Below are 42,972 nucleotides of genomic sequence, written 5' to 3' on the forward strand. Positions count from 1 at the left end.
ATGGTGCAGCTGTATCAGAATGGGAAGCCAAGAAAGGATATTATTCGTGAGTACGATCTTACACCCTCCTCTCTGGATAAGTGGATCTCTCAACATAAGGCCTCCGGTTCAGTCAAAGTAACCATAACCGAACACCGGAAGAAACAGAATTGGTAAAGCTCCGTAAGGAACTCAAACAACAGTTAGAGAATGATATTTTAAAGCAAGCTGCGCTGATACTAGGACGAAAATAAATGTGATTCGGAACAACCAGCACAAATACTCGATATCAGCTATGTGCGACGGCCTTCAATTGCCTAGAAGCACTTATTATTATGAAGCGAAAGAAAGAAAATCCGAAGATAACATCACTTCCCACATCATCGAAATATTTCATGAGAGCCGCCAAAACTATGGAACTCGTAAAATTAAAGTGGAATTAAAGAAACGTGGACTAGTTGTTTCCAGAAGACGAATTGGTCGGATATGCAAGAACAAGGACTCGTGTCCACCTACACTGTGGCTCAATTTAAACCCCATTCGAAGAAGGTTAGCAATACATATGTGTGTTTGTTGATTTCCTTAACAGGGAGATCATTGGTTACTGCGCTGGCCCGAATAAAGACGCTTCACTGGTTTGCCGTGCATTTTCATCTATTAAGGTGGATTTACGCAAAATTCAGTTCTTCCATACGGATCGAGGGGGAGAGTTTAAAAATAAGCTGATTGACGATGCACTAGAGACGTTTACTATCCAACGTTCTCCTAGCATGAAGGGTTGTCCCTATGACAATGCCGTAGCTGAAGCAACATTCAAAATCCTCAAAACAGAGTTTGTGAAGGGCCGGGATTTCGATACATTGGAAGATCTAACAAGAGAATTGCACTACTATGTTCATTGGTTTAATCACATTCGTATTCTGGGACACTGGGATATTTAAGCCCGATTGAGTATAAACTTGAACACCTTAAAAAAGTTGTCTAGTTTAGTGTTGACAATCCAGTAATCTTAAGCGATACGGGGGTAAATAAAATCTAAAGATGTTATTAAAAATGGAGTGATATTTATGAAAATCTTATTAGTACACATAGGTCCCATTTTCAAATATCCACCGGCATTAACAGTATTGCAATATCTAAATGATTTAGGTATTGAAACAATCCTATGTACTACAGACATTGATAGTCAGACTGCAGAGTTATGTGCAAAGCGTGGGGTAAAAGTCAAAAATATAGTGGCTAATTATGAAAGGACTATTTCCCCCTTTTTAAAACTTTTTCGACTAATAAAAATTAAAAAAGCACTTTGGAAGGAAATAGATAATATTTATGATTCAGAAACATCAATATGGGTATTCTCAGACTTGGCATTAAAACACCTCGGGAAAAGGCTATTAAAAAAAAGGTTTATCTTGCATATGTTTGAGTTAAATGAAAAAACTTTATATTACCGTAAGTTACCATTACTAGCTTTAAATACAGCTTTATATGCAAAGAAAGCTGTCTGTGTAATACAAGCTGAATATAACCGTGCACACATTTCAAAAGCTTGGTGGGATTTAGAAAAACTCCCATATATATTACCGAATAAGCCCTATTCTAACAATGAAATTAAAAAGTATTCACATATATCAAATCAAAAAGCATCTATTATAATAAATAAGCTTAAAGGTAAGAAGATAATATTGTATCAAGGAATATTAAGTCCAGAGCGCCCGTTAGATGTTTTTATAAAAGCAGTTAACAAGCTTGGAGAAGACTATGCTTTTGTAGTTATGTCAGGAGGGGAAAATATTTACAAAGACATAGGTAGTGAAAATTTTTACTTTATACCTTATATAGCGAATCCATACCATCTGGAGGTAACAAGTCACGCATATATTGGAGTTTTAACTTATGTACCCACTAACAATGAATTTTCTATGTTAAATGCGTTATATTGTGCGCCAAATAAGCTGTATGAATATTCCAAGTTCGGTATTCCCATGATAGGAAATGATGTTCCTGGATTATCATATGCCTTCAATACATCAGGTTGTGGAGTATGCTTTGAAACATTTGAAGAATCTAATGTAATAAGTGCTATTAAAGCTGTAGAAAAAAATTATGATTTTATGGCAGCAAAATCAAAGGAATTTTATAATAAGGTTGATATTAAAGGAACAATAAAAGAAATTGTTGACTCAATTGATTGTTGATAAGAGTGCTGAGTTTGTGTGGAGGATGAAAATCATTGAGTGTATCTAAGATTAAAATTTTGTTTTCCTCAAAAGTGATGAAAAATGGTTCTTGGCTGTATATTCTTCAAATATTTAATACTTTAGCTCCATTACTAACTTTACCGTATATCACCCGAGTTCTTGGTGCATCACAGTTTGGAGTGTTTTCATTCTCATTAAATTTGATTGGATATTTTCAGGTTATTGTTGAATATGGGTTTAATCTTTCTGGATCTCGAAAAGTAGCAGTTGCTAGGGATAAAGAAGAAGTGGAAAGAATTTATAGTGCGATTATGACTAGTAAAGTTATTCTTTGTGTTGCAACATTTTTTTTAATGCTGTTAATTTGCCAAATTTTAAGTGTAAATGAAATGCAATTTATTAGTATGATAGTCCTTTATTCTATGGTTATAGGGTTGTCATTACAGCAAACATGGTTATTTCAAGGAATGCAGGATATGAAATATATAACGATTATTAATGTATTTGCACGTACATTATCTGTTATATTAATTTTTTTATTCGTAAAGGAACCAAGTGATATATATATATATTGTCTACTATACGCAATTACTTTTTTATTAGGCGGTATTATTAGCGTTATAATCATTAAAAACAAGTTGGGAATAGCTTTCCATATTCCATCAATTAAAGATGTAAAAACGGAGCTTCAAGATGGATGGTATATTTTTACAACTTCAGCAATGACCAAGGTTTTTAGCGGCTTTGGTATTACTATTTTAGGATTCACTAGTACGGAAAGTAGCGTTGGTATCTTTTCTGCTATACAGAAAATTCCGATAATAATATCGATGATGTTTGCACCTATTGGACAAGTAATTTATCCTTACATTAGTAAATATTATATTGAATCATTCGAAAAAGGAATACAAAAGGTAAAGAAAATAAGTATGGTAATTATGCCAATAGTCGTTATTATTTGTATTATACTAATCTTAAATTCAAAATATGTGGTTAATTTGCTTTTTGGTGATAGTTATGTGGCATATTATGTATTATTAATTCCTTTGACACTTTGGATGTTACTAGGTATTTTAAATAATTTTCTAGGAGTACAAATAGTGGTAGCAAGTGGGCATGAAAAAGAGTATAGTATTGCTTTTAATTGGGGATTTATTTCATTAATATTATTTAATGTAGCTTTAGGCTTTATTTGGGGACTTTACGGTATTGCAGTTGCTGCATTAGTTGCTGAGCTTGTTTTAACGTTGGCTTTAATATATCAAATAAAAAAGATATCAAAAAAGTTTAGAGAAGAAAATAAGTTAAAGTTGATAGATATGAAATGAAGAAAAAAGTAATGATAGTATTCGGAACACGGCCAGAGGCTATTAAGATGTGTCCTTTAGTTAAAGAATTAAAATCACGGGATAAATTGGATACGGTTGTTTGTGTTACAGGTCAGCATAGAGAAATGTTAGATCAGGTCTTGGATGCATTTAATGTGGTTCCTGATTATGATCTATCCATTATGAAAGCAAAACAGACGCTATTCGATCTAACTATAAATATTCTATAACAAATAAAAGTTGTATTGGAAGAAGCGAAGCCAGATGTAGTTTTAGTTCATGGTGATACTTCTACAACGTTTGTAACGTCCTTAGCATGTTTTTATTTACAAATTCCAGTTGGTCACGTAGAGGCTGGACTCAGAACATATAATATTTATTCTCCATATCCAGAAGAGTTTAATCGCCAAGCTGTAGGAATTGTAGCGAAATTTAATTTTGCCCCAACGGAGATGTCTAAAGAGAATCTTTTAAAAGAGGGGAAAGATCCTTCCACTATACATGTTACTGGTAATACAGCTATTGATGCACTTAAGACAACGGTTAGAAATGATTACTATCATAAGCACCTCGATTGGGTAGCAGATAGCAGACTTATTATGATAACGGCTCATCGCAGGGAAAATCAAGGTGAACCAATGAGAAATATGTTTAAAGCTATTAAAAGGATTGTTGATGAACATTCGGATATTAAGGCAATATATCCAATTCATATGAACCCAGTAGTAAGAGAAACTGCCAATGAAATACTAGGAAATAACGATAGGGTAAGAATCATTGAACCATTAGAAGTCTTGGATTTTCATAATTTTCTTTCAAGATCTTTTTATCATATATGATTACGGCCATAGGAATTTACCAGCTATGCCATCTTTTGTACCACTCTTCGTCAAAGAATTTACCAGTCATTGCCTAATCTCTTTTACCAATAAAAACTCCTCTCATTACTAATTTATAATGGAGGAGTTTTTTTGATTTAAAACTTTTGGTTAACCCTTAAAGAACTCTATTATGATTTTCCTTAATCCTTCATAAATGTTCTGTTCAGTCCATGTATATGGAAAAGGTTCTTTCCCATAAACTTTAAGAAGCTTTTTCTTTAATTTCTTAGGGAAAGGACTCCACTCTTTTTAACCGGTCCAATAATAGTTTTCTTCCATCTTGCATAAATCTTTCAGGGTCAATATTTCCATATTTTAGGCCTCACTGCCTAATCCATGCCGCTCCCGCATGGAGGTTTCACCGTCCAATAAGAATTGATAAGAATTATGGACAATGCGGTCTAAATGGATTCCGCAATGGTACCGTTTCCCAACTTCGTATGCCATCCGCCGGGATCGATTTGAGAACAGTAAATGGTGGAAGCTGTTTTTTGCCGAACATCAGTAATCTCCAACACGATATTGGCTTCGTCAATAGAGTCAATTAATAAAAGTTGATTGCGAGTGGTTTTTTAAAGTTCTCAACTTGTTTGAGTGTTGCATTATCAAAAGATTGATTTTTTTTCAATTATTATTCCTGTGAAAGAGCCTTAATTAACGAGTTGTCCTGTTAGAATTTTTTTAATGGATATAACAAAAGAGAGCTCTTGAAATGGTGAGACCCAAGGATGTACCCTTTGGTCACTGCATCACAAGTTGGTGTATTTAAATTCTAGTACTCACTTTTAAGGGCTTACCCTCTTTGGTCTTCTTAAAATCAAAATTTTCTCCCCGTAAGCGTAAAATATTATCTTCTTATTTATAGTCCCCAAAAGTTATTGTCCCATATAATTTTATTAAATTTTTCTGGATATCCCCATGCGTAATTCGACAGCAATATCAATGATAAATCTTAGTATTGAATTTTCCTTCTTACCTAAATATATAAGTCATAAAACCGATATAAAATTAAGAATCGAGTTTATTTTGGTTTAGATTAATAATTAAAAGGTTATAAAGAATAATATTCATTGTTTACACCTTTTTCGACAAATGGTAACATTTTTATACATGGGTTTTCATACCCTTGTTTCCAAATTTATTCTGGTATACTTCAAAAATATTATATGCACATAAATCGTACGAAATGGCAAAGTTATCGAAAGATAATGACGCAAAGCTAAAGGGGCTAAAGTAATCTTGCGAAGCCAGCCAGCTGCCGAATACGATTTCTCCTACGATTTATGTGAGTCTCAAGGGAGGACATGCTTTGAAGAAGATCTACTATAAATTGAGATTTGTATGGCATTATGCAAAGCAGAGACATAATGAAGTTCTGATTGAGGATTGTTTATCTGAACCTTTAATTGCCAAGCTGCGATTAAAAGCTTCCTATCATAAAAGTCAGGCTACGAAATACAACACAAAACTGGTTTTCTAAAAAGCGGCAAAGTGTCTTAGACAAGACATTTTGCCGCTTTTTTTCTTATTTTTATTTAGCATGATTGGATACGAGGGGAGAAATAAACCGGTGTTGACACTCTTTCTGATTAATTCCATTTAAGCTGCGGGTTATCAACTCTAAATTGATGAAGCTCTTCTAATTTTTCAACTAAGTAATCTTGAATACTATCTGTATATCCCCAAATATAATCATTATTATCGGAAGGTGGCTGGTAAGTCCAATCTTCCTTACTTTCACAAAAGGTTTCTAAAGCTTTTGTTATTTCATCTTTTTGCCCACATTTATGTTGTACCTCTAAAAAAGTAGTCAATTTCGGGTATTCATCCTCTGTTAATTCAAATCCGCAACCAATAAACTTCCAATCTGATTGATCATTAATAAGTATATATAAATTATTATCACGCAATTGTGTAGTTCGATGTGACCATTGTCTAGGACTGCCAATTAGCTCAGTGAATTTCCCGGTCACTTTTCCTTCCAATGTTTCATCCAGCATAGACTGAAGTCTTTGAGCATTTTGGATCGCATAAATGTCAAGCGGTGTAAACTTTCTGCATTTTTTCTACACTATTCCATTGATTTTTAAAATGAAAAAGTCTAAATCCATAAAACTTGAGTATTATCATATTAAGATAAGGAGGCGATCTGGTGAAATCAATAGGAATCTTGGGTGTAGGGCAGGCAGGTGGGAATATAGCTGAAATAGCATCCGCCTTAGGCTTTCAAACGGCCCTTATCAACACGAACCAACATGATGGCTTAGTGAACACAAGGGTGGAAAAGAAGTATTTTGTCCCAGGATTTAAGGGAGCAGGACAAGATAGATCTATAGGATTAAGAGCTATTCAAGATAACTATCGGGAGATCATTGACTTTGTAAAGCAGTCCTTTAAGGACATAAGGCTTTTATTGGTGGCCTTTTCTACAGATGGTGGTACTGGTTCTGGTATGAGTCCGTTATTAATTGATCTGTTAGTAGACCAGCTGCCTGACATCAACATAGGTGCTATCGCTGTTGTACCCGAACGAAACGTGTTAGCGGGCAACCGAATCAATACTGCTGAATGTATCCAAGAGATTTCAAAAATTGAGGGGATCTCTTCTGTATTCCTGGTAGACAACGATCAAATGCGCAGGAGTAACCCGCAATCCAGCAAACAGAAGATCTATCTTGCTTCAAATCATCAAGTCATGGAGGCAATTAACAGAGTACTGCAAGTTACGCAAAAGAGTTCTTTTTACGGGAACTTCGATGAAACGGATCTGATGAATATTCTGGGCACACGAGGGGTAACAATCATATCTTCAGCTACAATTACAGACGCAAAGTCTACGGCAGACGTGTCCAGTAAAATTCAGCGTTCCTGGGCCAATTCTGTATTTTGTCCAGTTGAAACAACAGGCGTAATTCGAGCTGGACTTATCTTTGAAGGACCGGAGAATATGACTAGGCTCATTAATATGCCATTAATCTTCGAAAGAATCGGGGAACCTCTGCAGTTATTCGAAGGAACCTATATCTTAGAATCTGACCCTACTATAACCACCATTTTAGCGGGTCTGCCATTCCCAACCCGCAGACTGTCGGCTGTTGAGGAATCCATTGAGAAGAACAAAGATCGTTTAGAGAACCTGGTCAACACGGAACATACCCAGAAATATGAGTCGCGAATATCCTGGGCATCAAACCTGAGAACTAAAAAACCTGAGAAACAGGCAGCCTCCATATCATCCAAGTTAGCAAAGTACCAAAGATGAAGGGATTCATTCACAACGTAAATATAGCAAAAGTGAACACACTGGATGTTACGGTTCCAGTGTGTTTTCATTTATGGAAAATATCTTATTCAACCTAGTACAAAAGAGCGTTAAAAGGGACAAATAAGCCTATGCAAAGAAACTGTTTATGAATTTAAAGAATGAGTGAAATTTCATTTGCCGGCATCAGAGGAGTTTTCATGTCAAAAAGAAACCCATAGTTTAGGACACTCTGTAAAAAATGTAGTATCACAACCTGATGTGCGTCATTATAGGAAAATGGAAGTGTTTTATCCACTTAAAAAAGAAAGCGTTTACATATTGTGATGCACTACTTATACTGGATTTGTACCAACAAATTAAGTTGTGTTTGCCTTTGTTACAAACCAACTCAGCTCCCCACGTTAAATATCCTTATGGTCAGCAGTATATTTCAATTTTTCTTGCAGTCATTTTTTCTTCTGGATTGAAGCCATTCTTTGTGATTAATAGACCTCTATTACAAATGACGATAATCTTACTCCATCTATTAAATATCATTGTATTTTTCTTTGCTTAACTACTGAATTTTCTTTTTTAAAGGAGGTGAACCATTCCGTTTTCGTTCTCTGTAAAGTGCAGGCCAACTATATCAGATGATGGAGGAATACGATGAAAAAAATACTTTCTATCGCAACAGCAGTTGTTTGTTTGCTTTCATTGTTTGCAGGTAATATCGCAATTACAGCAACAGCTAAGGAATCGGACAAACCATTTTATTTATATGAGAAAGCGCCTGTAGAAAAAAGGGTGAAAGATCTGTTGGGACGAATGACGCTCGACGAAAAAGTCGGGCAGATAATCCAGGCAGAGCGGGCTTCTGTAACTCCTGATGATGTGAAGGAGTACAACTTAGAATCCGTTTTAAGCGGAGGTGGCTCGTTTCCGGATGGAAAGGAGGAAAACAGTACACGTGAAAAGTGGTCGCAATTGGTAGATTCCTATCAAACTGGTGCGCTATCCACGCGATTAGGCATTCCGCTTTTATATGGGGCAGATGCTGTCCATGGACACAATAATTTAAAAGGTGCGACTATTTTCCCGCATAATATCGGCTTGGGGGCTACCAGGAATCCTAGGTTAGTAGAGAAGATCGGAAGCGCCGCAGCGACAGAGATTAAATCCTCAGGAGTAAACTGGACATTCGCCCCGACCGTCGCCAGTGTCCAGAATATTCAATGGGGCAGGACTTACGAAGGGTTTGGGGAGAATTCCAAGCTCGTTGCAGACATGGGCGCAGCCTATATTAAAGGGTTCCAGGGCAAAGACCTGGCGAAAACTTCGAATGTTGTCGCTACCGCTAAGCACTTTATCGGCGAGGGCTACACGAAAGACGGAATCAATCAAGGGGACGTGACGGAGTATACGGAAGAAGAAATCCTTAAGATGGACAGGCAAATCTATCAGAAAGCAGTGGATGCAGGGGCCAGGACGGTGATGGCTTCTTTCCATAGCATCCATGGTTTGAAAATGCATGCGAATAAACGGCTGCTTACGGATGTTTTGAAGGGAGAGATGGGCTTTACCGGTTTTGTGATTTCTGATTGGTACGGGATTCAGCAAATCACGAAGGACCAGGATGGCAATCCGGTTTCCGGCTTAAAGCAGCAAATTGAAGTATCGGTTAATGCCGGAGTAGATATGCTGATGCAGCCTGAGAATTGGAAGGAAACATTAAAGCTGACAAAAGAATTAGTGAATGAAGGGAAAATTTCTGAAAAACGTTTGGATGATGCCGTTTCAAGAATCGTCCGGGTGAAGTTTGAATCCGGTGCTTTTGAACATCCATTAACGGATCAAAAGCTGGCTAAAACTTTTGGTTCCAAAAAGAATCGGGAAATTGGACGGCAGGCTGTCAGCGAATCACTCGTCCTATTAAAGAACGATAATGTAAAGGGGAAACCGATTCTTTCCCAGCTGAACAAGATGGATGAAATCTTTGTAGCGGGCAGAAGCGCCGACGATATCGGCAAGCAGTCAGGTGGATGGACGATTACCTGGCAGGGCAAGTCCGGCAATATAACAGACGGTACCACGATTGTCGAGGGAATCAGGGAAGTGGCCGGAAAAGGAAAGAAAATCACGTATAACAAGCATGGCAGGGGCGCAAAAGGTCATGATGCAGCGGTTGTAGTTGTAGGGGAAGAACCATATGCAGAAGGCAACGGGGACACAAGAAAGTTGAATCTTAATCGTCTGGACCTGCTTACACTTGAAAATGTCCGCAAGGCTGATCCTGATATTCCGATCGTCGTTGTCCTTGTATCCGGCCGCCCGATGATCGTGACCGAAGAAATGGATGATTGGGCCGGACTGGTCGCAGCCTGGCTTCCGGGTACAGAAGGCGCCGGTGTCGCAGATGTCCTGTTTGGAGGCGAAGACTTTAAAGGGAAGCTGCCGGTCAAATGGCCTTTCTATCTGGAAGCTTATAAAAATAAAGACAAAAAGTATTTCTTATTTGATTATGGATATGGCTTAACGAAAAAGCAGGCAACCCCTAAATTGCCGGAGAAACCAGTGCTTCCCGAAAAACCCGGCTTGAAGGTGCCAGGGAAAATTGAAGCCGAGGATTTTTCCGATCAATACGGACTACAGACGGAAAATGCATCTGAAGGCACGCTTGATGTCGGTTGGGCTGATGCAAGGGATTGGCTCGAGTACGATATTAATGTCGCAGAGGACGGAGTCTATAACATAGATTTCCGCTATGCTGCGAATCTGAGCGGCCAGACGGGAGTCAACATCATCAGTGAAGACAAGAAGCTTTTAGGGAAGCTGCGGGTGGCGTCGACAGGCTGGTGGCAGAATTGGCAGACAGCTACCGTCGAAAATGTCGTCCTGAAAAAGGGAAAGCAAAAGATTAGGCTCGAATATATTGAGGGCTCGCTGAATTTAAACTGGTTTGATTTTAAACGGGTTGGCAGCATTCCGGATACACCGCCGCCCGTGGGTGATGTAAAACCGGAAATCATCCAGGAGAATGCAGTTGAATCCTGGATTACCAATGAACGTGACCCTAGTGATGTTGCCTGGTATTTTGGACCAAGATATCAATCAGGAGATAAAAAGCTGGAGGAACAGGATAAACTGGATCTTACCAAGCCGGATGCATCCAAGTTTACTACCATAAATATTAATCCAGCGAAAAAATACCAGAGCATGTATGGAATCGGTTCTTCAATGGATGAATCCACCATTCATAATCTGATCAAAATGTCTCCTTCTAAAAGACAGGAAGTTTTAAAGAAATTGCTTGACCCGAAAGACGGGATCGGCATGAGCCTGATGCGGACAACAATCGGCACGTCAGATTTTACGGCTAGAAAGTTTTACAGCTATGACGATATGCCTCCGGGCCAGACAGATGTGGATCTCAAACATTTTTCGATTCAAAAGGATATCGATTACAAGATTATCGAAACACTTCAGCAAGCCAAAAAAATCAATCCGGACATTCAGTTTTTTTCTTCACCATGGAGCCCGCCAGGCTGGATGAAGACGACAGACAGCATGGTCAGGGGACGCGTAAAAGATGAATACTTGCCTGTTCTCGCCAAATATTATTTGAAGTATTTCCAGGCTTATAAAGAGCAGGGAATCGATATCAGTGCGATGACTTTGCAGAATGAACCGATGCTGGAGATCGATTATCCGAGTACGAACATGCCGTACAGCCAGGCTGCAGAATTGGCCCAGCTATTGAGAAAAGAACTGGATACGAATGGGTTCGAGCATGTCAAGCTTTGGGGCTTTGACCATAACCCAAGCGATACGGGTGCTTACGCAGAACAATTGTTAAAGGATAAGCGGGCATATGATGCATTGGATGGCACGGCTTTCCACGATTATGGCGGTTCCTTGTCTGAAATGACCAGATTGCACAACCTGTTCCCGGAGAAAAACGTCTACCTGACAGAACGTGCCGTGTGGGGAACTTATGGCGCCGATCGGATTGCCCAATACTTCCGAAATTGGGCGAGAAGCTATAATTCCTGGGTCGTCATGCTGGATAGCGACATCCAGTCGCACCAATGGGTAGGGCAGCCGGATCCGACATTGCTGATCCAGGACTCAGCAGACAGAAATAACTACTGGCTGACTCCGGAATACTATTTAACCGGACATTTTACGAAGTTTGTGAAGCCAGGTTCGATTCGCATTGACAGCGATTACGGCTCAGCAGATACCGTTACCAACGTGACATTCTTAAGTCCGGATGAAAAGAAAGTCGTGTCCGTGGTCATCAATCAATCGTACGAACCGCAGAAGTTCAAGCTGATCAGTGATGGCAAACAGATCAAAGGCGAGCTGCCGGCTAAATCAGTGGGTACTTACCGATGGGATAAATAAAAAATAGGATCAGAGGTTTCTTTACAATCGGTGTTTTGTAAAGAAACCTCTCTTATCATTTATAAATAAGAGGGGGAATCACAAGATGGATGTAAAGTATAAAATCGTTGCAGAGCAAATGGAGAAAGAAATTTTGGAAGGGACATATGCCTTCAATACGAAGCTGCCAACGGAAGAAGCGTTGATGAAAAAGTTTGATGTCAGCCGAAATACGATCAGGAAAGCGATTGATAGCTTGGTGGAGCATGGCTATATCTATCAAGTTCAAGGCAGTGGAGTATTCTTAAGAGAATTTTCGCGGCCCGGCTGCATATCGATTAAGAATATGGTCGGCTTAACGAAAGAGTTTGAAAAGGACGAGATGTCCAGTAAATTGCTGGCGCTGGAATTAATGGTGGCCGACGAAGAATTGGCAGGGCAAATGAAATGTAAAGTGAATACCAACATCTATTTTCTCAAACGAGTGAGATACCGAAATGGTGTACCTTTTGTGATCGAAGAGTCCTTTTATAATAAGGACCTCATTCCTCTGCTGGATAAAGAGATCGCAGGTGGTTCGATCTATCGATACATAACAGACGATTTAAAATTGAAAGTTGGGTTTGCCGATAAAATCATTTCCTGTGAAAAGCTGAATGACGAGGATGCGGAGCTGTTAGGACTTGAGTCTGGAGATCCTGCTTTAATTGTGGAAAATACGGTCTTTTTAAACACAGGCGTGGTTTTCGATATTTCTCGGGAGAAGTATAATTACACGACTGCAAAATTATTGATGTTGACGACGAGTTAATAATACTAGACGCGGTAAAGTGCCGTGAAAGGACATTTTACCGTTTCCATAATAATTTGTCGGGCTGGTAAAACGTAGTCAGATTTTAAGCTCAAAAATAGTTAATCCAGTATTGCTTCTTTATCAGGTTCATTCAGAAACTATTGCTGCAATCTTAACCAAAAACTCATTGCTGCTGGAGGTAAATAACTAATTAATACTACAACCTTTTTTTTGGAACCAAACCGGAGTTGACATCGTCTATTTATAAAACGGGAGGTGCAGGGAATGAAAACAAGGTTGGTTGGGGTTTTAGTTTTTGTGTTTTTTCTTCTAATGGGCTGTTCGGATGATGCGATGACTGGCGAAAAACCACCTAAAGGCATGATTGTCATTGGAGATGAATCATATCAGACCGAACCGGGATCTTATTGCTGGAAGGGGACGTGTGCTGACACTGCCGGTTCGGTTGAGTTGTTAAAAGGCAAAGTCCCTATAGAAGTGAAACCGAATGAGGAAGTGCGATTCGTCATCGATTACGAACCAAAACCAAATAAATTTCATCTGATACAGACAAGTGGGGGTAAGCAAACGGAGATTGCGGTGACAGAAAATCGTTTCGTTGTTCCAAAAGAGAAAGGCATCTATTACTATGACTATGGTGTATGGTGGATGGATGATGAGGAAGAACATCTGTCGCATGGCGATGCTTTTTATGCTTTTGTTTTGGAGGTGGAATAACTACAAGGGCCTCTTGGTTTAATGCAAAAAGCTTTTAAATACAGAACAAAATATTTTACAATCTCGAGCTTAAAAAACTGTCATTTATTGTTTGAATCTATTGAATCCAATATAATATAAACAAAAGAGGAGGTGAAAAGGAATGGAGAATTCAATCTTACAGGAACTAAAAGAAATGGAAGAACGACTTAACGGCCGTTTCGATAAAATTGATGAAAGACTGGAAGACTCTCAAAAATCTGAAGTTATGAAACTGCAAAAAAACATACTGAAAAAGCAGGAAGAAATGGAAATTGACACAGGGTATCTTGCACAAAGAGTAGAGGAACTTGCCAGGAAGGTATATAAAATCGAGAGGAAGTTAAAAGATCAGGTGTAAACGCGCACATAAATATTACTTGCTAACTAAGAATTCCACTAAATTTCTTCTAAGAAACTACTTCATTATTATCCTCATGAAATCCATAGTATATTAAAATTATATGAATGATTTTAACCAAAAAACATTCGCAGGTGTGCCTGATATCAAGGTTGCCTAGGATTGCTATTAAGCTTCTTAATTGAATTGTTCTCTTAAATATAAAGGCTGTATCAAAGGAGAGTGTTCTCCTTGATACAGCCTTTTATTTCATTATTTTGTGCTATTGTTATGAGCGTCCAAAGTCAAGCAACTTATTTTCTCATAGAGGGTTTAATGGACAGCTTTACATCACAAAGTATAGAACTATTTGGGAATTTGTTAATGTGTGTTACCCGCGTATCTAAATTCAAAATGTCTTCTGTAACATTTATAAATGATATCTTTCTTAGCTTTTTACTGACATCTCCAGCATCCTCCTCATAAGTACTATCTGTTCCATTCTATTTAAATAAAAACACTTTCTGTCTTATAAAGCATAAATTTCATCCATTTTATCAATTTTTTCATCCTAAATATCGTAGTGTATGATTGTATAATTTACTTGTAGCAACACACATACAACAAAAGGAGGGATTCAAAAAGTATTTTTGAAAGCGGATACAATTAGTCTTGGAATTTATCGAAAGTGTCAGTCAATTAGTAATTAAGGGGGGAGCCAATTGAAAAAGCATGTGGCACTCATAATTACAATCATTTTATCTGTCATGGTTGTATTAGCGGGTTGCAGTACCGAACCGAATTTGAAGTCAGGCAGTACATCTAAAAAAAGCGGAGATGAATCTTCCTATAGCTACAAAACAAAGGAAGAGGGCGATATTGTTATCGGATTTTCACAATCCGTCATGGACCATCCGTTCAGGATTGCAAATGTGGAGAGTGCCAAAAAGGCAGCTAAGAAGCTGGGTGTCGAGCTTATTGTTACGGATGGGCAAGGCGATGTGAATAAAGAAATCTCAAATATAGAAAGCTTAATTGCTAGAAATGTGGATGCGATTATTGTGAGCAGCCTGTCTGGAAAGGCGATCTACCCGGCTTATAAACAGGTTGCACAGGCACAAATTCCTCTAATCATTGGGGCATCGGGTGTTCCAGATGATCCGAAAATTCCATATATAAGCTATGTCGCTACTGATGAGGTTTCAATGGGACAAAGAGCGGCCCAGTATATTGCAGAACTTATGGGTGATAAAGGAAATCTGGTAATTCTAGACGGGGTTACTGAATCTACCAATTCGATACTTCGGAGTGAAGGATTCATGCCTGAGATTGAAAAGCATAAGGATATCAAAGTGGTAGCCCAACAATCAGGAGAATGGCTGCGTCTTCCAGCTATGGAAGTCATGAGTAATATTCTTCAGGCTAACAACAAGATTGATGTAGTTTTTGCCCAAAATGATGAAATGGCATTTGGCGCAATCGAAGCCATCAAAAAAGCTGGCCGCATGGATGAGATAAAAGTGGTTGGCATGGATGCCCAGAAAGAGGCATTGCAAATGATTAAGGAAACTGATGAATATGTCATGACAGTAAAAAATGAATGGGATTTAGAAACAGCTGTGAAACTAGCGATTGATGCGGTTCGCGGACAAGAAGTACCAAAAAGAAAAGAACTGGACGCACCGGTTATCGATGATAAAAATGTTGATGGATTTTATGATCCAAAATCAGTTTTTTGAAAATTAGTCTATACAAAATAATCTATTTGGAGGTTTTAACATGAAAATCGCTTACGAAGATGTTTTGCAGGATATTCCGGTTATAGAGTATCAAGAACGTGTCAAGAAAGCTAGAGAGATGATGGAAAGACAAGGCTATGAAGGGCTGCTTGTGTGGTCGGATGCCGCAAGAATGAGTAATGTTCGTTGGCTGGCTAATTATCGTGCCTTTGATGGGGTGTTTCCTTACCCGGCGATGGTGTTCTTACCGCTAGAAGGAGATCCCATACTAATGGCAGAAGGAAGTCTTGTATCTTATGCGAAAGATGAAACTTGGTTCTCTGATGTCAGGGGAATCCGCCAGGAGCTACCAAACGTTTTAAAAGATTTTCAGAAAAAGCATCCTAATAGCAAAATTGGTCTAAGTGGCTCTAAATATCTAGCCCTGGAGTTTTATGAGCAAATCCAAGACAGCCTTAATTCCTCAGTACACTTAGAGAAATCAAATATTATTGAGTATCTAAAGTCGATTAAAAGTGAAAATGAAATTAGAAACATGAAAGCCGCTGGTAGACTTGCTGATATAGGCATTGAAACCATTCATGATCTGCTCAAAACGGAAAACTTGACGGAAAGGGAAGTTGCACGGCAGGCTTATGCTTCCATGTTTGCTCATGGAGCTGACACAGTATCCTTTGACATCATGGTTCAGTCAGGACCGAACTCTTCGGACTACTTCTTAGCCCGCCCGCGGGATCGCCGAATCCAAAAAGGTGACACCGTATTGATTGATATTGGCTGCAGATATAATGGCTATTCCTCCGATATGGCGAGGGGTGTTGCCTACGGGAATGTATCCAAAGAAAAAGAGCGGCTTCTTGAGGTTTGCCTGGAGGCATGGAGAGAAGGGATGTCACGTTTACGGCCTGGAATGACAGGCGCTGAAGCTGATATAGCTGCCAATGAAGTGCTGAAAAGTGAAGGATATGACCATGCATCTGGAGAGGGTAGAGGCTGCGCCCATTCAACCGGAATGGATCCGGAGGAAGAAATTCCAGTCATCGGACCTGATAGCGAGGATGTTCTTGTTGAGAATCAAACCATTGCCTTTGAAATTACCCTTTTACAACCAGGAGTTGGCGGTACCAGAGTAGAAGATACAGTTGTTATTCGCAAGGATGGTGCAGAATCTCTTACTAATTTCCCGCATCGTTGTTTCTGGTACCAAGATTAATATATTAATATATTTCACTAGCTTTTCTGGGAAGATCAGCATGTAGCAAACGCTTCTTACTTGGCTTTGCATCTTTTGTTGCAAGAACTGGGAAGTTTAATCCACTAAGTTCTTAAAAGGGATGCAAAGCTTTTTGATTATATGATGAAGCTGAATTCAAGAAATATGAAAGGGAACGACTGCGATGGAATTAAAAACGAATCTGAACGGTAAATCGGTAAGAAAAGGTAAGCTGCAGCCAATGTTTAAGGAGTACCAGGAAGAGACATTTCTGTTTCTTGTTATCCTTATCATTCTTGCGATATCCCCCATTTTTTCACCGGAATTCTTTTCTACCTATAATTTATTTAATTTGCTCAGGCAGATATCTTATACGGCCATCATATCGGTTGGGATGCTGCTAGTCATCTTGATTGGAGGAATTGATTTATCTGTGGGTTCGATGATGCAAGCAGTTGGCCTGTCATCTATTTTACTCCTGCAAAATCAAGTTCCAGTATGGCTGGTTGTATTAATAGGGTTGCTGTTTGGCTTATTCTTAGGCTTAATCAACGGAGTATTGATTACATTCGGCCGCTTGCAACCGTTTATCGTAACGCTGGGCACGATGGTAATCATTGAAGGTGTTACTCTAGTAATTACAAAAGGAAAAGGTGTCAGTGGGGATGTAAGTGATTCATTTTTAATGATAGGCGCTGGTTACTTGGGGCCGATTCCGGTTCCGGTGATCATAATGGTTTTAATATATTTGGCGGGTTACTTTGCCTTAACTAAAACGGTATTCGGCCGCCATATCTATGCACTGGGGTCTAATCGGGTGTCGGCATTCAATTCGGGCATCAATGTAAGTAAAATTCAAATCTTAATTTATTCTTTTTCTGGTTTATTTGCAGCGGTTGCAGGCTTACTTGTTGCTTCAAGAACAGGAGCGTTTCAACCTGGCGGAGCGACAGGAATGGAGTTGAACGCGATTGCCGCGGTCGTTGTAGGCGGTGCCAGCTTGGCTGGTGGAAAAGGCACAATTGGCGGTACATTTCTAGGAGCCCTGTTAGCAGGCCTGCTATTTAACCTGTTGGTTTTTCTTAATATGAATACCTATATTCAACAATTCATATTAGGCATCATCATCCTGGCAGCCGTTATTATTTCCGCATTTAGACGGTAAGGTTAGTTGAAAAATCAATTAATGATGAAGAGGTAATGAAATGGAGAAACCTATCCTTGAGCTAAAAAGCATATCAAAAAAATTTGGTCCTGCTTATGCACTTAAAGATATTAATCTGACGATAAATAAAGGAGAGTTCCATGCACTTGTTGGTGAAAATGGTGCCGGTAAATCAACGTTAATCAAGATGTTATCAGGTGTGCATCTACCGGATGAAGGAGACATTTACTTTAAAGGTAAGCCGGTAAAGTTTTCATCACCTTATATGGCGCAGAATCAGGGTGTCAGCACTTTGTTCCAAGAGATTCAAGAAATACCTGCCTTAACGGTTGCTGAGAATATTTTTTTAGGGAGGGAACATCAAAAGCTTTCTTTTATAGAATGGAGAAAACTCTATCGTGAAGCAGCAGAACTTTTAACAAGCTTGAGTATCCCTATAGATCCTCGAAAAAACATGGAGGAACTAACAATTTCTCAACGAAAAATGGTTGAGATCGCCAGATCTGTATCAATCAACGCCGAATTGTTAATCATGGATGAACCTTCAGCAAATTTGAATGAAGATGAATTAAATGTACTATTTAATATGATAGAGCAATTGAGAAGCAGAAACGTGACAATAATATATATTTCCCATCGGTTGAGAGAAATCTTCAATTTAGCTGATCGTGTTACCGTTCTAAGGGATGGACAGCTTGTGCAAACAATGTCCATTGAAGAAACGGATGAAACCAAATTGGTCCAGCTAATGATAGGAAGACAATTAAAAGAGTATTATCCGGTAAATACCGAAACAATTGGGGAAACCGTTTTAGATGTAAAGAATCTGAGTGTTCCAGAGACATTAGACAATGTGAGTTTTAATCTTAAAAAACGGGAGATTCTGGGTTTTGCCGGACTTGCAGGTTCGGGAGGAGATGTATTAACAAAAGTACTATTTGGTCTTGTTAAGGATTTCTCAGGGGACATAAAACTTGATGGTGAACCCTTTTTTCCTAAGAATCCACGCCAGTGCATTCGGAAAGGGATTTCCTATGTACCTGAGGACAGGAAAACTCAAGGATTATTCCTTAATCTAAGTGTTAAAACAAATATGTCAATTATCTCACTTGCTAAATATAAAAAGTTCGGGTTTATTAATGGTCAAAAAGAAACCACTGACGCGAATGATTTAGTTGGTCACTTATCAGTTCGACCCAACGATTCAACAAAGCAAGTTAGGAATTTAAGCGGTGGTAATCAACAAAAAGCGCTAATCGGGCGTTGGCTGCTGGATAAATATAAGATATTAATTCTTGAAGAACCTACCCGTGGAGTCGATGTAGGCGCAAAAATGGAAATTTACCAAGAGATTAATAAATTATTGAAAACAGACCTTTCGATTATAATGGTATCCTCTGAGATGCCTGAGCTTCTTGGGATGTGTGATCGAATACTCGTGTTTTCGGATGGAAGAATAACCGCTGAACTAGATAGGGAAGAAGCGACAGAAGAAAAAATTATGGAACACGCATTTCCGAGGTGAGAATATGAAAATTATTAATAACCAAGTACCGATCATCACGCTTATCGTGTTGATCGTCTTAGGCTCCTTATTGTCCGATCATTTTTTTACATTTAAAAATGCGAGCAATATGATCCAATTTAGTGCAGAAATAGCTTTAATCTCCATTGGCATGGCTTTTGTCATTTTTACAGGTGGTATCGATTTATCTGTCGGTTCCACTGTGGCTTTTGCGGCGGTTATAAGCGCAAATATGCAACATTTAGGTGTGGGCTTAGTCCTGTTTCTTATCATTATAATAGGGGGTCTGATAGGTTTCATTAACGGACTCGTGATCACAAAAGCTAAGGTCGAGCCTTTTATGGCGACACTTGCCATGATGGCTATTGTCAGGGCCTTGACGCTTTGGTATACCAATGGTGGTCCGATTCTGAAAAGTATTCCAGCAAGCTTTAAACAATTGGCAAATGATTTCTTAGGAATCCCGCTTCCGGTTGTATATGTAATCGTAGCCTTTATCCTCGGCTATATTGTTCTAAACCATACACCATTTGGGAGACATGTATTAGCAGTGGGCGGAGGAGAAGAGACCTCCAGGCTTTTTGGAATTAAAGTGGAGAAAGTGAAAATCTCCGTCTATATTATTAGCGGTACTCTGGCAGCTCTGGCAGGAGCTTTAATTACCGCTAGAATAGGAATGGGTGAGCCGAGATCAGGTTACGGTTTCGAATTGATGGCTATAGCAGTAGTTATTGTCGGCGGAACAAATCTGATGGGCGGAAGGGGAACAATCGGAGGCACATTTATTGGATTAATGATCATTACTGTCGTTATGAATATCATGAGTCTTTTAGATATATCGTCTTTTATCCAGCCAATCGTACGCGGCTTGATTATCATTTTGGCTGCTCTGGCCATTTCACGGATGGGCAAAACTAAAAATGTTCCCGAAACTTCTTAGGAGCCGTTATACCAATTTATGTTGGTAAGTGTACTCGGTCACTTTTCGCTATGCCTTTGAGAGAGTGCACTTGCCTGCATATTTTGTAACGATGAATCTTATAGGATCCTAATTGTGAAATACATCAATTATAGATCTTTTCCGAAAAGAAGGATTTTATTGTGTTATCTTGAAATAGAATAAAATATAGGATAAATCATCCGTATATGCGCTATCATCATGTGGAAATTTCGATATAAGGGGTTGCAAGCAATGAAAGATGTGCTGCGTACAATGATTAAATTTCTTGACTCTAGCATAAAGCGAAAGATGATTGTTATGGTGGTAGTCACTTTAATCTTTGTCGTTGGCATGATAGATATCGTAACCTATGGTGTTTCTATTAATCTGCAAATGAATGATGCAAAAGCAAATGATGCTCGCAAAGTCCAATTTGTTATTGAAAATATCGATGAAACAATCTCCAACATGAGCAGTTTAATGGATAGTATATCACAGGACGCAGAGATTCAGTCCATGCTTAGCAATTCTTCCGTAATTTCAGTCAGTAATTTAGAAAAGATAATCTTCTCCAAAACCTCTTATTCCTCCAATATATTTGAACATTTATATTTATATGATAATCAAAAATTAATAATTAAACTGAATTTTAATAGTGGGAATAAAACTAATCGTAACATGATAAACCAGACAACATTTAATAAGTACCGTTTTGATACTGTTGGAAGAACGTCCTGGAGAATTGAAAACGGTGTCATCTATATTGATAAGGCGATTCGGCAGCGGGAATCGCTCAAGATTCTTGGCTATATCACTATTGCCTTAAAAGAAGATTACATGAAGCAGCGATTGCAATCTGAGGAATATAGATATACTTACGTTTTTAACGAAAATGGGGATGTGATCGTGAGCAGTAATAAGATAGCGGAGCTGAACTTAGATGAGTTATATTCCAGAGCGAAGCAAGAACCCAATGGTATACCTACACAACTAAACATCAAACCTTTTGGCAAGATGATCTTTACCACAAATATTTCTGAATTTGGCAAGTGGAGAGTAGTTTCCCTTGTTCCTGTTAAAGAAATTGCTAAAGGACCTGAACTTATTGGTTGGTGGATCATGATAATTGGTTTTCTAGGCATCTTGGTTGGCATAATCATCACTTGGAAGGGCACTAAGCGCTTAATAGCACCATTATATCAATTAAAACAAGTAATGGACCAAGTCGAAACCGGTTATTTCAAGCAAAATGTGAATATTCAAAGCAATGATGAATTTGCACGGCTAGGACGAAGCTTTAATCGGATGATGGAAGAAATTAACCATTTGATTTCCGAGGTATATCAGAAGGAACTATCCCAACGAGAATCGGAATATAAGGCATTAAAAGCGCAAATCAATCCGCATTTTCTTTATAATACGTTGGATACGATCCGCTGGCTCGCTCTTTATGGAGAATCTAAAAAGATAGAAAAAGTAGCAATATCATTGGCTCATTTATTAAAAGCAAGTTTGAAGGAAAGCAAAGAAATGATTCCGATTAAAACTGAAATGGAGTATATTAATGCTTATTTATTCATCCAACAGACCCGTTTTGAAAAAATTAACGTTTCTATATATTTAGATGAAGATATCACTAATTTCTTTATCCCAAGATTCATCTTACAGCCATTAGTGGAAAATTCGTTTATCCACGGTCTTGAAAAGAAAGTGGGAAATGGAAATTTAATTATTAGCGGTTCAGTGAGTCACCAAAGCTTAACCATAAGGGTTATCGATAATGGTGTTGGAATGAATCAAGAAGAAGCACAGTTATTGTTATCAGCAAAAGAGGATGAACATATAGACATTGCCAAAGGAACCGGGAAAGGTCTCAAAAACGTAAATAAAAGAATCCAAGCATTATTTGGTGAAGAATATGGTTTATCAATTCAAAGTTCATTAGATACAGGAACAATTGTAGAAATAATGCTACCGGCTATAAAGCACAGCATAATGACTTCTAAATCCATATAGGGTGGGGTTATAGATGTATAAAGTGGTGATTGTTGATGATGAGACAATTGTAAGCCGCGGATTAAGCGAGAAGGTAGATTGGGCAGAACTGAACTGCATGGTTTGTGCGATAGGAAACAATGGTATGGAAGGGAAGGAATTAGTCGACCGTTACCAGCCGGATATCTTAATGACAGACATTAAAATGCCTGGAATGAGTGGGTTGGAACTAGCAGAATATATAAATAGGAATTATCCCCATATGGTTAGTATCTTACTCAGTGGATACAGTGAATTTGAATATGCCCGCGAGGCTGTTCGTCATCAGGTTTTTGATTACTTGTTAAAACCTATAGAATTACACGACTTGCACGCCTGCATTAGAAGAGCTATTGAGCAACTAGACAGTTCAGGTGACGATGATATGAAGAATAAGGATTCAGTAAACCATTCTGTCGTAGAATCAGGAATCCTGCTTGATCTTATTGTTAATGGAAATAAAGATATAGCAAGTTTAAGAGAAAAGATGAGTCAATTTAATATTAACTTTACGAGCGGACAGACGGTTGTATTCGAACTTTATAAACCATTGGATTCCACTTCTGACGAATCCTCCTCATTATCTCAATTTGCGACCAATAATATTCTGAAAGAGACATTTCAAAATTTCAATTTGGAAATTACATTGATTAATATCGAAAACAAAAGTGTTGTTATTGTGAAATTTGATCCAAATTCCGAACAAAAGAGCGCAGAAGAGCAATTAGTTGAAGTGACAAACCTCTGTCAGGAGAATATTCAGCTTTATTTAAATAAAAAGATAAACGCGGGAATCGGCAAATTCTTTCGTGATGTTGACGAACTAAATGGCTCTTTTAAGTCAGCAATCAAAGATTTGGAGACTCATATATTCTGGGGAAAGAATAGATATCATACTCAAAACATAAAAAGCAGAGATAGTTTTAAAAAGGTGGCCGCTCACCTCAGTCCAGAACATTTCCAGGTGATTTACGAAGGAGATTTAAATGAGTCAAAAATTTTTATTGAAAACTTTATGGGAAAAATTAGATTTTACAGGGATAAGAACTTTGCTTTGAATAGCTGTCTTGATTTTTTAGTAGGATTACTAAAAGTTATTCCCGATTGGCAAGCGAAACAGAATATCACACAAGCGATTACGTCCATACCGAGTCTGAGAACCTTTAATGAATACAATTATGAGATGATCCGCATAGTGGAATTGGTTTGTCTTGAAGCCCGGCAAAGAAACGCCGATTTAAAGGCAACTCTATTAGATCAAATAAAAATGTATTTAAATACGCATTACCATGAACCTAACATAAGTCTTCAATATATTGCTGAAGTATTCCATGTAAGCACAAGTCATCTAAGCAGATTATTCAAAAAAGAAACAGGTGTAAACTTTAGTGAGTTTCTTACTAAAAAAAGAGTGGAGCGAGCTAGGAAACTACTAGAAGAAGATCATCGGATGTCGATTCTCGAAATTGCAAATAGAGTTGGCTTTCTTGATGGTAAATACTTTGGGCAAGTATTTAAAAAATATTATGGGTATACTCCTTCTGACTACAAAGAGATTGTAAAAAAAAGTTATATTAGTTGATTTCATTTTTATCTAACAACCTTTTTGCTTCATCTAACGATTCCTTTGGTGCTTTATTTGTTAAGAGTGTGGATGTTATGGATGTCTGCAATATCTCAGACCAGTCGGTATATGCCTCCAAACTAGGCCGGTTCACAGCATACTCAAATTGTTCGTCCATAAGATTCAAGCTAGGATATTTTTGCTTCAGTTCTGGATTATCAATCAAATCGTTCCAAACCGGAAGACTTCCAGTGTAATCAGTAACAAAAATGTCATTTCTCCGTTTGTTTGCCATTTCAATCAATTTCCAAGCCCAATCTTTGTTTTTTGAACTTTTGGCAATACCTAATGCCATGCCTCCCATTACCGTAGAGCTTTTAAGGTGATCTTTAAAACCAGGTGCTAAAGCGATTTTTATATCTTGATTATGCTTCAGTTCACTCGCTGCAGAGGCCCAGTTTATCATGAACGGTATTTCTCCTTCGGCAAATGTTTTCGTTACTGAAGTATCATCTAAAGTTAAGGAAGCAGGGTCTGATAGCTCCTTGTCCGTTAAGGAGCTTTGCATAAATTCCAAGGCTTCTAATCCACTTTCCCGATTAAAAATCCAGTTCCCTTTTTCGTCTTTAAACTGGCCATCTAAAGCGTTAAGTAGCATAGTGTAGTCACAGACTAATCCTTCTGCATCCTGCCATCCCCAAATGATACCGTAATCAACAATTTCTTTTTCCTTTAAATAGGCTACCATATTCATTAATTCTTCCCACGTTTTTGGAGGAGCGTAAACCCCAATTTTCTTTAACATTTTTTCATTGTAGTACAGATATTTACCTTCAAGAGTCACGGGGAATGCATAAAGCTCTGGAAGCGCGTACAATTCGTTGCTGACTGCACCTGATTCATAAGAAATTGGTATAACCTTATCTCTTAAATCTGTTTGATTGTATTGGTTAAGAGGCTCTAGAAAACCTGCTTTGGCAAACTCCTTTGTCCATACAGTATCCACTAGGGTGAGATCGATATCTGTATTAGGTTCGCTAAGGTTCTTTGTGATTTTATGATGTAAATTATTGTAATCGGTTGAAAGTAACTCTACATGGATTCCGTATTGTTTTTCGTATTCAGCACTGATCTGCTCAATGTAAGGCTTAAAAGCAGTATCAACGATGATCTTAATTTTTTTAGGTTTTTCTGCACTGTCCTCATTTATGGAGTTATCTTCTCCTGAAGTCAAAGTCTTAGGGGTAGCAAACTGATTGTAAGAATAATAAACAATCACAAGTACAATAATTATGATGGGAGCAAAAAGACTTTTTATATTTAAATTCCACATGGCAATAACCTCACTGTTATATTAATATAAAAGATTTTGAGTCTATTCATTGAAAGCAAAGCTTAACCATGTCTTATGGAGACTATATCATTTCCAATCTACATAAAAAATGTCCCATTTGCAGCTTGAAATAATTGTCAGATCATCCCTATTTGTCTAAATCTCATACCATAATTATACTTACTCTACCTAACAAAATCGATAAAAAATCAAAATTGAGCAAATTATTAAACCTTGAAATATTATATATAAGATTTAAAGATAAAGAAATGATAACTACGGCAGTTTGTAAAGTGAAGCAGACTTTGTTGTGAGAGCATAATTCAACTGAATAAAGAAAGAGCATGCGTTGATCAACTGTTCAAAACACGCACTTTCTTTTTATTCGTTTAGCAGAATACTAGTTTAATTTGAGCAATCTATTATTCCAGAGTTCATAAAGCTTCCCTAATCACTTTCTTATAATAAAGGACAGATAGCATCCCAAATATCGAGTAGAGGACGGTATAAACGACCATCTCGTATTCTTTCTTTCTGGCAACTTAACCACCTCAATAAATCTTATTGGAAATAGTTACCACATCCTTCACCCTCTATCCAAAAGGGATGTTCATCAGTGGTCATTCTTATTTCATTCCCTATATAAATTTCTTATATCTGTTTTACTTCTCTTTGGTAGAACCATTCAACTTCCTTATAGCCCATGTCACCAGTATTTTCATCTTTTGCAAGTACCTTATCGCCTATATTAACATCTTGAATTGCTTTCTCACGATCAATTGTTTTATTTTAGTTCCTAAGGTAAAGCAATCATATCGTGAATAATGTAAAATGAAGTTGTAATGTTATACAATTCTTTTTAAAGATTAGGACTATGAATAAACTAAGAAAAAGAACTGAAAACCTAACAATAAACTAATGCGGGAGACAGATATCATGGTAAAAGATTTATCGGAATTGCAAAAAGTTTTAGTCCGGGGACAACAGTTATCAATGCAAGGATCTGATGGGAGGAGAAAACCAGATAAAAAATCAGTGCCATTTTTGATTGAAGCAAGGAAGGGATTAAAGGAATATTTAAATGATGATTCTGAAAATGGGACTGCATGGCGTTTTTTGTCTCACGCAGAAGAGACATTATTAAATTATAAAGAAGCTTTGCATGCATTAGAAAGGGGCATTGAACTTTCTGGAAAGACCAAGAAAGATTTTAAGAAAATTGCTTAATTAGAAGAATATAAACACCAATGGGACGAGTTGGGCCTTTCACCGGAAGAGCTGGATTCGTTAGGAAATTACATAGCAGATAAGTTGAATGAAAATTCCTGTGACCATACTCTTACCTTCACGAAAGAGTGGTTAAAAGAAAAAAAAACTAAAAATAAAATAGCCGGAATTACGAAAGCTCTGCAAAATCAAGGTGGATTTTGTGACTGTGAGGTTTTAGCAAACGTAGTAGAATAACTAACTAAGTATAGGTATTTCCTATTGTTTCTGCCGCCTCCAAGACAAAAAATGATCGGAACATTGGAATCAACCGGATTTGCCTGCACCAATGGAAACCATCAAACATGGGCAGCTGTATATCAATGATCACTAAATCAGGCTTAATGTGTGTGAATTCCTGAACAACCCGCTCAAAATCGGTAATCCCCTCAACCTGATAAGACCATTGAGATAAACGTTCTTTCACTTGGGGGCAATTTATGAAATACCAGCAAAGAGATTTTACACCTGAGTTGAGGGCGAAAATTGAAGATACTGAAAGAGTATTAAAAAATCATATTGAATTAGTTTTAAGGGAGAATAAATCAGTTTTTGCCGAGGGAAATCTTGATTTGTCTCTCCATAGAGAGGGGCAGGATCCTTTTAAACCTGGATATTCTTCTTCCATTTTAACAGGAGCGGTGGATGAAGATGGGGAACTTATTGATCTGCATATCATAAATATTTGGGAATCTGAACGTGTCATCTTAAGGCTACCCATTTCAAAAAACATCCCCGGCAGCAAGGTCATCGGCGAACTTATTGATGAATTACTAGAAGAAGTGAAATTGGAAATTAAGGAGTATATGGAAGAACAGTTGGAACCTGATGCGAAGAAATAAAAATATGGTGGGACTGCTATCTGCCCGGTTACGCCGAAGTTTTTACCGAGAAAAAAAGAGATGAGGAGACAAGAATGAACCTTAAAAAAATACATCATGTTGCGATTATTTGCTCGGACTATCAACGGTCAAAACATTTTTACGTTAACTTTCTTGGATTAACACCAATCCAGGAAAGCTATAGGGAAGAAAGAGATTCCTACAAGCTTGACCTGGAAGTCGGCGGCCAGTATCAGATTGAGCTGTTCTCTTTTCCTGATCCTCCAGAACGGCCAAGCTATCCGGAATCGGCAGGTCTTCGGCATCTTGCGTTTGAAGTTGAAAATATAGAAGAAACCGTAACTGAATTGAGGCGGCATGGCATCACTGTCGAACCAATCCGGGTAGATTCTACCACGGACAAGAGATTTACTTTTTTTGCTGATCCGGATGGGCTGCCGATTGAAATATATGAAGCATAGGCTCTTTTTATAAGCTTAAGTGGCTGCTGCCAGTTCCTCATCGCTATAGGCGATGGGGGATTTTTCGTTTCAAACATTCTAAAATGGATTCGGTTGCTCCCATGATTTTTGAAAGGATTCTATGATTGTAAAAACATGTAAGCATTCCTTTAAAGTGATTTTACATGCGAACGAATCAAGGAAGATCGGGAATTGCTCGAAAATTTAAGATTTGGGGCACCGCATTTGCAATCGGACTATCATTAGTCGCAGCAACACCAGCATCCGCGGAGAAGAATGAACACAAAATCCGGCATTTGAATTTGGGCTTGTCGTCGATGTACAATACTGTGATTGTGATGACCCGGTACACGTTATTACCGTAACTCGGTAAGCAAACTTAAGGATGCCGCCGCTACTCTCAATCAGCATAAGCTGACTTTCACAGTGCAGACAGGTGATATTATTGACCGGAACCTTGGTTTCGATACGATTATTCCCATCTATAATCAAAATGAGGGAACCGCGACGCTGAATATCATTGTATTTAGAAGTGGTACAATCGTTAAGACTGAGGGCAAGCATACATTAGTCGTGACGGATACCGAAGGGAAAAAGAACACGATTGCATTTGTGATTGATAAAAAGGCGCCACAGGTAACCGGCGCAGTAAACAACGGCTACTACAATAAAGATATCAAGCTCACCTTCAACGAGGGCAAAGCCACATTGAATGGCAAATCATTCGGCAGCGGTTCCTACGTTAGATCAGCAGGAACTTACACCTTAATCGTGACTGATGCCGCAGGAAATAAGATAACGTTGAAATTTTTCATCGATAAATCTCGGCCGGCTACACCAAAAGTCAATACGGTATAAAGCTCATCCCGAACATTGACCGGGACTGCGGAAGCCTATAGCACCGTAACGGTTAAAGCAGGATCCAAAACCCTTGGCACTGCAAAAGCGGATAAGTACGGAAAATATAAAGTAACCATCAAAGCACAGAAGAAAAGAACCGTACTCAAGATTACTGTACAAGACCGAGCCGGCAATATCAGTTACACCGCGTCAAAAACTGTAAACTAGTTTAATAAAAGAGTGCCTGTGTCTCTTTGTTTCTATAGCAAAGAGTCCAGGCACTTTTCTATTTTAAAGTAGAGAATTTGTTAAACATACCTTTATTTAGGACTAGAGAGTAAAAGCTATAGGATAAAACAGTAAATCCTTGATTTCTCTTTCTAGCAAGTATATAGTTATATAATTTAATATATTTGAATCTTCTAAAAATAAAGAATTTATTAAGGGGGACTATAAGCTTGTGTGAATTTGATTCTATAGGGAATTATCTTCCGGTTGGTCTGATTCTTGTCAATTATAAAGGTGAAATCCTCTATGGAAACCCAGTCTGCCAAAGGGTATTTCATGTGGATGATTTCAATCAGCAGTTGATTAAGGATATTCTGCCAGCCACTACTATCATAAAGGTCATAAAAGAAGGGAAATGGGAGACTCCGTGTTATCTCTCTAATAGAGATATGTACGTAATAAGCCTCCCCCTAATCACGGGAAAACTAGGCCTCTTGATCTTTCTTCCTGCCGATATGTATGAGGAAATTATAAGCAAGTCCCCAAAAGTAGCAGAACTCAAACAAGAACTTCAGGCAGTGATGAATTTGACGGGTGAATTAGTAACGATTACTGATGGCGATGGGATCGTTTCCAGAGTAAATAATGCTTGTGAACAAATTATGGGCGTGAAGGAATTTGATTTCATCGGTAAGTCGGCGTTTATTTTGGAACAAAACGGGATTGTCAATGCTTCTTCTACGAGAAAGGTGATTGAAGAGAAGCGCACCATCACTATGAACCAAGTCACTAAGTCAGGACGCCGTTTGCTTGTACACGCTCATCCGATTTTTAATGAGGATGGAACAATGTATAAGATTATTAATATCTCAAAGGATGTAACAGAAATTGAGGATCTGCAGGAAAAATTGGCCGAGACAACAAGTGTGCTTGATTACTACCAGCAGGAACTGAATAGCTTGAAGAAAAAAGACGAGGAGATTGTCGTGAAATCAAAGGCGATGGAAAAAGTGTATGAATTAGTAAGTCGAGTCGCTGACGTCGATGCTACGATTTTTCTCCATGGCGAGACTGGTGTAGGCAAGGAAGTCATGGCGAGGAAGATCCATCAGTTAAGTAACAGAAAAGATGCTCCTTTTGTGAAAGTGAATTGTGGAGCCATCCCAGAAACCATAATGGAGTCAGAGTTATTTGGGTATTCGAAAGGCACCTTCACCGGAGCGAACCGGGAAGGGAAAAAGGGGCTTGCCCTTGCAGCTAATAAGGGAACCTTATTTTTGGATGAGATTGGGGAATTGCCGCTTAATGTACAGGCCAAATTATTGCAGCTTTTGCAGGAAAAGCAATTTACCCCGCTTGGTGATACAAAACCTGTTCAAGTAGATGTCCGGTTTATTGCCGCAACAAACCGTAACTTGGAGCAAATGGTTAAACAGGGCACTTTTCGCGAAGATTTATATTATCGTTTATTTGTCGTACCGATTACGATTCCTCCTTTATCTGAAAGAAAAGAAGACATACCTTTTTTAATCAGTCATTTTTTAGATTATTATGGCCAGAAATATAAACAGTTCAAAAGTTTTGAACAAGAAGTCATCCAGATTTTCACGGATTATGTATGGAATGGGAATGTACGGGAATTGCAAAATACAATTGAGCGACTTGTCCTCACGGTTCCGGCCCGGAGGATAAAACTGGCCGATCTTCCTGATAAATTTATAAGCTCATTCTCTGAAGATAAGAAAAAAGTTGAAGGGGACACAAATTTAAAACAGGAAGTGGAAAGATTTGAGAAACAGATGATTTTAGGAGCTTTAGAAACCTCTTCGACCCTTAAGGAAGCCAGCATGAAATTGGGAGTCGATGCTTCTACAATGACCAGGAAGGTCAAAAAATACGGAATTATTATTGCAAAATTGCAAGTTTGATTGCAGTTTTGCAATTTCTTTTTTTTATAGCTAATTATATGAATTTTCTGAAGTATTTAAAAATTATTCCCTCTCTCATATTGCAAAAATGCAATTCTTTATCACTCAAAAAAAGATAACAAGCTTTATATATAGGGTTTTAAAAGGTTGGCACGCCAATTGCATAATAAATAAGTGACCGAACAGAAAAGGAGGCAAATTAATATGAAATTATTTGGGATTGATGTGGGGGGGACTTTTACAGATGTCATCTTCACCGACACAGAGACAAGAATGACAGCGATTCATAAAGTGCCAACCACTACGGAGGATCCTTCGATTGGAGTTGTTCAAGGGATGCTCGAGCTTTGTGAACGCCAAAATATTGATAAAACCGGAATCGACCATGTTTTTCACGGAACAACCATTGCCACAAATGCAATCCTTGAATACGACGGTGCAAAAACCGGAATGATCACGACGGAAGGGTATCGGGATATCATACATATCGGCAGGCACCAACGTCCTCAAAACCATTCCATCATGCAGGATATTCCATGGCAGGCGAGGCCATTGGTTCAACGAAGGCATCGATTGTCCGTAAAGGAAAGAATGGGTTCGGCCAAGGATCAAGTGATCACTCCTTTAGAGGAAAATGAAGTCCGTGGAGCGGTTGCTACTTTGAAGGAGAAGGGCGTTGAATCAATTATTGTCAATTTCCTATTTTCCTATATCAATCCAGGCCATGAACAACGGGTGAAGAATATCATTAAGGAAGAATACCCTGAAGCGTTTATTACAGTATCATCAGATGTTTCCCCGCAATTCCGGGAATTTGAACGCTTTACGACCGCATCCATTAATGGGTTTGTAGGGCCGAAAGTGAAAAATTATATTCAAAACCTGGAACAAAGTTTAAAGGATTCGGGAATCTCAGCTGAATTGCACATCATGTGTTCAAACGGTGGTGTTGCTACCCCGAAAACCGTTTCCGAAAAGCCTGTCAACACCCTTTTATCAGGCCCTGCCGCAGGAATTCTAGGAGGAGTATGGGCAGGTGAATTAACAAACCGGCAAAAGCTAATTACCTTTGACGTTGGCGGCACCAGTGCCGATATCGGAATTATTACTGACAGCGGCTATAGCGAATCTTCTGCACGGGATACATGGATCGCAGGTTATCCAGTCATGGTGCCAATGATCGATATACACACTATCGGAGCAGGAGGCGGCAGCATTGCCCATATTGATGAAGGTGGAGCGTTCAAGGTCGGTCCCAGAAGTGCAGGGTCCCGTCCGGGTCCGGCATGTTACGGACATGGCGGTCAAAAGCCGACCGTGAGCGATGCAAATGTTGTGCTAGGAAGAATCGATGAATATAACTTCCTTGGCGGAGAGATGCAAATTTATTCAAATGAAGCTTTTAAAGTTATTGATGAATTGGCTGAAAAACTGGAATTATCCAGAGAAAGAACAGCTGAAGGCATCCTTCAGATTATGAATAATAACATGGCGAATGCCATTCGAGAAAGAACGATCCAAAAAGGGGAGGATCCGAGGGAGTTTTCATTAGTGGCCTTTGGAGGAGCAGGACCGCTCCATGCCGTCGAGGTCGCACAGATTTTAAATATCCCAGAGGTCATCGTCCCATTATATCCCGGCATTAACTCGGCAACAGGGCTGTTAACAACAGATTTGAAATACGATGTCATTAAAACCGAATTTATGCTAAGCACCAATATGAATTTCCCTGTGCTGAACCAGGATTTCAAAGGGCTGGAAACCCAATTGGTCAATCAGTTGAAAGAGGATGGCATTGCCGATCGGGATATGCAAATTAACCGCAGTGCGGATTGCCGTTACGCTGGCCAGGGATATGAGCTGCGGGTGGATTTGCCATCCGGTCAGTTGGATGAAGGAACTATTGTTGAAGCTTTTAATAATTTCCATGCCAGCCACAAAGCAGAATACGGACATAACTTCATGGAAAGCCCGATTGAGATTGTCAATATCAGGGTGACCGGTACGGGTTACATGCCGAAAATTGAAAAGCAGGCGATCCATCATGAGCATCGGTTGGAGGATGCATTGCTAAAGACAGGCGAGACTATTTTTAATGTGAATGGAAACCTTGAAAAAGTGGAGACCAAGTTTTATCAAAGAGAAAAGATTCCTGCCAATACAAAATTTAGTGGTCCTTGCATCGTGCTGCAAAAAGATACTACCACTGTTATTCCGCCAGGCTGTACTGCTTATACCGAGGAATACGGAAATATGATTATTAAGGTAGGTGCAAATTCATGACACAAGTAAAAAGCAAAAAAATCGATCCAGTTACCGTTCAGGTTATTCTTGGCGCATTAGAAAATGTGGCGGTGGAAATGGGACATAAGCTTGCCAGGATGGCTTATTCCAGCATCATCAGGGAATCCGAGGATTTTGGCTGTGCGCTGGTTAATATTAAGGGGCAGCAATTATGTGAATCCCCCCACAGTACTCCGCTTCAATCAGGTCCGATTCCAGGTTATATCAAGGGAATCCGTCAAATTATGGAGGAACGTAATGATACCTTCTATCCAGGCGATGTAATCATGCATAACTCTCCGTATCATGGTGCCTCACATGGTCCGGATGTAGGTTTCTGCATCCCCGTATTTTATCAGGATGAGCTGATCGGATTTTCTGTCACAACGGCACACCATCTGGACATCGGATCGTCCACGCCCGGAAGCTGCGGGATTGTCGATGCAGTAGATGCCTATGCTGAAGGTCTGCAATTCAAGGCAATCAAAGTATATGAAAGAGGCGTGAAGAACCGCTATATCTGGGATGTGTTGATAGACAATATCCGCGCACCAAAATTAGTCGTGGGCGATATGGAGGCGCAAATCGCTGCGGCAAAAATCGGTGCTCAACGATATGTGGAGATCATTGAAAAGTTCGGGTTGGATACAGTCGAATCTGCCAGTGACGAACTGATGAATTATTCCGAAAAAATGATGAGAGATGCCATTAAAAAGCTGCCTGATGGAGAATATTCAGCGGAGGGCTATCTTGATGGTTATTTGGACAGCGAAGATCCGGCAAAGAAAGATTTGAAAATCAAAGTCACGGTCAAAGTCAATGGCAGTGATATGACCGTTGACTTGACCGGCACTGCACCACAAGTGAAAGACAGGCCAGTCAATATGCCTCTGATGGGAACAGTCGATATTGCCATCTATCTAACATTGCGCTCTATTTTGCTGGACTCGACCGTTTACGGCAGTTTCCCGCAAAACTCAGGCTTAGTCCGGCCTATAACGATTGTGGCGCCAAAAGGGACATTATGCAATCCAATCTATCCGGCTCCAACAATTGCCCGTTTCAACTCCGGGAATATTGTCGCCGATACGTTAATGAAAGCTTTGGCCCAGGTAGTTCCACAGCAGGTTAGTGCCGGTGTTGGCAATCTGCAGGTGGTAGCTTTCAGCGGAGAAAAAGATGAGAATTATTGGGTATACATGGACATCATGGAAGGCAGCTATGGCGGCCGTTATGGAAAAGATGGAATGGACGCGGTCGATACTTTATACGCCAACACAAGAAATAACCCGATTGAGGATATTGAATCTCATTATCCTTTAAGAGTAAACCGTTATGAGCTAAAGGATCATGAATGTGCACCAGGCAAATGGCGCGGAGGAATTGGATCCGTCCGTGAAATCAGTTTCCTGGCCGATGGAAGCTTCTCTGTAGAGGCAGATGGACATAAATATGCCCCTTGGGGATTTGACGGTGGAAAATCGGGTTCTGTTGGCAGCCTATCCATTCAGGAAACGGATACAGATGAACTAATCCAATTGCCGTCCAAATTGCCAAACCGTACCGTGAAAGAAGGAGGTCGCATTCAATTGACCGGTCCTGGCGGTGGCGGATACGGAAATCCATTTGAACGGGAGCCGGAAAGGGTGTTGTCAGACGTCTTGGACGGATTTGTCACCAGGGAACAGGCCTTGGAGGAATACGGGGTGGTCGTAACGGAATCGGGAGAAATAGATTACGGGAAAACAAAAGAGTTAAGGAAGAGCAAAGGTTGACCGATGGAGGCTGCTATGAAAACTATTACAATCAGCAAAGAAAGATTAAGCAAGCAAATCTCCCGATTGGGAGAAATAGGAAAGACTGCTGATGACGGAGTACAGCGTCTTGCGCTATCTAAGGAAGACCGCGAAGCCATGCTTCTAGTTACTGAATGGATGAAAGAAGCAGGGCTTACGGTGACCCATGATCATTTTGGGAATCTTATCGGACGGAAGGAAGGGCAGAATCCTAATCTTCCGCCGGTCATGATTGGCTCCCATATCGACTCAGTAAGGAATGGCGGAAAATTTGATGGCACGATTGGTGTACTGGCCGGCATAGAAATCGTCAGGGCGATTTCAGACACAGAAGTGCAGCACCAGCATCCGATTGAAGTGGTCGCCTTTTGTGAAGAGGAGGGTTCGCGTTTTAATGATGGCCTTTTTGGAAGCAGGGGAATGGTTGGAAAAGTAACTGAGGATGATTTGCAGAAAGTCGATGACGACAATATTACGAGATTTAATGCGCTCCAGAACTTTGGTTTCGGCATTGATCCTGAACAGAGAGAGAAATCGGTCCGTAAATTGGGTGACATTCAATATTATTTTGAGCTTCACATTGAACAAGGGCCATTTTTGGAGAAGAATGTTTTTCCAGTTGGGATTGTCAGCGGGATAGCCGGTCCTTGCTGGTTGAAAGTGAGGCTGACAGGGGAAGCCGGCCATGCAGGAACGGTCCCTATGTCTCTACGAAAAGATCCGCTGATGGGGGCTTCGGAAGTAATGCTGGAAGTGGAACGTCTTTGCGGTCAGGATCCGGATGCACCAACCGTTGGAACAGTCGGCAGAATTATGGCCTTTCCGGGAGGAAGCAACATCATTCCTGAATCTGTCGAATTTACCATGGATATCCGCGATATTGATTTGGAAAGGCGCAACAGCATTATCCAAAAAATTGCAGAGAAGTTAAATCTCGTGTGCAAATCGAGAAATTTAGAGGTTGAAATCGAAAGGAACGTAGATGTTGTTCCTGTTCAATGCTCTGAACATTTAATTCAATCCCTGCAGGAATCTTGCAAAAGTGTTGGAGTCGAAGCGCCTGTTATGGTAAGCGGAGCGGGGCACGATGCAATGCTTTTGGCGGAAATAACAGAGATCGGCATGGTTTTTGTACGCTGCCGTGGCGGCATCAGCCATCAGCCAAAAGAATGGGCAGATATTGAAGATATTGCCATAGGTACGCAAGTACTTTATGAAACAGTTCTGAAACATATTTAATTATTTATTCTGGCGGCCAGCAATGGCTGCCGGCTGGATATATCTATCTGATTTTATCAGAATTTTTTTAATAAAAATGGAAGGGGGATGATCCGTTTCCTGCGACTATGATGAGTTAAATAGGAAAACCCGCTTATCGTTTCTTTCTTCATAAAAAAGTATTGCCTCTTTGCCGCACATTCAAAAACTACACTCACACCCATACCTACTATCAACCAGTTAACCTATCAAAATGAACCGGTTTCAAAGAACATTTCTCGTAATGCGCCATCCAAATAAAAAGGGGGACACCTTCTTTGAATCATGAAAATGAAAAAGGGATTAGTTTAACTGGTAAGGATATCATGCCAACATTGGAAACCGAAAGAAATATGACGCCCATCGCCTATTTTATTTTATGGGTGGGGATTGCTGTACAACTAGTAACTCCAATTGCTGCTGCTCAATTGTATCCGGCTTTGTCGCCCATGCAAATTATTGTCGCTTGTATCCTGGGCAACCTCATCGTCGCCATTCTCCTGACACTGCTCGGGGATATCGGAATCAGATATGGGGTGCCATATGCCGTTTTTATCAGGGCTTCATTTGGTTATTTAGGAGCGCATATTCCTGCACTGGTACGGGCAATTCCGGCAATTTTCTGGTTTGGTTTCCAGACATGGATGGGTGCCTATGCCCTAAATGCTATCATGGAACTTTTGACGGGATACTCGAATCTTACCCTATTGATTATCGTGTTTGGGATCGTTCAAATCATAAATACGGCTATGGGTATGGAGGCCATCACTAAGTTTGAATGGCTGGCCTCGCCTAGTATTCTCATCATTGGTATCATTTTACAAGTCTATATTATGCAGCAGCATAACTTAACCTTCTCAGAGATTTTCGCTCGTGGCGGTGAAGGTGGTATATCGATGGGATCGGCTGTCGTTGTCATGATGGGAACCTATATCACGATGGCTTTAAATGCACCCGATTTTACCCGTTTTTTAAAAACCGGGACAGCTGGCGATAAGGCCCAATGGTGGAAGCTCAATAAAGGAAGCTTTCTGGCTCATACATTGGGGTTGGTCGGATCCATGCTGCTGTTTACTATTATCGGTTTAACGAGCGGCGTTGCAACGGGAACATGGAATCCGATTGATGCGATGGTCCAAACGATGGGCAAGGATAATCCGCTTCTTCTGGTCATTTGTCTGATCTTTGTCATTTTAGCCCAATGGTCTACCAATATCAGTGCCAACCTGCTGCCGCCTGGATATGTGATTGTTAACCTGTTCCCACGGAAAATTACCTTTGCAATGGGAGCCATTATAGCAGGCATTATCGGGCTGCTAATCCAGCCATGGAATTACGCAGAGTATGTTCCGCAAATCCTGATGATCATAACCGCAACCCTGGCGCCGATTGTCGGGATTATGTTTACAGACTATTATCTGCTGCGGAAACGAAGACTGAATGTAGAAGATCTATATAAAGCGGGCGGGCAGTATCGTTATTGGAAAAATGTAAATCCAGCAGCGATTATAGCATATATTCCAGCCGGATTTTCCGTTCTGTTGTTCCCTGATTATGGATTTGTTTCAGCGCTCTTAGTGGCAGCGGTATTGTATTATACCTTGATGAAATATTGGATTTGCAAGATCTACGAGCAACCAGAAATTACCGATGAAAACTTTCAAATATCAAGCCAGGCAGTGAAAAGGCAGGCTTAATGGCAGGTCAAATAAAGGAGCATGCCGTTCTGTCCTTTTTCATGCAGTAATCCCAGTTTGAAAAATGAGGAGGAAAAAAATGAAAATTAAAGTAATTAACCCGAACACAACAATGGCCATGACAAAAGGAATCGAACATGCAGCATTATCAGCAGCACGGCCGGACACAGAAATACTTGCGGTGAGCCCTAAGCTGGGCCCCGTTTCCATTGAATCTTTTTATGACGAATATTTAAGCATCCCCGGAGTACTTGAAGAGGTTAAAAAAGGACAAGAAGAAGGGGCGGATGCTTTTGTAATCGCATGCTGGGGTGACCCGGGTCTGCAGGCAGCGAGAGAGGTAACGGACAAACCGGTTGTGGGGATAGCTGAATCGTCCATTTATTTAGCATCCATGCTCGCTGCCAGATTTTCTATTGTTACCGTTTTGCCAAGAATTAAAACGATGATTGAAGAACTCGTTGATTCATATGGAATGCATAGGCGAATCCTTAACATCAGAACAACGCCGATGGGAGTTCTCGATTTCGAAAGAGACCCTGAAAAAGGTCTTGAATTGTTACGGCAGGAGGGGAAAAAAGCTGTAGAAGAAGATCATGCTGAGGCCATCTTGCTGGGGTGTGCGGGAATGGCCGAATTTGCTGACAGCCTTGAAAAGGAGCTAGGCGTTCCGGTTATTGATGGAGTAGTAGCAGGTGTGAAATTTGCGGAATCGATTGTGGATTTAGGAAAGAAGACCAGCAAGCTAAAAACTTATAAATATCCTGAGAAAAAGAAATATATTGGGGTGCTTGACAGCTTTGGAAGTGAGGAAGTTTCAATTAATTAAATGCTGACGTTAACTGCGGGGCAGATAGTACTTTTAGTATGTTTGCCCCTCTTTGTTCAAAAATATCCGCATTTTTATACAGGCAACCTTTCTGATTACGCATAGTGAGTCATTTTAATAATAATCAAGAAATGAGGGGTGGAAATATGGGGAAAAGCGTAACAGAAATCACGAAAAGTTCAAAGAGAGAATCATTAAACCCTGTATCAAATGAAAATCGATTATTTGGTCTCACGACTTATATTACCCTTTGGATCTCATCAATGGTAGTAATTCAAATCTTTATGATTGGCCAGTCCTATCTGCCTCCAGCAGGAAGATTGAATTTGTTTCAAGCGGGTGTGGTAACAATCATATCTGCTTTTCTCACCGGGATCTTATTTGTCATTAATTCAAAGCCCGGATTGATCTATGGCATCCCGTTTATCGTTCAAGCTCGTTCATCGTTTGGCTATAATGGAGCGAGAATCGCCTCATTAATCAGGGTGTTGCCTGCTGTTTTTTGGTATGGTATCGGCTCATGGATCGGAGCTGCTGCCATTGATTATATTACCGAGACCATTTGGGGTTACAGCAATATATGGTTATATTTCATTTTGTTCCAGGTCATTCAAACATTGATCGCCTACTTTGGCATTAGTTCGATAAAGTGGTTTGACTCCCTGCTCTCTGTGGTTGTACTCGGCTTTTTAATCTATATAACCATGCAGCTCATTAATGTCGGGGGTCTACAGATATCAAATAACTGGAATACAGAAGGTTCGTGGGGCATGCCTTTTTATGCAGCGATTACAGCCTCAGTGGGGGTGTTAATCACCGCGGTGATAAATAATGGTGACTTAAGCAGGTACCTGGAAAACAAACCCGGCTACAACTGGATTGGCCATCTTGTAGGGATTGTTCCCATGTATATAACCATGCTTGTCATCGGTGTTCTTGCTGCGGCCGCCACTGGAATATGGGATCCTGTTCAAGCGATTGTATCTGTTATTCCTAATCCCGGTGTAGCGGTTGCCATGATGTTCTTTATCGTAGTCGCCCAATTCACAAGCAATTTAACAATAAACATCAAACCACCCGCGCTCGTTTTAATGGAAACATTTAATCTATCGTGGGGTGTATCCGTAATCATCGTAGGAATATTGGGAATCTTGACATTCCCATGGTTATTAATAACCAGCACGGCGTTCAATACCTTCATTGCTTTCTATTCTGCTTTTCTGGGACCGCTGTTAGGCATATTGATATCAGATTATTATTTTGTCCAAAAACAACAGTTGCACGTGGAAAGTCTTTATCAAAATACGATTAAATACAACTGGCTGGGACTTGGATCACTTCTTATCGGAGGGATTTTCGGTGTACTCTTCCTGGACATATCCTGGATGGTAGGACTGCCAATCAGTGCCGTGCTTTACTGGGCAGGATATAACTATCTTCCATATTATAAAACGCAGAAAACGGCTAAAGAAGCAGATGTGACATTATAAAGATCAAAGAAGTACTTTTGTCTGAAGTTCGACTGCTTCACAGTTGATAACTGGGTTATTTGAACCACTATAAGAAGGGACTGTTCCGTAATTCAGTTTACCTGGCTTATAGCCCCTCTTTGCCAGAATAAAAAGAACCGAAACCGATTGCATTTAATTGGTTACAGACCCAAATCCTAAGACCATAAAAAAACTGTTCAATATAGAAACAAAGAAGTGATTAACAACCGCAAACCTGGTTCCTGTAAAATAGCCTAAAAAAAAGCGTGCCTGAGTCTCTTTGCTTCCGCAGCAAAGAGGGGACAGGCACTTTTTTGTAAATTGAAGCAAAATGGTGCAATTAGACAAAAAATCGGTTCTTCTGGTGTTTATTATTTTCCCATTGAATTTGAAGATATAGCCCGCTTAATGTACTTGATCGTTTCCATGTGCAGAGCTTCGTGATATAAGCTAAACAAAAATATCTCACCAACACCGAAAAAAGTAATCCCTCCACGGTTCGTGAATGGAGTAACGAGTTTTTCTTCTAAACGCCCGGGAAGAAAATGTTTGATTCTGGCTTTTTGTTCTGCCAAAACTTTCGCAATCTCAGAAAAGGATGGCGGATGTTCCCAGTCAGCCGGACTGGTTCCCGGAGCAAAAAACTTTTCATAATGTTGAGGGACATTCTTTTCCTCTCCTGACAGTTCGAAGACGAGCTTCTCCTGTGTAAAAGCAATGTGCCCGAAGTTCCAACGAATATTATTACGAAACCCGTTCGGAATGATATCCGCAATTTCTTCTGGAATTTTGTTGATTGCCTGTTCAGTAATCCCGCGTACCGTTTCCATATGGTGAAAAATTAAATGTTCCAAAAACATCATCTCCCTTGACACACTTTATTAAATACATTCTGTATGTATGTGCTTATTCCTTCTACAGCGGGAGTTGTTGTCTTTCCACCTTTTTTAATCCCAACATTTTAATAAACGGTGTTTCAGTCTTAAAATTATTTTCTTCCCAGTACTGTTATACATAGTTCTTTACACGACCATAATATTGATTTTCTTTTACAAAATGCAGATTATATTTATGTCATTGATAGAGGGACGATCATACTTGAGGGAAAACCGGGAGCGCTTGATGAGAATTTGTTATATGGGTATTTGACCGTTTAAGAGCTTAATATTTCAATTGCTGCCACGAATTTCACCGTGGCCAATCTGTTTATTTTAAAGTCTATGCGAAGGGATAATGAATTCAAATTCGCTGTATTTGCTGCTGTGGCTTGAGTGCTATTTTGTTGCCAAAGAACGCTCCATGTTTTTTTCCATCCAATTAGCGATATCAAGGAGACGGTTCAGATCTGTTCCTGTTTCAATTCCCATTCCATGAAACATATTGACCATATCTTCTGTGCATACATTACCGACTGCCTTTGGAGCGAATGGACATCCTCCTAATCCTAACTCAACTTTCCCAGTGTAAAATCCTTCTCAGAATTATCAAGATGCGAAAGTTAAGGTATAATTATTTGAAGAATCTTTACATAAATCGAGGTGAAAAAATGGAATTTCTCAGCGTCCTTCTCCCCATTTTCGGGATCTTTGCTTTAGGCTTTATCGGCCAGAAGAAATTCCATTTTGATACGAAGGGAATTTCCACGATGGCGCTGTATTTAATGTCGCCTGTGCTGGTGTTTCGGACATTTTATACGACGGAGTTTACGTTTGAAGCTGTTTACATGATTGTTTACACGTTCGGCTTGTGTATGGCCCTGATCCTTGTTGTCTATCTTGTTTCTTTTCTTAAAAAATACTCGATACCGGAGACTTGCGGCATGATTTTGGCTTCTTCTTTCATGAATAACGGGAATTATGGGACTCCGGTCGCGTTTCTGTTGTTTGGGGCAGTCGGACTGGATTACGCGATTGTTTTGATGGTTATTCAGCAGCTGCTCATGTGTACGGTCGGGGTTTATTATGCGGCAAAGGGAAGTCCGGAAGGGAATGGGGTTCGGTCTGCCATTAATGCGGTGAAACGGATGCCGATTGTTTATGGAGCGATGGTCGGATTTGTTTTTCAGTATATTGATATTCCTTTAAGCGCCCCGGTCCTGTCGGCTGTTGATTTAGTCGCCGATGCAACCATCCCGACGATCATGCTTACACTGGGGATGCAGCTGGCAAACATTTCGATTAAGCAAATCGAAAAGAGCAGAATTTCGATTTCATTGATTCTTAAGCTGGCAATTTCACCTGTCATTGCCTACATCATCACTCTCTTTCTGCCGGTTGATGATCTGTTGAAGCAGATCATGATCATTATGGCTGCAATGCCTACTGCGGCCAATACAACAATGTATGCCCTGCAGTTCAATACGGAACCGGATTTTGTCTCGAGCGCTACTTTTATTAGCACGACTTTAAGCTTAGCTACTTTGCCGATTATTTTTTTGATTGTTTTATAAGTTAATAGACTCATGAAAAATGGATGATTATTCGACTCGTGAATCATCCATTTTTTATAGCGGAAAATTTCGACATCTTTTTTGATGTTAGGGTTCAAACTGCTGTTTATTTGGGTATTTAATAAATGGCTCTGTTAAACGATAATGTTGTTTTTGGGAAGGGAATCTGCGAGACTCCTGCGGAA

Annotated in this window: 34 protein-coding genes, 5 pseudogenes and 1 riboswitch; of the genes and pseudogenes, 32 read left to right on the forward strand and 7 right to left on the reverse strand. The window is 39.6% G+C overall.

Going from position 1 to position 42,972, the window contains the following annotated elements:
* From D0463_RS15645 to wecB, 4 genes and pseudogenes are all read left to right on the forward strand, one after another.
* Positions 1 to 964 (forward strand): annotated as a pseudogene (locus D0463_RS15645) (IS3 family transposase); the annotation flags it as partial.
* Positions 965 to 1,046: 82 nt separating this feature from the next.
* The gene (locus D0463_RS15650; RefSeq protein WP_117308316.1) at positions 1,047 to 2,177 is read left to right on the forward strand and encodes a glycosyltransferase family protein; all 1,131 of its coding nucleotides are present in this window, start codon (positions 1,047 to 1,049) and stop codon (positions 2,175 to 2,177) included.
* 35 nt (positions 2,178 to 2,212) lie between these two features.
* On the forward strand, positions 2,213 to 3,508 hold the full coding sequence (locus D0463_RS15655; RefSeq protein ID WP_117308317.1) for a flippase: 1,296 nt from the start codon (positions 2,213 to 2,215) through the stop codon (positions 3,506 to 3,508).
* Positions 3,505 to 4,335 (forward strand): annotated as a pseudogene (gene wecB / locus D0463_RS15660) (non-hydrolyzing UDP-N-acetylglucosamine 2-epimerase); the annotation flags it as partial. The gene D0463_RS15655 and the pseudogene wecB, both read left to right, overlap by 4 nt.
* Before the next feature lie 369 nt (positions 4,336 to 4,704).
* Here wecB and D0463_RS20450 read toward each other — a convergent pair.
* A pseudogene (locus tag D0463_RS20450) lies at positions 4,705 to 4,928 on the reverse strand (ATP-binding protein); the annotation flags it as partial.
* A gap of 639 nt (positions 4,929 to 5,567) precedes the next feature.
* Positions 5,568 to 5,652: riboswitch (cyclic di-GMP riboswitch) on the forward strand.
* A gap of 46 nt (positions 5,653 to 5,698) precedes the next feature.
* Here D0463_RS20450 and D0463_RS19485 point away from each other — a divergent pair.
* Entirely contained in the window at positions 5,699 to 5,869 is a 171-nt protein-coding gene (locus tag D0463_RS19485; RefSeq protein WP_160118453.1) for a hypothetical protein, read from the forward strand.
* Between the two features lie 109 nt (positions 5,870 to 5,978).
* On the opposite strand, the gene D0463_RS15675 is transcribed toward D0463_RS19485, so the two are convergent.
* Positions 5,979 to 6,374: a hypothetical protein gene (locus D0463_RS15675; RefSeq protein ID WP_117308318.1), complete on the reverse strand. Its 396-nt coding sequence runs from the start codon at positions 6,372 to 6,374 to the stop codon at positions 5,979 to 5,981.
* A 167-nt stretch (positions 6,375 to 6,541) separates the two neighbouring features.
* Here D0463_RS15675 and D0463_RS15680 point away from each other — a divergent pair, with 167 nt between their 5' ends.
* From D0463_RS15680 to D0463_RS15735, 12 genes are all read left to right on the forward strand, one after another.
* Entirely contained in the window at positions 6,542 to 7,651 is a 1,110-nt protein-coding gene (locus tag D0463_RS15680; RefSeq protein WP_117308319.1) for an FtsZ/tubulin family protein, read from the forward strand.
* A gap of 651 nt (positions 7,652 to 8,302) precedes the next feature.
* Entirely contained in the window at positions 8,303 to 12,040 is a 3,738-nt protein-coding gene (locus D0463_RS15685) for a glycoside hydrolase family 3 N-terminal domain-containing protein (RefSeq protein WP_117308320.1), read from the forward strand.
* An 85-nt stretch (positions 12,041 to 12,125) separates the two neighbouring features.
* Entirely contained in the window at positions 12,126 to 12,830 is a 705-nt protein-coding gene (locus D0463_RS15690; protein ID WP_117308321.1) for a GntR family transcriptional regulator, read from the forward strand.
* 267 nt (positions 12,831 to 13,097) lie between these two features.
* Entirely contained in the window at positions 13,098 to 13,550 is a 453-nt protein-coding gene (locus D0463_RS15695; RefSeq protein WP_254052828.1) for a hypothetical protein, read from the forward strand.
* Between the two features lie 142 nt (positions 13,551 to 13,692).
* Complete coding sequence (locus D0463_RS15700; protein WP_117308322.1) at positions 13,693 to 13,929, forward strand: hypothetical protein; 237 nt, start codon at positions 13,693 to 13,695, stop codon at positions 13,927 to 13,929.
* 701 nt (positions 13,930 to 14,630) lie between these two features.
* Positions 14,631 to 15,647, forward strand: a complete 1,017-nt coding sequence (locus D0463_RS15705) for a substrate-binding domain-containing protein (protein WP_117308323.1) — start codon at positions 14,631 to 14,633, stop codon at positions 15,645 to 15,647.
* A 40-nt stretch (positions 15,648 to 15,687) separates the two neighbouring features.
* Complete coding sequence (locus D0463_RS15710; RefSeq protein ID WP_117308324.1) at positions 15,688 to 16,860, forward strand: M24 family metallopeptidase; 1,173 nt, start codon at positions 15,688 to 15,690, stop codon at positions 16,858 to 16,860.
* A 184-nt stretch (positions 16,861 to 17,044) separates the two neighbouring features.
* Positions 17,045 to 18,025, forward strand: coding sequence for an ABC transporter permease (locus D0463_RS15715; RefSeq protein ID WP_117308325.1), 981 nt, complete (start codon positions 17,045 to 17,047; stop codon positions 18,023 to 18,025).
* A gap of 40 nt (positions 18,026 to 18,065) precedes the next feature.
* On the forward strand, positions 18,066 to 19,550 hold the full coding sequence (locus D0463_RS15720) for a sugar ABC transporter ATP-binding protein (RefSeq protein WP_117308326.1): 1,485 nt from the start codon (positions 18,066 to 18,068) through the stop codon (positions 19,548 to 19,550).
* A 4-nt stretch (positions 19,551 to 19,554) separates the two neighbouring features.
* Positions 19,555 to 20,490, forward strand: coding sequence for an ABC transporter permease (locus tag D0463_RS15725; protein ID WP_117308327.1), 936 nt, complete (start codon positions 19,555 to 19,557; stop codon positions 20,488 to 20,490).
* 252 nt (positions 20,491 to 20,742) lie between these two features.
* Positions 20,743 to 22,506 (forward strand): sensor histidine kinase, encoded by a 1,764-nt coding sequence (locus D0463_RS15730; RefSeq protein WP_160118454.1) that lies wholly within the window; start codon positions 20,743 to 20,745, stop codon positions 22,504 to 22,506.
* 13 nt (positions 22,507 to 22,519) lie between these two features.
* A complete protein-coding gene (locus D0463_RS15735; RefSeq protein WP_117308329.1) occupies positions 22,520 to 24,106 on the forward strand; it encodes a response regulator transcription factor in 1,587 nt (528 codons plus the stop codon).
* On the opposite strand, the gene D0463_RS15740 is transcribed toward D0463_RS15735, so the two are convergent.
* From D0463_RS15740 to D0463_RS20310, 3 genes and pseudogenes are all read right to left on the reverse strand, one after another.
* Positions 24,099 to 25,421 carry an extracellular solute-binding protein gene (locus D0463_RS15740; protein WP_117308330.1) on the reverse strand — a complete coding sequence of 441 codons (1,323 nt, stop codon included), beginning with the start codon at positions 25,419 to 25,421 and terminating at the stop codon, positions 24,099 to 24,101. The two genes, D0463_RS15735 and D0463_RS15740, sit on opposite strands and share 8 nt — an antisense overlap.
* Before the next feature lie 434 nt (positions 25,422 to 25,855).
* A pseudogene (locus D0463_RS20455) lies at positions 25,856 to 25,939 on the reverse strand (hypothetical protein); the annotation flags it as partial.
* A 133-nt stretch (positions 25,940 to 26,072) separates the two neighbouring features.
* Positions 26,073 to 26,201, reverse strand: a complete 129-nt coding sequence (locus tag D0463_RS20310) for a polymorphic toxin-type HINT domain-containing protein (RefSeq protein WP_117308344.1) — start codon at positions 26,199 to 26,201, stop codon at positions 26,073 to 26,075.
* 156 nt (positions 26,202 to 26,357) lie between these two features.
* Between D0463_RS20310 and D0463_RS19965 the strand changes: the two genes are divergently transcribed.
* Positions 26,358 to 26,648: a tetratricopeptide repeat protein gene (locus D0463_RS19965; protein WP_254052829.1), complete on the forward strand. Its 291-nt coding sequence runs from the start codon at positions 26,358 to 26,360 to the stop codon at positions 26,646 to 26,648.
* A gap of 30 nt (positions 26,649 to 26,678) precedes the next feature.
* Complete coding sequence (locus D0463_RS19970) at positions 26,679 to 26,885, forward strand: DUF2695 domain-containing protein (protein ID WP_301950653.1); 207 nt, start codon at positions 26,679 to 26,681, stop codon at positions 26,883 to 26,885.
* Positions 26,886 to 26,932: 47 nt separating this feature from the next.
* On the opposite strand, the pseudogene D0463_RS20155 reads toward D0463_RS19970, so the two are convergent.
* A pseudogene (locus tag D0463_RS20155) lies at positions 26,933 to 27,129 on the reverse strand (response regulator); the annotation flags it as partial.
* Between D0463_RS20155 and D0463_RS15760 the strand changes: the two are divergent.
* The 12 genes from D0463_RS15760 to D0463_RS15805 all read left to right on the forward strand — a co-directional run bounded on the left by D0463_RS15760 (position 27,128) and on the right by D0463_RS15805 (position 40,338).
* Complete coding sequence (locus D0463_RS15760; protein WP_117308331.1) at positions 27,128 to 27,529, forward strand: hypothetical protein; 402 nt, start codon at positions 27,128 to 27,130, stop codon at positions 27,527 to 27,529. The pseudogene D0463_RS20155 and the gene D0463_RS15760 overlap by 2 nt on opposite strands.
* 74 nt (positions 27,530 to 27,603) lie before the next feature.
* Positions 27,604 to 27,990, forward strand: coding sequence for an SMU1112c/YaeR family gloxylase I-like metalloprotein (gene gloA2, locus D0463_RS15765; protein WP_117308332.1), 387 nt, complete (start codon positions 27,604 to 27,606; stop codon positions 27,988 to 27,990).
* 164 nt (positions 27,991 to 28,154) lie between these two features.
* Entirely contained in the window at positions 28,155 to 28,355 is a 201-nt protein-coding gene (locus tag D0463_RS19230; RefSeq protein ID WP_133299581.1) for a hypothetical protein, read from the forward strand.
* A gap of 61 nt (positions 28,356 to 28,416) precedes the next feature.
* A complete protein-coding gene (locus D0463_RS15770; protein ID WP_117308333.1) occupies positions 28,417 to 28,848 on the forward strand; it encodes a hypothetical protein in 432 nt (143 codons plus the stop codon).
* Between the two features lie 15 nt (positions 28,849 to 28,863).
* Positions 28,864 to 29,058: an Ig-like domain-containing protein gene (locus D0463_RS20315; RefSeq protein ID WP_160118455.1), complete on the forward strand. Its 195-nt coding sequence runs from the start codon at positions 28,864 to 28,866 to the stop codon at positions 29,056 to 29,058.
* 230 nt (positions 29,059 to 29,288) lie between these two features.
* Entirely contained in the window at positions 29,289 to 30,986 is a 1,698-nt protein-coding gene (locus tag D0463_RS15775; RefSeq protein ID WP_117308334.1) for a sigma-54 interaction domain-containing protein, read from the forward strand.
* 204 nt (positions 30,987 to 31,190) lie between these two features.
* Positions 31,191 to 33,269, forward strand: coding sequence for a hydantoinase/oxoprolinase family protein (locus D0463_RS15780; RefSeq protein ID WP_117308335.1), 2,079 nt, complete (start codon positions 31,191 to 31,193; stop codon positions 33,267 to 33,269).
* Entirely contained in the window at positions 33,266 to 35,044 is a 1,779-nt protein-coding gene (locus D0463_RS15785; protein WP_117308336.1) for a hydantoinase B/oxoprolinase family protein, read from the forward strand. The genes D0463_RS15780 and D0463_RS15785 overlap by 4 nt, the downstream gene beginning before the upstream one ends.
* A 15-nt stretch (positions 35,045 to 35,059) precedes the next feature.
* Positions 35,060 to 36,304 carry a hydantoinase/carbamoylase family amidase gene (locus D0463_RS15790; RefSeq protein WP_117308337.1) on the forward strand — a complete coding sequence of 415 codons (1,245 nt, stop codon included), beginning with the start codon at positions 35,060 to 35,062 and terminating at the stop codon, positions 36,302 to 36,304.
* A 296-nt stretch (positions 36,305 to 36,600) separates the two neighbouring features.
* Entirely contained in the window at positions 36,601 to 38,019 is a 1,419-nt protein-coding gene (gene ncs1, locus D0463_RS15795) for an NCS1 family nucleobase:cation symporter (protein ID WP_117308338.1), read from the forward strand.
* 79 nt (positions 38,020 to 38,098) lie between these two features.
* Entirely contained in the window at positions 38,099 to 38,848 is a 750-nt protein-coding gene (locus tag D0463_RS15800; protein ID WP_117308339.1) for an aspartate/glutamate racemase family protein, read from the forward strand.
* A gap of 146 nt (positions 38,849 to 38,994) precedes the next feature.
* Positions 38,995 to 40,338, forward strand: a complete 1,344-nt coding sequence (locus D0463_RS15805) for an NCS1 family transporter (RefSeq protein ID WP_160118456.1) — start codon at positions 38,995 to 38,997, stop codon at positions 40,336 to 40,338.
* A 371-nt stretch (positions 40,339 to 40,709) separates the two neighbouring features.
* Here the strand turns inward: D0463_RS15805 and D0463_RS15810 are convergent, their stop codons facing one another.
* A complete protein-coding gene (locus tag D0463_RS15810) occupies positions 40,710 to 41,192 on the reverse strand; it encodes a DinB family protein (RefSeq protein ID WP_117308341.1) in 483 nt (160 codons plus the stop codon).
* 692 nt (positions 41,193 to 41,884) lie between these two features.
* Here D0463_RS15810 and D0463_RS15820 point away from each other — a divergent pair.
* Positions 41,885 to 42,787, forward strand: coding sequence for an AEC family transporter (locus tag D0463_RS15820; protein WP_117308342.1), 903 nt, complete (start codon positions 41,885 to 41,887; stop codon positions 42,785 to 42,787).
* Positions 42,788 to 42,972: the final 185 nt, after the last annotated feature.

This window comes from Bacillus sp. V59.32b (genome assembly GCF_003429085.1).
Taxonomy (GTDB): Bacteria; Bacillota; Bacilli; order Bacillales; family DSM-1321; genus Peribacillus.

Bases quoted from the DNA above. Each gene is read 5' to 3' on its own strand.
- D0463_RS15650 (WP_117308316.1), top strand. From the start codon at position 1,047: ATGAAAATCTTATTAGTACACATAGGTCCCATTTTCAAATATCCACCG.
- D0463_RS15685 (WP_117308320.1), top strand. From the start codon at position 8,303: ATGAAAAAAATACTTTCTATCGCAACAGCAGTTGTTTGTTTGCTTTCA.
- D0463_RS15690 (WP_117308321.1), top strand. From the start codon at position 12,126: ATGGATGTAAAGTATAAAATCGTTGCAGAGCAAATGGAGAAAGAAATT.
- D0463_RS15695 (WP_254052828.1), top strand. From the start codon at position 13,098: ATGAAAACAAGGTTGGTTGGGGTTTTAGTTTTTGTGTTTTTTCTTCTA.
- D0463_RS15700 (WP_117308322.1), top strand. From the start codon at position 13,693: ATGGAGAATTCAATCTTACAGGAACTAAAAGAAATGGAAGAACGACTT.
- D0463_RS15710 (WP_117308324.1), top strand. From the start codon at position 15,688: ATGAAAATCGCTTACGAAGATGTTTTGCAGGATATTCCGGTTATAGAG.
- D0463_RS15715 (WP_117308325.1), top strand. From the start codon at position 17,045: ATGGAATTAAAAACGAATCTGAACGGTAAATCGGTAAGAAAAGGTAAG.
- D0463_RS15720 (WP_117308326.1), top strand. From the start codon at position 18,066: ATGGAGAAACCTATCCTTGAGCTAAAAAGCATATCAAAAAAATTTGGT.
- D0463_RS15725 (WP_117308327.1), top strand. From the start codon at position 19,555: ATGAAAATTATTAATAACCAAGTACCGATCATCACGCTTATCGTGTTG.
- D0463_RS15730 (WP_160118454.1), top strand. From the start codon at position 20,743: ATGAAAGATGTGCTGCGTACAATGATTAAATTTCTTGACTCTAGCATA.
- D0463_RS15735 (WP_117308329.1), top strand. From the start codon at position 22,520: ATGTATAAAGTGGTGATTGTTGATGATGAGACAATTGTAAGCCGCGGA.
- D0463_RS15740 (WP_117308330.1), bottom strand. From the start codon at position 25,421: ATGTGGAATTTAAATATAAAAAGTCTTTTTGCTCCCATCATAATTATT.
- D0463_RS19965 (WP_254052829.1), top strand. From the start codon at position 26,358: ATGGTAAAAGATTTATCGGAATTGCAAAAAGTTTTAGTCCGGGGACAA.
- D0463_RS15760 (WP_117308331.1), top strand. From the start codon at position 27,128: ATGAAATACCAGCAAAGAGATTTTACACCTGAGTTGAGGGCGAAAATT.
- gloA2 (WP_117308332.1), top strand. From the start codon at position 27,604: ATGAACCTTAAAAAAATACATCATGTTGCGATTATTTGCTCGGACTAT.
- D0463_RS19230 (WP_133299581.1), top strand. From the start codon at position 28,155: ATGCGAACGAATCAAGGAAGATCGGGAATTGCTCGAAAATTTAAGATT.
- D0463_RS15780 (WP_117308335.1), top strand. From the start codon at position 31,191: ATGAAATTATTTGGGATTGATGTGGGGGGGACTTTTACAGATGTCATC.
- D0463_RS15785 (WP_117308336.1), top strand. From the start codon at position 33,266: ATGACACAAGTAAAAAGCAAAAAAATCGATCCAGTTACCGTTCAGGTT.
- D0463_RS15790 (WP_117308337.1), top strand. From the start codon at position 35,060: ATGAAAACTATTACAATCAGCAAAGAAAGATTAAGCAAGCAAATCTCC.
- D0463_RS15800 (WP_117308339.1), top strand. From the start codon at position 38,099: ATGAAAATTAAAGTAATTAACCCGAACACAACAATGGCCATGACAAAA.
- D0463_RS15805 (WP_160118456.1), top strand. From the start codon at position 38,995: ATGGGGAAAAGCGTAACAGAAATCACGAAAAGTTCAAAGAGAGAATCA.
- D0463_RS15820 (WP_117308342.1), top strand. From the start codon at position 41,885: ATGGAATTTCTCAGCGTCCTTCTCCCCATTTTCGGGATCTTTGCTTTA.